Source organism: Citrobacter sp. R4 (genome assembly GCF_026719175.1).
Classification (GTDB): domain Bacteria; phylum Pseudomonadota; class Gammaproteobacteria; order Enterobacterales; family Enterobacteriaceae; genus Citrobacter_A; species Citrobacter_A sedlakii.
This window is the reverse complement of the sequence record NZ_JAPPSU010000004.1, coordinates 113,426-168,385: the sequence shown is the minus strand read 5'-3', so window position 1 is coordinate 168,385 and position 54,960 is coordinate 113,426. Positions and strand designations below refer to the sequence as shown.

58 protein-coding genes (2 of these 58 only partly in view) are annotated in these 54,960 nt (G+C 57.1%); 22 read left to right on the top strand and 36 right to left on the bottom strand.

Translation table 11 applies throughout. The features are described from left to right. Positions 1-590, bottom strand: the 5' portion of a protein-coding gene (locus OOJ60_RS11485; protein WP_205612584.1) for a hydroxyacid dehydrogenase. It extends 364 nt beyond the left edge of the window; only the first 590 of its 954 coding nucleotides appear in the window; its start codon is at positions 588-590; its stop codon lies off the left edge, out of view. Positions 591-1,224: 634 nt separating this feature from the next. Between OOJ60_RS11485 and OOJ60_RS11480 the strand changes: the two genes are divergently transcribed. The 5 genes from OOJ60_RS11480 to OOJ60_RS11460 all read left to right on the top strand — a co-directional run bounded on the left by OOJ60_RS11480 (position 1,225) and on the right by OOJ60_RS11460 (position 6,913). Beyond that, a complete protein-coding gene (locus tag OOJ60_RS11480) occupies positions 1,225-2,292 on the top strand; it encodes an HlyD family secretion protein (RefSeq protein WP_205612583.1) in 1,068 nt (355 codons plus the stop codon). Next, the gene (gene rbbA / locus OOJ60_RS11475; protein ID WP_205612582.1) at positions 2,289-5,033 is read left to right on the top strand and encodes a ribosome-associated ATPase/putative transporter RbbA; all 2,745 of its coding nucleotides are present in this window, start codon (positions 2,289-2,291) and stop codon (positions 5,031-5,033) included. Before OOJ60_RS11480 ends, rbbA begins: the two co-directional genes overlap by 4 nt. Then, complete coding sequence (locus tag OOJ60_RS11470; RefSeq protein ID WP_042286658.1) at positions 5,033-6,157, top strand: ABC transporter permease; 1,125 nt, start codon at positions 5,033-5,035, stop codon at positions 6,155-6,157. The genes rbbA and OOJ60_RS11470 overlap by 1 nt, the downstream gene beginning before the upstream one ends. 124 nt (positions 6,158-6,281) lie before the next feature. Then, a complete protein-coding gene (locus OOJ60_RS11465; protein WP_042286656.1) occupies positions 6,282-6,557 on the top strand; it encodes a type II toxin-antitoxin system HicA family toxin in 276 nt (91 codons plus the stop codon). After that, positions 6,554-6,913 carry a type II toxin-antitoxin system HicB family antitoxin gene (locus OOJ60_RS11460; RefSeq protein ID WP_060570200.1) on the top strand — a complete coding sequence of 120 codons (360 nt, stop codon included), beginning with the start codon at positions 6,554-6,556 and terminating at the stop codon, positions 6,911-6,913. Before OOJ60_RS11465 ends, OOJ60_RS11460 begins: the two co-directional genes overlap by 4 nt. A gap of 81 nt (positions 6,914-6,994) precedes the next feature. Here OOJ60_RS11460 and nikR read toward each other — a convergent pair whose 3' ends face one another. The 7 genes from nikR to OOJ60_RS11425 form a co-directional block, all read right to left on the bottom strand. After that, on the bottom strand, positions 6,995-7,396 hold the full coding sequence (gene nikR, locus OOJ60_RS11455) for a nickel-responsive transcriptional regulator NikR (protein ID WP_042286649.1): 402 nt from the start codon (positions 7,394-7,396) through the stop codon (positions 6,995-6,997). Between the two features lie 12 nt (positions 7,397-7,408). Then, positions 7,409-8,209 carry a nickel import ATP-binding protein NikE gene (nikE, locus tag OOJ60_RS11450; protein ID WP_205612581.1) on the bottom strand — a complete coding sequence of 267 codons (801 nt, stop codon included), beginning with the start codon at positions 8,207-8,209 and terminating at the stop codon, positions 7,409-7,411. Further along, positions 8,206-8,970 carry a nickel import ATP-binding protein NikD gene (nikD, locus tag OOJ60_RS11445; RefSeq protein ID WP_042286643.1) on the bottom strand — a complete coding sequence of 255 codons (765 nt, stop codon included), beginning with the start codon at positions 8,968-8,970 and terminating at the stop codon, positions 8,206-8,208. The genes nikE and nikD overlap by 4 nt, the downstream gene beginning before the upstream one ends. Then, positions 8,970-9,803, bottom strand: a complete 834-nt coding sequence (nikC, locus tag OOJ60_RS11440; protein WP_042286641.1) for a nickel ABC transporter permease subunit NikC — start codon at positions 9,801-9,803, stop codon at positions 8,970-8,972. Before nikC ends, nikD begins: the two co-directional genes overlap by 1 nt. Further along, positions 9,800-10,744: a nickel ABC transporter permease subunit NikB gene (nikB, locus tag OOJ60_RS11435; RefSeq protein ID WP_205612580.1), complete on the bottom strand. Its 945-nt coding sequence runs from the start codon at positions 10,742-10,744 to the stop codon at positions 9,800-9,802. Before nikB ends, nikC begins: the two co-directional genes overlap by 4 nt. After that, positions 10,744-12,318 (bottom strand): nickel ABC transporter substrate-binding protein, encoded by a 1,575-nt coding sequence (gene nikA / locus OOJ60_RS11430; protein ID WP_060570197.1) that lies wholly within the window; start codon positions 12,316-12,318, stop codon positions 10,744-10,746. Before nikA ends, nikB begins: the two co-directional genes overlap by 1 nt. Before the next feature lie 127 nt (positions 12,319-12,445). Further along, entirely contained in the window at positions 12,446-13,306 is an 861-nt protein-coding gene (locus OOJ60_RS11425; RefSeq protein WP_205612579.1) for a LysR family transcriptional regulator, read from the bottom strand. 99 nt (positions 13,307-13,405) lie between these two features. Here OOJ60_RS11425 and OOJ60_RS11420 point away from each other — a divergent pair, with 99 nt between their 5' ends. Further along, on the top strand, positions 13,406-13,912 hold the full coding sequence (locus OOJ60_RS11420) for a phenolic acid decarboxylase (RefSeq protein WP_042286629.1): 507 nt from the start codon (positions 13,406-13,408) through the stop codon (positions 13,910-13,912). Here OOJ60_RS11420 and acpT read toward each other — a convergent pair. The 20 genes from acpT to OOJ60_RS11320 all read right to left on the bottom strand — a co-directional run bounded on the left by acpT (position 13,909) and on the right by OOJ60_RS11320 (position 30,971). Then, a complete protein-coding gene (acpT, locus tag OOJ60_RS11415; protein ID WP_042286624.1) occupies positions 13,909-14,493 on the bottom strand; it encodes a 4'-phosphopantetheinyl transferase AcpT in 585 nt (194 codons plus the stop codon). The genes OOJ60_RS11420 and acpT overlap by 4 nt on opposite strands. A gap of 1 nt (position 14,494) precedes the next feature. Continuing rightward, positions 14,495-15,724 (bottom strand): beta-ketoacyl-ACP synthase, encoded by a 1,230-nt coding sequence (locus OOJ60_RS11410; RefSeq protein WP_042286622.1) that lies wholly within the window; start codon positions 15,722-15,724, stop codon positions 14,495-14,497. Continuing rightward, positions 15,721-16,452, bottom strand: a complete 732-nt coding sequence (locus tag OOJ60_RS11405) for a 3-ketoacyl-ACP reductase FabG2 (protein WP_042286618.1) — start codon at positions 16,450-16,452, stop codon at positions 15,721-15,723. The genes OOJ60_RS11410 and OOJ60_RS11405 overlap by 4 nt, the downstream gene beginning before the upstream one ends. After that, complete coding sequence (locus OOJ60_RS11400) at positions 16,449-16,925, bottom strand: ApeP family dehydratase (protein ID WP_205612578.1); 477 nt, start codon at positions 16,923-16,925, stop codon at positions 16,449-16,451. The genes OOJ60_RS11405 and OOJ60_RS11400 overlap by 4 nt, the downstream gene beginning before the upstream one ends. Continuing rightward, positions 16,922-18,091: a beta-ketoacyl-[acyl-carrier-protein] synthase family protein gene (locus OOJ60_RS11395; protein WP_205612577.1), complete on the bottom strand. Its 1,170-nt coding sequence runs from the start codon at positions 18,089-18,091 to the stop codon at positions 16,922-16,924. The genes OOJ60_RS11400 and OOJ60_RS11395 overlap by 4 nt, the downstream gene beginning before the upstream one ends. A 1-nt stretch (position 18,092) precedes the next feature. Next, positions 18,093-18,668: a DUF3261 domain-containing protein gene (locus tag OOJ60_RS11390; protein WP_060570193.1), complete on the bottom strand. Its 576-nt coding sequence runs from the start codon at positions 18,666-18,668 to the stop codon at positions 18,093-18,095. Then, entirely contained in the window at positions 18,665-20,983 is a 2,319-nt protein-coding gene (locus OOJ60_RS11385; protein WP_205612576.1) for an MMPL family transporter, read from the bottom strand. Before OOJ60_RS11385 ends, OOJ60_RS11390 begins: the two co-directional genes overlap by 4 nt. Then, a complete protein-coding gene (locus OOJ60_RS11380; protein ID WP_042286603.1) occupies positions 20,952-21,557 on the bottom strand; it encodes an outer membrane lipoprotein carrier protein LolA in 606 nt (201 codons plus the stop codon). The genes OOJ60_RS11385 and OOJ60_RS11380 overlap by 32 nt, the downstream gene beginning before the upstream one ends. Next, positions 21,554-21,976, bottom strand: coding sequence for an acyl-CoA thioesterase (locus tag OOJ60_RS11375; RefSeq protein WP_205612575.1), 423 nt, complete (start codon positions 21,974-21,976; stop codon positions 21,554-21,556). Before OOJ60_RS11375 ends, OOJ60_RS11380 begins: the two co-directional genes overlap by 4 nt. Before the next feature lie 3 nt (positions 21,977-21,979). Then, positions 21,980-23,671, bottom strand: a complete 1,692-nt coding sequence (locus OOJ60_RS11370) for a glycosyltransferase family 2 protein (protein WP_205612574.1) — start codon at positions 23,669-23,671, stop codon at positions 21,980-21,982. Continuing rightward, positions 23,662-24,015 (bottom strand): ApeI family dehydratase, encoded by a 354-nt coding sequence (locus OOJ60_RS11365; protein ID WP_042286593.1) that lies wholly within the window; start codon positions 24,013-24,015, stop codon positions 23,662-23,664. Before OOJ60_RS11365 ends, OOJ60_RS11370 begins: the two co-directional genes overlap by 10 nt. Next, complete coding sequence (locus OOJ60_RS11360) at positions 24,002-25,360, bottom strand: AMP-binding protein (RefSeq protein WP_205612573.1); 1,359 nt, start codon at positions 25,358-25,360, stop codon at positions 24,002-24,004. The genes OOJ60_RS11365 and OOJ60_RS11360 overlap by 14 nt, the downstream gene beginning before the upstream one ends. Beyond that, entirely contained in the window at positions 25,357-25,938 is a 582-nt protein-coding gene (locus OOJ60_RS11355; protein WP_042286588.1) for a hypothetical protein, read from the bottom strand. Before OOJ60_RS11355 ends, OOJ60_RS11360 begins: the two co-directional genes overlap by 4 nt. Before the next feature lie 5 nt (positions 25,939-25,943). After that, positions 25,944-26,195 carry an acyl carrier protein gene (locus tag OOJ60_RS11350; RefSeq protein WP_042286585.1) on the bottom strand — a complete coding sequence of 84 codons (252 nt, stop codon included), beginning with the start codon at positions 26,193-26,195 and terminating at the stop codon, positions 25,944-25,946. 11 nt (positions 26,196-26,206) lie between these two features. Next, the gene (locus OOJ60_RS11345; protein WP_205612648.1) at positions 26,207-26,464 is read right to left on the bottom strand and encodes a phosphopantetheine-binding protein; all 258 of its coding nucleotides are present in this window, start codon (positions 26,462-26,464) and stop codon (positions 26,207-26,209) included. Further along, on the bottom strand, positions 26,439-27,278 hold the full coding sequence (locus tag OOJ60_RS11340) for a lysophospholipid acyltransferase family protein (protein ID WP_148365385.1): 840 nt from the start codon (positions 27,276-27,278) through the stop codon (positions 26,439-26,441). The genes OOJ60_RS11345 and OOJ60_RS11340 overlap by 26 nt, the downstream gene beginning before the upstream one ends. Next, entirely contained in the window at positions 27,257-27,979 is a 723-nt protein-coding gene (locus OOJ60_RS11335; protein WP_205612572.1) for a beta-ketoacyl synthase chain length factor, read from the bottom strand. The genes OOJ60_RS11340 and OOJ60_RS11335 overlap by 22 nt, the downstream gene beginning before the upstream one ends. 54 nt (positions 27,980-28,033) lie before the next feature. Next, positions 28,034-29,095 (bottom strand): methyltransferase, encoded by a 1,062-nt coding sequence (locus tag OOJ60_RS11330; RefSeq protein ID WP_181822387.1) that lies wholly within the window; start codon positions 29,093-29,095, stop codon positions 28,034-28,036. 73 nt (positions 29,096-29,168) lie between these two features. Further along, positions 29,169-29,546 (bottom strand): hypothetical protein, encoded by a 378-nt coding sequence (locus OOJ60_RS11325; protein WP_131729044.1) that lies wholly within the window; start codon positions 29,544-29,546, stop codon positions 29,169-29,171. Positions 29,547-29,921: 375 nt separating this feature from the next. Continuing rightward, positions 29,922-30,971, bottom strand: coding sequence for an AI-2E family transporter (locus tag OOJ60_RS11320; protein WP_042286945.1), 1,050 nt, complete (start codon positions 30,969-30,971; stop codon positions 29,922-29,924). Positions 30,972-31,060: 89 nt separating this feature from the next. On the opposite strand from OOJ60_RS11320, the gene OOJ60_RS11315 reads away from it, so the two are divergent. Then, complete coding sequence (locus OOJ60_RS11315; protein WP_205612571.1) at positions 31,061-32,320, top strand: MFS transporter; 1,260 nt, start codon at positions 31,061-31,063, stop codon at positions 32,318-32,320. A gap of 4 nt (positions 32,321-32,324) precedes the next feature. Here OOJ60_RS11315 and OOJ60_RS11310 read toward each other — a convergent pair whose 3' ends face one another. Both OOJ60_RS11310 and OOJ60_RS11305 read right to left on the bottom strand, forming a co-directional pair. Then, on the bottom strand, positions 32,325-32,882 hold the full coding sequence (locus tag OOJ60_RS11310; RefSeq protein ID WP_042286564.1) for a DcrB family lipoprotein: 558 nt from the start codon (positions 32,880-32,882) through the stop codon (positions 32,325-32,327). A 72-nt stretch (positions 32,883-32,954) separates the two neighbouring features. Continuing rightward, positions 32,955-33,620, bottom strand: a complete 666-nt coding sequence (locus OOJ60_RS11305; protein WP_042286562.1) for a 7-cyano-7-deazaguanine/7-aminomethyl-7-deazaguanine transporter — start codon at positions 33,618-33,620, stop codon at positions 32,955-32,957. Positions 33,621-33,862: 242 nt separating this feature from the next. Between OOJ60_RS11305 and tusA the strand changes: the two genes are divergently transcribed. From tusA to OOJ60_RS11275, 6 genes are all read left to right on the top strand, one after another. Next, the gene (tusA, locus tag OOJ60_RS11300) at positions 33,863-34,105 is read left to right on the top strand and encodes a sulfurtransferase TusA (protein ID WP_042286560.1); all 243 of its coding nucleotides are present in this window, start codon (positions 33,863-33,865) and stop codon (positions 34,103-34,105) included. Positions 34,106-34,517: 412 nt separating this feature from the next. Continuing rightward, complete coding sequence (tssD, locus tag OOJ60_RS11295; protein ID WP_205612570.1) at positions 34,518-35,666, top strand: type VI secretion system tube protein TssD; 1,149 nt, start codon at positions 34,518-34,520, stop codon at positions 35,664-35,666. Continuing rightward, complete coding sequence (locus tag OOJ60_RS11290; protein WP_060570186.1) at positions 35,650-35,901, top strand: hypothetical protein; 252 nt, start codon at positions 35,650-35,652, stop codon at positions 35,899-35,901. Before tssD ends, OOJ60_RS11290 begins: the two co-directional genes overlap by 17 nt. A 191-nt stretch (positions 35,902-36,092) precedes the next feature. Further along, positions 36,093-37,064: a TRAP transporter substrate-binding protein gene (locus OOJ60_RS11285; RefSeq protein ID WP_181822391.1), complete on the top strand. Its 972-nt coding sequence runs from the start codon at positions 36,093-36,095 to the stop codon at positions 37,062-37,064. A gap of 23 nt (positions 37,065-37,087) precedes the next feature. After that, positions 37,088-37,597: a TRAP transporter small permease gene (locus OOJ60_RS11280; protein WP_060570184.1), complete on the top strand. Its 510-nt coding sequence runs from the start codon at positions 37,088-37,090 to the stop codon at positions 37,595-37,597. Positions 37,598-37,607: 10 nt separating this feature from the next. Further along, positions 37,608-38,894 carry a TRAP transporter large permease gene (locus OOJ60_RS11275; RefSeq protein ID WP_060570183.1) on the top strand — a complete coding sequence of 429 codons (1,287 nt, stop codon included), beginning with the start codon at positions 37,608-37,610 and terminating at the stop codon, positions 38,892-38,894. Positions 38,895-38,970: 76 nt separating this feature from the next. Here the strand turns inward: OOJ60_RS11275 and zntA are convergent, their stop codons facing one another. Together zntA and OOJ60_RS11265 are read right to left on the bottom strand one after the other, a co-directional pair. Beyond that, entirely contained in the window at positions 38,971-41,169 is a 2,199-nt protein-coding gene (zntA, locus tag OOJ60_RS11270; protein WP_205612569.1) for a Zn(II)/Cd(II)/Pb(II) translocating P-type ATPase ZntA, read from the bottom strand. Positions 41,170-41,245: 76 nt separating this feature from the next. Further along, a complete protein-coding gene (locus OOJ60_RS11265; RefSeq protein WP_205612568.1) occupies positions 41,246-41,872 on the bottom strand; it encodes a lysoplasmalogenase in 627 nt (208 codons plus the stop codon). Between the two features lie 141 nt (positions 41,873-42,013). Between OOJ60_RS11265 and OOJ60_RS11260 the strand changes: the two genes are divergently transcribed. Next, complete coding sequence (locus OOJ60_RS11260) at positions 42,014-42,379, top strand: DUF2500 domain-containing protein (RefSeq protein WP_042286539.1); 366 nt, start codon at positions 42,014-42,016, stop codon at positions 42,377-42,379. A 20-nt stretch (positions 42,380-42,399) separates the two neighbouring features. Here OOJ60_RS11260 and OOJ60_RS11255 read toward each other — a convergent pair whose 3' ends face one another. Both OOJ60_RS11255 and rsmD read right to left on the bottom strand, forming a co-directional pair. Then, the gene (locus tag OOJ60_RS11255; RefSeq protein ID WP_042286536.1) at positions 42,400-42,669 is read right to left on the bottom strand and encodes a DUF1145 family protein; all 270 of its coding nucleotides are present in this window, start codon (positions 42,667-42,669) and stop codon (positions 42,400-42,402) included. After that, positions 42,659-43,255 (bottom strand): 16S rRNA (guanine(966)-N(2))-methyltransferase, encoded by a 597-nt coding sequence (rsmD, locus tag OOJ60_RS11250; RefSeq protein WP_205612567.1) that lies wholly within the window; start codon positions 43,253-43,255, stop codon positions 42,659-42,661. The genes OOJ60_RS11255 and rsmD overlap by 11 nt, the downstream gene beginning before the upstream one ends. A gap of 125 nt (positions 43,256-43,380) precedes the next feature. Here rsmD and ftsY point away from each other — a divergent pair, with 125 nt between their 5' ends. From ftsY to rpoH, 4 genes are all read left to right on the top strand, one after another. Then, a complete protein-coding gene (ftsY, locus tag OOJ60_RS11245; protein WP_205612566.1) occupies positions 43,381-44,871 on the top strand; it encodes a signal recognition particle-docking protein FtsY in 1,491 nt (496 codons plus the stop codon). Between the two features lie 2 nt (positions 44,872-44,873). Then, positions 44,874-45,542, top strand: a complete 669-nt coding sequence (ftsE, locus tag OOJ60_RS11240) for a cell division ATP-binding protein FtsE (RefSeq protein WP_012908291.1) — start codon at positions 44,874-44,876, stop codon at positions 45,540-45,542. Continuing rightward, positions 45,535-46,593: a permease-like cell division protein FtsX gene (gene ftsX, locus OOJ60_RS11235; RefSeq protein ID WP_181822397.1), complete on the top strand. Its 1,059-nt coding sequence runs from the start codon at positions 45,535-45,537 to the stop codon at positions 46,591-46,593. The genes ftsE and ftsX overlap by 8 nt, the downstream gene beginning before the upstream one ends. A gap of 253 nt (positions 46,594-46,846) precedes the next feature. Then, complete coding sequence (rpoH, locus tag OOJ60_RS11230) at positions 46,847-47,701, top strand: RNA polymerase sigma factor RpoH (protein WP_042286526.1); 855 nt, start codon at positions 46,847-46,849, stop codon at positions 47,699-47,701. 51 nt (positions 47,702-47,752) lie between these two features. Here rpoH and pdxR read toward each other — a convergent pair whose 3' ends face one another. Then, entirely contained in the window at positions 47,753-49,249 is a 1,497-nt protein-coding gene (gene pdxR / locus OOJ60_RS11225) for a MocR-like pyridoxine biosynthesis transcription factor PdxR (RefSeq protein ID WP_205612565.1), read from the bottom strand. Positions 49,250-49,367: 118 nt separating this feature from the next. Here pdxR and OOJ60_RS11220 point away from each other — a divergent pair, with 118 nt between their 5' ends. The 3 genes from OOJ60_RS11220 (at position 49,368) to livJ (ending at position 53,370) form a co-directional block, all read left to right on the top strand. Next, positions 49,368-50,633 carry a 4-aminobutyrate--2-oxoglutarate transaminase gene (locus OOJ60_RS11220; protein ID WP_042286522.1) on the top strand — a complete coding sequence of 422 codons (1,266 nt, stop codon included), beginning with the start codon at positions 49,368-49,370 and terminating at the stop codon, positions 50,631-50,633. Between the two features lie 136 nt (positions 50,634-50,769). Further along, positions 50,770-52,014, top strand: a complete 1,245-nt coding sequence (locus OOJ60_RS11215) for an aromatic amino acid transport family protein (protein ID WP_042286519.1) — start codon at positions 50,770-50,772, stop codon at positions 52,012-52,014. Between the two features lie 252 nt (positions 52,015-52,266). Beyond that, on the top strand, positions 52,267-53,370 hold the full coding sequence (gene livJ / locus OOJ60_RS11210) for a branched chain amino acid ABC transporter substrate-binding protein LivJ (RefSeq protein WP_120714933.1): 1,104 nt from the start codon (positions 52,267-52,269) through the stop codon (positions 53,368-53,370). A gap of 134 nt (positions 53,371-53,504) precedes the next feature. On the opposite strand, the gene panM is transcribed toward livJ, so the two are convergent. Beyond that, positions 53,505-53,888: an aspartate 1-decarboxylase autocleavage activator PanM gene (gene panM / locus OOJ60_RS11205; RefSeq protein WP_205612647.1), complete on the bottom strand. Its 384-nt coding sequence runs from the start codon at positions 53,886-53,888 to the stop codon at positions 53,505-53,507. A 424-nt stretch (positions 53,889-54,312) separates the two neighbouring features. On the opposite strand from panM, the gene livK reads away from it, so the two are divergent. Further along, positions 54,313-54,960, top strand: partial view of a high-affinity branched-chain amino acid ABC transporter substrate-binding protein LivK gene (gene livK / locus OOJ60_RS11200; protein WP_042286514.1) — the 5' portion only. Its footprint extends 462 nt past the window's final position; the window shows 648 of its 1,110 coding nt (coding positions 1-648); the start codon lies at positions 54,313-54,315; the stop codon falls past the right edge of the window.

Sequence of the window (54,960 nt, the reverse complement as noted above, 5' to 3'; positions counted from 1 at the left end):
CTCTCTTTAAAGATGCGTTCAAAGTCATCCGTCATCTGGACGCTCTGCGGCACTTGCTGCTGGGTTTTATACGGATCGTACGCAATGACTTTCATGTTGAAGCCGTGCAGGGCTTTCAGGGCCACGCGGGAGCCGATATTCCCCACCCCAATCAGGCCGAGCGTTTTGCCATCCAGCTCCACTTTGGGGGTACGCAGTTTGGCCCAGTAGTAATCTTCAAGCATCTTTTCTTCGACCAGCTTAAAGTTACGCGAGCAGTGCAACATGTAGAAAATCGTCAGTTCGGCAACCGACATGCTGTTGGCGATAGGCGCGTTAAGAACCACCACGCCGTGGCGTTTGGCTGATTCAAGATCGACAGTGTCGTAACCCGCGCCGTGACGTGCGACCACCTTCAGCTTTTTAGCCGCTTCAAAGACGCGATCGGACATTTTGGACAGGCGAACGATAATACCGTCGCAATCCGGGATATCGCGGATAATGTCCTCTTCTTCCATGCCTGAGCCGGTAATCAGCTCATAACCGCGGCTTTCCAGATATTCTCTCCCTTCTGCCATGATTTCCTGTGGGAGTAAAATTTTGTACGTCATTTAACTATCTCCAGTGTTGATTACACCGGTGATATTGCAGAGGGCGTGCCATAACCTTGCAGAACGCAGTGAATTTTTATAACGCTTTGAAAATAATCTATTATTTTTTAAATGGGTGAGACGGGTGAGAGCTGTTCAGGTGATGTTCTTCACATTCTGGCTGGCCGCCGAAATAGCGAAATTTGCAAAGTGAAAGGGGGTGAAATGCAGAATGAAATCCGAAATGGAACGCGATCACATCGTCCATGCCAGCGCCCTGCGGTGCCGCCAGAGTACGGCCTTCGTTCAGTCCGGGACAATACAGGGCGATAAGTGAATTCCGTTACGGGCGTCATTGACAAGAATTACTGAATAGACTTATTAATCGCAGGTGTTAGTATCCTATTGATAGTAGTTATGAGTATGCGTGTTTCATTTACGGCCAGGATCGCTGATGATGACAACATTACTACCCGTTTTTCGCACTTCTCCATCATTCACTTTCCTTCACGGCACGCGTCGCGCTGACGCCCGGATGCCGCACGGCTACTTTCTCGCTTTCCTTCTTATCCCGGAAGGAAGATCCCGCTGAACGCGCGTTCGGTGGGTGTTGTAACACGCATGGTTTGCTGACAGGGATTATGGCGGGTCGATTATGGACAAGAGTAAACGTCATTTGGCGTGGTGGGTGGCAGGCGTGCTGGCGGTGGTCGCGGCGGCGGCGTGGTGGATGCTGCGCCCCGCTGGCGTGCCGGAGGGCTTTGCCGCCAGTAACGGCAGGATCGAGGCGACGGAAGTGGATATCGCCACCAAAATCGCCGGACGCATTGACGCTATTCTGGTGAAAGAGGGGCAGTTTGTTCGCCAGGGCGAGGTGCTGGCGAAGATGGATACCCGCGTGTTGCAGGAGCAACGGCTGGAAGCCATCGCGCAAATTAAAGAAGCGGAAAGCGCCGTTGCCGCCGCGCGGGCGCTTCTTGAGCAGCGCCAGAGCGAAACCCGCGCCGCGCAGTCGGTGGTGAAACAGCGTGAAGCCGAGCTGGCTTCGGTCTCTAATCGTCACCTTCGCTCACGCTCGCTTTCCCAGCGTGGCGCGGTGTCGGCGCAGCAACTGGATGACGATCGCGCCGCCGCCGAAAGCGCCCGCGCGGCGCTGGAGTCGGCAAAAGCGCAGGTCTCTGCCGCTAACGCGGCGATCGAGGCCGCGCGTACCAGCATCATTCAGGCGCAAACCCGCGTGGAAGCCGCGCAGGCCACCGAACGTCGCATCGTCGCCGACATTGAGGACAGTGAACTGAAAGCGCCGCGCGATGGTCGGGTGCAGTACCGGGTGGCGGAACCGGGCGAAGTACTGGCGGCGGGAGGTCGGGTGCTGAATATGGTCGATCTCAGCGATGTCTATATGACCTTTTTCCTGCCTACCGAACAGGCCGGACTGCTGAAGATTGGCGGCGAAGCGCGACTGGTGCTGGATGCCGCGCCGACGCTGCGTATTCCCGCCATCATTAGCTTTGTCGCCAGCGTCGCCCAGTTCACTCCGAAGACCGTTGAGACGAGCGATGAGCGACTGAAGCTGATGTTTCGCGTCAAGGCGCGTATCCCACCGGAACTGCTCGAACAGCATCTGGAATATGTGAAAACCGGGCTACCGGGAATGGCGTGGGTGAGGCTGGATGAAAAACTCCCGTGGCCTGAGTCGCTGGCAGTGAGGCTGCCGCAATGACGCATCTGGCGCAGGTTTCCGTACCTCCCGTGGCGCACCTTGACGGCGTGAGTCAGCATTACGGGGCTACGGTCGCGCTGAACAACATCACGCTGGACATTCCCGCCCGCTGCATGGTGGGGCTGATTGGCCCGGACGGGGTGGGAAAATCAAGCCTGCTGTCGCTGATTTCCGGCGCGCGGGCGATCGAACAGGGAAACGTGAGGGTGCTTGGCGGCGATATGCGTGACCCGAAGCACCGCCGCGAGGTGTGTCCGCGCATCGCCTGGATGCCGCAGGGGCTGGGAAAAAACCTCTACCACACGCTGTCGGTGTATGAAAATGTCGACTTTTTTGCCCGCCTGTTTGGGCATAGCAAAGCCGAGCGCGAAGCGCGTATCAATGAACTGTTGAACAGCACAGGGCTGGCGCCGTTTCGCGACCGTCCCGCCGGAAAACTGTCGGGCGGCATGAAGCAAAAGCTGGGACTGTGCTGCGCCCTGATCCACGACCCGCAGTTATTGATTCTCGACGAGCCGACCACCGGCGTTGATCCGCTTTCCCGCGCGCAGTTCTGGGACCTTATCGACAGCATTCGCCAGCGTCAGACCAACATGAGCGTGCTGGTCGCGACCGCCTATATGGAAGAGGCAGAACGTTTTGACTGGCTGGTGGCAATGAACGCGGGTGAGGTGTTGGCAACCGGCAGCGCGCAGGCGTTGCGCGAGCAAACCGCCAGCGACTCGCTGGAGCAGGCGTTTATCGCCCTTTTACCCGAGGCGCAGCGGCAGGCCCACAAACCGGTGACTATCCCGCCGTATGACGCGGAACAGGCGGAAATTGCGATAGAGGCGAAAGCGTTGACTATGCGCTTTGGCAATTTCGTCGCTGTCGATCACGTTAACTTCCGCATTCCGCGCGGCGAGATTTTTGGCTTTCTCGGTTCGAACGGCTGCGGGAAATCCACCACCATGAAAATGCTGACCGGGCTGCTGCCCGCAAGCGAAGGCGAAGCGTGGCTGTTTGGTCAACCGGTCGATCCGAAGGATATCGAAACTCGCCGCCGCGTCGGCTATATGTCGCAAGCCTTTTCACTCTACAGCGAGTTGACGGTGCGGCAAAATCTGGAGCTGCACGCCCGCCTTTTTCATATACCGCAAGCGGAGATCCCGGCGCGGGTCAATGAGATGAGCAAACGCTTTATGCTCACCGAAGTGGAAGACATCCTGCCGACATCGCTCCCGCTCGGCATTCGTCAACGCCTGTCGCTGGCCGTGGCGGTGATCCATCGCCCGGAAATGCTGATCCTTGACGAACCGACTTCCGGCGTCGATCCGGTCGCCAGGGATATGTTCTGGCAACTGATGGTCGATTTATCCCGCCGCGACAAAGTGACCATTTTTATCTCCACCCACTTTATGAACGAGGCGGAGCGTTGCGACCGCATGTCGCTGATGCACGCCGGGAAAGTGCTGGCCAGCGGCACTCCGCGGGAACTGGTAGAACGGCGCGGCGCCGCCACGCTGGAAGACGCGTTTATTGCCTGGCTGGCGGAAGCGTCGGGTCCGGCCCCGACGCCGGACGCGTCGTTGCCGCTGAAGACGACGCATGAGCAGGAAAAACCGCCGCGCCAGGGCTTCAGCCTGCGCCGTCTGTTCAGCTATAGCCGTCGCGAAGCGCTGGAGCTGCGTCGCGATCCGGTTCGTTCAACGCTGGCGCTGATGGGGACGGTGATCCTGATGCTGATCATGGGCTACGGCATCAGCATGGACGTTGAAAACCTGCGCTTTGCGGTGCTCGACCGCGACCAGACAGTCAGCAGCCAGGCGTGGACGCTCAACCTGTCCGGTTCCCGTTATTTTATTGAACAACCACCGCTTACCAGTTATGACGATCTCGACCGGCGAATGCGCGCGGGTGAAGTGGCGGTAGCGATTGAAATTCCGCCTGATTTTGGCCGCGACATTGCCCGCGGCACGCCGGTGGACATTGGCGTATGGGTTGATGGCGCGATGCCGAGCCGCGCCGAGACGGTGAAAGGTTATGTACAGGCGATGCACCAAAGCTGGCTGCAGGAGGTGGCGGGCCGCCAGCCAACGCCCGTAACGCAGTCCGGTTTACTGACCATCGAAACCCGCTATCGCTATAACCCGGACGTGAAAAGTCTGCCCGCTATTGTTCCGGCGGTGATCCCGTTGCTATTAATGATGATCCCTTCCATGCTCAGCGCGCTGAGCGTGGTACGGGAAAAAGAGCTCGGGTCAATCATCAACCTGTACGTAACGCCGACCACCCGCAGCGAATTTCTGCTCGGCAAACAGCTGCCGTATATCGCGCTGGGGATGCTCAATTTTCTGCTGCTCTGCGCGCTGTCGGTGTTCGTGTTTGGCGTTCCGCATAAGGGCAGTTTTCTGACGCTCAGCCTCGCGGCGCTGCTATATGTCACCATCGCCACCGGCATGGGGCTGCTGATTTCTACGTTCATGAAAAGCCAGATTGCGGCAATTTTCGGTACGTCCATTATCACGCTGATCCCGGCCACCCAGTTTTCAGGAATGATCGATCCGGTGGCTTCGCTGGAAGGTCCAGGCCGGTGGATTGGCGAGATCTACCCGACCAGCCATTTTCTGACGATCGCCCGCGGAACATTTTCGAAAGCGCTGGATCTTGCCGATCTCTGGCCGCAGTTCCTGCCGCTGCTGGTCGCCATTCCGCTGGTGTTGGGACTGAGCATTCTGCTGCTGAAAAAACAGGAGGGGTAATGCGCCGGTTACGCAATATTTTCAATTTGGGCATTAAAGAGTTACGCAGCCTTCTGGGTGATAAAGCGATGCTGACGCTGATCGTTTTCGCGTTTACCGTCTCGGTATACTCCTCCGCCACCGTGCTGCCCGGTTCGCTGCATCTGGCGCCGATTGCGATTGCCGACATGGATCAATCGCCGTTGTCGAATCGCATCGTGAACAGCTTTTATCGCCCGTGGTTTTTACCGCCGGAAATGATCACCGCTGACGAAATGGACGCCGGGCTGGACGCGGGTCGCTACACCTTTGCGGTGAACATTCCGCCCAATTTTCAGCGCGACGTGCTGGCCGGACGGCAACCGGATATTCAGGTCAACGTTGACGCCACGCGGATGAGCCAGGCGTTTACCGGCAACAGCTATATTCAGAATATCATTAACGGCGAGGTGAACAGTTTTGTCGCCCGTTATCGCGACAACAGCGAGCCGCCGGTCTCACTGGAGACGCGAATGCGTTTTAACCCGAACCTTGACCCGGCGTGGTTTGGCGGCGTAATGGCGATTATTAACAACATCACCATGCTGGCGATTGTGTTGACCGGCTCGGCGCTGATCCGTGAACGTGAACACGGCACCATTGAACACCTGCTGGTGATGCCGATTACGCCGTTTGAGATCATGATGGCGAAGGTCTGGTCGATGGGGCTGGTGGTGCTGGTGGTTTCTGGCCTGTCGCTGCTGCTGATGGTGAAAGGCGTGCTCGGCGTGCCGATCGAAGGTTCGATCCCGTTGTTTATGCTGGGCGTAGCGCTGAGCCTGTTCGCCACCACTTCCATTGGTATCTTTATGGGCACGCTGGCGCGTTCCATGCCGCAACTGGGCCTGCTAATGATTCTGGTGCTGTTGCCGTTACAGATGCTTTCCGGCGGTTCGACGCCGCGCGAAAGTATGCCGGAGGCGGTCCAGGACATCATGCTGACCATGCCAACCACTCATTTTGTCTCGCTGGCGCAGGCGATTCTCTATCGCGGCGCGGGGTTTGGCATCGTGTGGCCGCAGTTCCTCACCCTGCTGGCTATTGGCAGCGCCTTCTTCCTGATCGCCTTGTTCCGCTTCCGGAAAACGATCGGCACGATGGCGTAATCCGGCCTGCGGTCGCGAACTGCGCCAGGCCGGAGAAGCGCAGCGCACCCGGTAGCGGAGGCTTGACTTCACTTTATGCTGTCATAAAATTGACGTCAAAGGATGAAGTCAAAAAGGGAATGTTATGAGGCAGCAGGTGTTATCCTTGCGGAAAAAGCAAAGGAATACGCTGGAGCAACTCTTTAAAACGCCTGTACCACAAGCAATAAAGTGGTTAGACATAGAGTCTCTGGTCAAAGCGTTAGGCGGTGAAATTAAAGAAGGACGCGGCTCCCGATGCAAATTCTTATTAAACAATAGTATTGCTTGTTTTCACCGACCGCATCCTTCACCGGATACAGATAAAGGCGCAGTGGAGAGTGTGCGCGACTGGCTAATAAGCATAGGGGTTAAACCATGATCAAACCTAAAACGCCAAACGCAATGGAAATCGCGGGGCATCCTGCCGTGATTCATTATGTGCCTGAACTAAACGCGTTTCGCGGAAAATTCCTTGGGTTATCGGGTCATTGCGATTTTGTCTCAGACAGCATTCAGGGTTTACAGGAAGAGGGCGAAATCTCTTTAAACGAATATCTTGCGGATTGCCGGGAAGCGGGAATCGAACCTTATGCACATGCGGAAAAAATGAAAACGTTTACGCTTCGCTATCCGGAATCTTTTGGCGAACGCTTAAGTTCCGCAGCGGCGGAAGAACAGGTGTCCGTCAATACCTGGATTATCGATACCCTTAGTGAACGTTTGAAACAGGCTTAATGCCTGAGCCGGCCTGCGGTTGCGAACTGCGCCAGGCCGGAGAAGCGCAGCGCACTCGATCTTTTGCCGGATGCGGCGACGTTATTCTTCTTTTGGCAGGCACTGCAAATGGCCGTGGCGCACGCCGCGCTGGGCGATGACATCGTCGGCGAAATGCTGCACGTCGCCCATGTCGCCTTTCAACACCGCGATCTCCAGGCAATCGTCATGATTGATATGCACATGCAGGGTGGCAACGGAAAGGTCGTGGTGATGGTGCTGCGTGGAAACAATCCGGCTGGCTAAGTCGCGTTTTTCATGTTCGTACACATAGGAAAGCACCGCGAAGCCCTGGGTGCCGTGTTCCTGCGTGGTTTCCTGCGCCAGCGCGCCGCGCAGGATATCGCGGATCGCTTCGGAACGGTTGTGATAGCCCCGGCGCTGACTCAGGCTGTCCAGCGTCTCAAGGAGATCGTCATCGAGGGTAATGGTGACTCGTTGCATCTGTTATAAACCTCAGGCTACGGCGCGACGGCGCACGGGAAAAGCGGGAAGTACCGCGTTTTGTAACACACGTCCCGCCTCAGAGGAAAATGTTAACGTCTCGCCAACGGTCTGCGTTTCCACGATTCGCCCGTCGTCCATCACCATCACCCGCTGGCAGAAACGCTCGACCAGCCGCAGATCGTGGGTGATAAACAGACAGGCGGTGCCAAACTGTTGCTGCAATTTTTTGAGCAGACGGATCACCCCGGCCTGCAACACCAGATCGAGGTTCGATACCGCCTCGTCCAGAATCAACAGTTTCGGCTCTACCACCAGCGCTCGCGCCAGGCAGACGCGCTGCAGCTGGCCGCCGCTCAACTGCGGCGGGCGTTTGTTCAGCAGCGAAACATCGAGATCGACCGCGTTCAGCATCTCGCGCACCCGCGCCAGTTGGTCGGCTTTCGACAGCGAGAGCAAATGACGCATCGGCTCACGGAGGATCTCGCAGACGGTTTTGCGCGGATTAACGGCGCTGATAGCGTCCTGGAACACCATCTGAATATCCCGGCGAAAGGCTTTCTGTTTCGCCCGGTTCAGTGTCGCCAGCGGTTCGCCGCGCCAGCTTACGCTCCCCTGCGTCGGTGACTCCAGCCCGACGAGCAGACGCGCGAGGGTGCTTTTCCCGCAGCCGCTACGGCCTAACAGCGCCACGGTTTCGCCGCTTTGCAGGTTCAGTGAGATATCGTTCAGTACCGCCTGATGCGGATGTTTGCCGCCGAGGTTCGCGTGCGCATACTGATGTGACAGGGCAGAGACGCTGAGTAAGGTCATGAGGCTAACTCCATTCCGTACAGGGCCAGATGCGCCGACACCAGACTGCGGGTTACGCTGTGCTGCGGCGCATGGAACAGCGTTTCCACCTCGCCCTGTTCGACGATCCTGCCGTTATCCATCACCGCTACGTCGTCGGCCAGCCGCGCCACCACGCCCATGTCGTGCGTCACCAGCAGCATACCTGGCGCGCGCTCAGCCATAATGCGTTCCAGCAGCTCGAGGATGCGCGCCTGGGCGACCACGTCAAGATCGGTCGTCGGTTCGTCGGCGATGATAAACGGCGCGTCGCACAGCACCGCCATAGCAATCATCATACGTTGCAACATGCCGCCGCTCATCTCAAACGGGTACAGCTTCAGCACACGCTCCGCGTTGTCCAACCCGACAGCATCCAGCGCCGCGATAAGCGTGGCGTCGTCGGCGGATTTCCCCAGCGCCAGGCAGGTCTCCCGCGCGTGTGTCGCCATGGTATGAAGCGGATTAAAGGCGCTGCGCGGGTTTTGCATAATAGTGGCGATTTTGATGCCGCGCAGCGTGCCGGGCGATACCGGCCTGCCGTCGGCAAGGAGGACGCCTGCCGTCTGGCGAACGCCTGCGGGCAGGATACCGAGCGCCGCCGCGCAGGTCAGCGACTTACCGCTGCCGCTGCCGCCCACCAGCGCCAGCACCCGTCCGCGTTTCAGCGTTAATGAGACGCCGTGTACCAGCGGACGGTCCGCCTCCAGGGCAAGAGTCTGTAATGCAATCTGTTGCGGCATCAGTGGGCATGCTCCGTAATCAGATGAGGATCGAGGTGATCGCGCAGGGCGTCCCCCACCATGTTAAAGGCCATCACGGTGACAAACAGCGCCAGCCCCGGCCAGAACATTTGCAGCGGCTGGGTCCAGATATACTGGCGCGCATCGTTAATCATTACTCCCCATTCCGCCGTCGGCGCGGTGACGCCGAGGCCGAGGAATGACATACCGGCGACGTGCAGCATCATATGGCCGATATCCAGCGTCGCCAGCACCAGCAGGGAAGGGATTACCGCACCGGCCAGATGATCGATAAACACCCGCACGTGACCGGCGCCGGAAAGGCGCGAAGCGAGTACGAACTCGCGCTGGCGCAGGGAGATCACCAGGCTGCGCACCATTCGCGCATACCACGCCCAGTGGGACAGCGCGATGGCGATAATTACGTTAGTCAGCCCGGTTCCCAGTACACCGACCATGAAGAACGACAGGATCGAGGTTGGGAACGTCATAAACATATCCGCGACGCGCATCGTTATCTGATCGACGCGACCGCCCATCAGTCCGGCGCTGCCGCCAACGACCAGCCCCAGCGCCAGTACCAGCAGCAGGCAGGCCATCACTGACCCCAGCGACACCTTTGTCGCCGCCAGCAGGCGGGAAAAAATATCGCGCCCCAGATGGTCGGTGCCAAGCCAGTGCTGGCTGTCGGGGGCCAGCAGACGCGACGGTAAATCGATCGCCTGCGGATCGTACGGCAACCACCACTGACTGGTGATCGCAACCACCGCCAACAACGCGATAATGACCAGCGCCAGACGTACCGACCAGCGAGCAGAGAGAAAAAAGTTCACGAATGCGCTCCTTCATGGCGGCGAATGCGCGGGTCCAGCGCGGCGTTCAGCAAATCTACAATCAGGTTACAGACCACAAACACCACCACCATCATCAGCGTAAAACACTGAATCACCGGATAGTCGCGGTTAAAAATCGCCGATACGGCGTAGCGCCCGACGCCGGGCCAGGCGAAGATGTTTTCAATAATCATCGTCCCGCCGATCAGCTCGCCGATGTGCATCCCCACCGCGGTGACGACCGGCAGCGAGGCGTTGCGCAGAATATGGCGACGTTCGGTTTGTTTCTCGTTAAGACCGCGCAGTCGCGCCCAGGTGACGTGGCGCTGCCCGGCAACCTCCAGCATGCTGGCGCGCAGCAAACGGGCGTTGATCGCCAGCGACATAAAGGCGATCGACAGCGCAGGCAAAAGAAGGTGCTGCCAGCCGCCGTAGCCCATCGCGGGTAGCCATTGCAGGTACACGGAAAAGAACATCACCAGCAGGAAAGCGAGCCAGAAGTTGGGCATTGAGACGCCGAGGAACGCGATCAGCCGCACGATGAAATCCGGCAGGCGATCGCGGTGGCGCGCCGCCCAGATACCAAGCGGCACAGAGGTGAGCAGAATTAATATCAGCGCCGCGCCCGCCAGTTGCAGGGTCGCGGGCAGGAAGTTCAACATATCATCCAGCACCGGGCGCTGAGTGGCGAACGAGATGCCGAAGTCCAGATGCAGCGCCTTCCACAGCCAGTTGCCATACTGCACGAAAAGCGGCTGGTCCAGCCCCAACATTACGCGCGTCGAAGCGACCATCTCCGGCGTCGGCGGCAGATTCGACAGGCGCAAGTAGTCCATTGCCGGGTCGCCGGTACCCAGACGCAACATCAAAAAGATAATCACCGAGGCGGCGAAAATCATCGGGATCAGCAGCAGAATGCGCCGCACTATGTAACGCAACATCAGGGGTTCACCGGTTTTATCTGTTCAAACGGGATGTCCGACGCGATTGGCGCGTAAGGGATTTCGCCCAGCTCAGGTTTTGCCACCACCATCATGGAGACGTAGCTGATGGGCAGATACACCGCGTCATTGTGCAAACGGGTCAGAATGTCTTTGTACAGCGCCTGACGCGTGGTTTCGTCGGTGGTTTCCAGCACTTCGCCGATCTCTTTATCGATGATCGGCTTGTCAGCCAGTCCCTGCTGCGCCTGGTAGTCGGCGTGGGAGGGGACGCGCATTGAGCTCATAAAGGCGTGCGGATCGTACGGCGCGCCCCAGGTGCGATTGAAAATCATGCCAAAGCGACCGTCACGCTGGCGGGCATAGATACTGCTCTCTTCTTCGCCGATCAGAGCGATATCGACGCCAATTTTGCGCATATCGGCCTGAATGATTTCCGCCATGGATTTGCTCAGCGCGTCGGTGCCGATAAACGACAGCTCAATGCGCAGCGGCTGACCCATTTTTTCGCGGATGTCTTTGCCCGCCGGGAGCTTCCAGCCCGCATTTTCCAGCAGCGTTTTGGCCTGCTGCGGGTCGTACTGGCGCGGCGTCAGGCCGATATTGGCGTAGGGCACGCTCGGGGCGAACAGCGTGTCGGCCACCTGCTGGGTGCCGTACAGGGCATTGTCGATCAGTGATTTTTTGTTCACCGCATAATTCAGCGCTTCACGCACTGCCAGCTCGTTGGTGGGCGCTTTGGCGGAATTCAGCGCCAGCATCACCGTCTCTATCGGCTGTGAAAGCTGAGTACGGTACGCCGGGTTCTGACTGAACCGGGCAAAGGTGTCGAGCGGCAACAGTCCTTCATTGCCGTACAGCAGGTCAACTTCGCCGGTTTCAAACGCCACCGCGCGGGTGGTTGGATCAGGGATCACCTTGACGGTGATTTGCCTGATCGGCGGCTTGTCGCCCCAGTAACGTTCGTTACGCACCAGCACGTCGTACTGGTTAAGCTTTGATTCTTTCAGTACCCACGGTCCGGTGCCGATCGGCGCTTTAATGCCGCGCAGGGTTTCATTGTCTTTAAACTGCGACGGGGCGATAAAGCGGAAAGGGCGCGGCAGGGACAGCTCTTGCAGGAACGGGTAATAGGCGCTCTTCAGGGTAATTTGCAGTTCGGTTTTGCCCAGCGCTTTGACGTCGACGATTTGGTTGGCCAGTTCAAGCCAGGCATGACGCTGGCGGTTGTCGAGCACCACGCGGAAATTTTCCGCCGCGGCAGGGGCGTCAAACGGTTCGCCATTGGAAAACGTCACGTCATCGCGCAGCGTGAAGGTCCAGGTTTTCCCGTCCGCCGTGTGGGTCCAGCTTTTTGCCAGCCACGGTTTTACCGATCCGTCCGCCTGGTATTTCACCAGCGGCTCGTACACCATGCTCTGGGCGAACATCTGATTAGGGGTATAGAGATGCGGGTTAAGCGGCCCGACGTTGACCGGCCAGGCGGTAGTGATTTCGTCAGGCGCGGCGGCGTGCGCGAAGAAGGACGCACAGGCCAGCAGCGCAAAGAGTGTGCGGCGTAGTCTGGACAAAATAGTGATCCTGAATGCTGTAGGAGTACGACTAAAGAAGTATGACGATTCTAAGGAATCATCATACTTTTGACGTGTTCTGGATCAATAGAAGGGCGGTGAAAGGCGGGAAATATACGAAAATCATATGTTATCTCTCGCTTAATAACCGCAGCAGAGTGCTGACCTGATCATCGAGCGGGGCGAGGGTATTTTTGACAATAAGATGCAGCGGCGTGGCGCGACGGGCGCCATGCGTCAAGGGCAGCCTGCGCAGTACGCCCTGTTCCAGCAAGGGTTCAATCCGTTCCTCCGGTAGCCAGCCATAGCCGACCTGATACATCACCGCGTCAATGGCGGCGTCGACGGTGGAAAAGGTCCAGCCATCGCGGCCAGGCTGCTGCGGATTATCCCGGTCGGCAATGCGAATAATCGGCCAGGCGCGCAGCGCGTCTTCATCCAGCGGTATCGTCTGCGCGCACAGCGGATGATCGCGATGGGCGACAGCGATGAAATCAATGTTCATCAGCCACTCGCCGCGCCCGGTGATATCCTGTCGGCGGGTGAGCACCATGACGTCAGCATCGGCATACGCCGCCTGCTGTTCGGGGCTGTTTTCCAGCACTTCCGTGAGGCGTACCTGGGTTTGCGGCCACGCCTGTTGAAACTGTTTGAGAATGGCAAACAGACGGCGGCGAGGAAAAATGCTGTCGACCACCAGATCCAGCCGCGTGCGCATACCGTTTTGTAACGTCGCGGCGCGGGTTTCCAGCCAGGTGAACCCCTTCAGTAACGGCTTCACCTGATTGAGCAGCAGTTCACCCGCTGGCGTTAATACCGCCCGGCGGCCTTCCGGCGCCAGCAGCGTCACCCCGAGGCGCTCCTGGAGCAGCGCGAGGTTATAGCTCACCGATGACTGGCTGCGGTGAGTGACTTCCGCCGCTTTGACAAAGCTGCCTGCCTCCACCACCTTTTCTAACAATGCCCACTGTTCCAGCGTCGTTTTGTGCATAACTCATCTAAAAATTGAATGAATGTGATGCAAACATAGCGTTATTCATCGATTTTTTGAAGCGTTATGATCTTCGCATCAACCAACAGGAGAAAGATTATGAGCACTTTCGACAAACAAGATTTAAGCGGTTTCGTTGGCAAACATCTGGTTTATACCTACGATAATGGCTGGAACTACGAAATTTACGTCAAAAATGACACTACCCTGGACTACCGGATCCACAGCGGTATCGTCGCAAACCGTTGGGTGAAAGATCAGAAGGCTTACATTGTGCGTGTGGGGGAAAGCATCTATAAAATTTCGTGGACCGAGCCGACCGGGACTGACGTCAGCCTGATCGTCAACCTCGGCGACAAACTGTTCCACGGCACCATTTTCTTCCCGCGCTGGGTAATGAATAACCCCGAAAAAACGGTTTGCTTCCAGAACGAGCATATCCCGCTGATGGAGTCGTATCGCGAAGCGGGCCCGGCGTATCCAACGGAAGTGATTGACGAGTTTGCGACCATCACTTTTGTCCGTGACTGCGGCGCTGACAATGACAGCGTGATCGACTGTGCGGCGAGCGAGCTGCCGGCGAATTTCCCGGATAACTTACGCTAAACCGTCTCCAGCCATTGCACCGACGCCGCACTCAGCGTATACGGCGTCGGCGTGCAGACGGCGAGGCTTAAGTTGTTGATCTGGCAATGGCTGACGGAAAGCGCGGAGGCCAGCGTGCTGTCGACGCTAACGATTTGCCAGGCGCTGCCGCCGCGCTGTTTCACCATCGCTTCTTTGCGCGTCCAGATACGCCAGAAAGCAGCCAACTGCTGGTCCGGGTGTTCTGCCTCAATTTCAGCGTGCTCCCCGACGCTGAAAACCGCATTTGCCAGTTCCCGCCAGTTGGTTCGCGGGCGGATGGCTTCGATGTCGCATCCCACTTCCCCTTCATCACTCAGCAGTAGCGCAATATCATCGCCGCTATGGCTCAGGTTGAACCACAGCGCGTGTTGCGGGGCAAAGGCGGGCTTTCCCTGTTCGCCGTAGACGATCTCCGGCAGCGGCGAAAGGGCATGGGAAAGCAGTACGCGACCCGCCAGCCAGCGCGCGCGGCGCGCTCCCTGAGGCGCCTGCTCTGTTAACGCCGGCGGCAAAACGCCTGTGCTCAGTGTCGATACTTTTCCCAGCAAAATCTGGTACATATCACGACCAACGTTTAATGATGATGGAGGTATTGATGCCGCCAAACGCAAAATTGTTGCTCTGTAAGTATTCGCAGTCAATCTTACGGGCTTCACCCATGATGTAATCCAGTGCGCCGCAGCTGGCGTCCGGTTGACGTAAATTTAGCGTAGGCGCAAACCAGCCCTCGCGCATCATTTGCAGACTCATCCAGGCTTCCAGCGCGCCGCAGGCGCCGAGCGTATGACCGAAGTAGCTTTTCAGCGAGGAGACCGGCACGTTGTCGCCGTAGATCGCCGCCGTTGCCTGGCTTTCCGCGATGTCGCCACGGTCGGTAGCCGTGCCGTGCGCGGAAATATAACCCATGTCCCGCGGGCTTAAGCCTGCCATGTTTAACGCCTGTTCCATGCAGATTTGCATTGTTTCCCGTTGCGGCTGGGTGATATGCGCCGCGTCGCAGTTGGTGGCGAAGCCGACAATTTCACCGTAGATCGTTGCGCCGCGCGCTTTCGCGTGTTCCAGTTCTTCAAGAATGAGCGTCCCGGCGCCTTCGCCAATCACCAGTCCGTCGCGCGCTTCATCGAATGGCGAAGGCGTGGTTTTTGGCGCGTCGTTGCGCTGGCTGGTGGCGAACAGGGTATCGAAAACCGCGGCTTCTGACGGACAGAGTTCTTCCGCGCCGCCTGCAACCATCACTGTCTGATAACCGTGGCGAATGGCCTCCCAGGCGTAGCCGATGGCCTGACTGCCGGAGGTGCAGGCGCTGGAGGTCGGGATCACCCGCCCGCGCAGACCGAAAAACAGTCCGGTGTTCACCGCGGTGGTGTGCGGCATCATCTGCACGTAGGTGGTGCCGGTAATGTTATTGGTGTGCTTTTCGGTCAGCATGGTGGCAAATTCGCTTACCGGGCCGGTGCTGCCGGTGGATGAACCGTAGGCGATGCCGGTCTGGCCGTTGGTTAATACCTCATCGCCAATCAGTCCGGCCTGCTCCAGCGCCAGTTCGCTGGCGCGGGTGGACATCAGCGACACGCGGCCCATTGCGCGGATGCGCTTGCGGGTATAGTGCTCCGGCAGGCTGAAGTCGTCGATCGGCGCGCCCAGCAGCGTATGCAGCCCGTCATACACTTGCCATTCCGGCATTTTTCGCACCGCGTTTTCATAGGCCAGTAGCCGCGCGGAGACAGCCTGCCAGCTTTCACCAAAAGCGGTCACGCCGCCCATCCCTGTAATCACCACGCGACGTGTCATAGCATCCCTCCATTGATGGAAATCACCTGGCGGGTGACGTAACCCGCAATATCCGACATTAAATAACTGGCCAGTCCGGCCACTTCGTCCGCCTGCCCCATGCGTTTCATGGGGATCATCGCCATCGCCTCTTTCAGCGCGGCGTCTTCCATGTCGATCATCCCGGTATCAATCAGCCCGGGCGCGATACAGTTGACGGTAATTTTGCGCTTCGCCAGCTCAATCGCCAGCGCTTTGGTCGCGCCGATGATCCCCGCTTTGGCGGCGCTGTAGTTGACCTGCCCGCGGTTGCCCATCACGCCGGATACCGACGACAGGGTGATGATGCGTCCGCCCTGGCGTGCGCCGATCATTGGCATGATGCAGGGCTGGATAACGTTATAAAAACTGTCGAGATTGGTGTGGATCACCGCATCCCAGTCGTTATCGCTGAGTGCCGGAAACGCGGCGTCACGGGTGATACCTGCGTTGCTCACCACGCCGTACCAGGGGCCGTGGGCGGCGATATCCTGCTCCAGCACCTCCCGGCACTGCTCGCGGTTAGCCACGTCAAAGCTGAGCAGACGGCCCGCGCCGCCAACGGCGAGGATCGCTTCCAGCGTCGCCTGCGCGCCTTGCGCGTCGCGGTGATAATGCACGCCGACCACAAAGCCGTCTGCCGCCAGCTTCCGGGCGATAGCACGACCGATACCTTTGCTGGCGCCGGTCACTAAAACTGAACGACTCATACAGACGCTCCTTGTTGAAATAGGGTGTTAAGTTCATCAGCCGTTGGCTGAAAGGTGTTGACGCGCCCGGTTGCCAGCGTCTCGTCATCCGCCGAGATAACGCACTCAAAGCTGCCGAAGCGTTCGTCCTGCATCAGCAATTTGACGTCAATGATCAACGTCTTACCGGCGGGAAGCCTCCCCGCCGCGCAGATGAGTTCCCGCGCGCCGAGCACCATGCCCAACGAAATCGCGCCCTGTCCCTGCTGGTAGCGATGCCAGCCAGACCACACGCCGACGGTTTGCGCCATCAGTTCCAGGGCGTACCAGCCGGGGAGAAAGCCCATTGGATCGAGAAACGGCGCCAGCACGCCGTCGGGCGCAACCGTCACGCGGCAGATGGCGGTCTCGTCGGTCACGCTATCGACCTGCTCAAGCAGCAGCATCGGCGCGTCGTGCGGCAGGTATTCGCCGGGCGATAAATAAGGGCTCATGAAATCCTCCCGAGCAGAATACTGGCGTTATTGCCGCCAAAGGCGAAGGAATTGGAAAGAATGACCGGCCGCTCCAGCGTCTGCGGCTGCGTAATGATGCCGCAGACTGGCAGCGCCGGGTCGTGCGGCGATGCGCTAAAGTCCTGAGGGGGCAGCGGAAGGTTGCGCTGCAAAATCAACATACTCAGGGCGGCCTCGGTGATGCCCGCCGCCCCCAGCGTATGCCCGGTCAGGTGTTTTGTGGAACTGCAGGGTACGCGTTCGCCAAACAGCATGTTTACCACTTTCGATTCAATTTTGTCATTAAGCGGCGTGGCGGTGCCGTGCAGATTGATATAGCCCACCTGGTCCGCAGCGATGCCCGCGTCGTTCAGCGCTTGCTGAATCGCGCGGATCGCCCCTTCGCCTTCCGGATGTGGGGCGGAAATATGGTGCGCGTCGCTGGATTCGCCGACGCCCAGCAGCGCGATGGACTGCGGCTCGCGGGTGAGCAGCATCAGTGCCGCCCCTTCGCCGATGGTGATACCGCTGCGATCGCGGGCAAACGGCTGGCACCGCGTCGGCGAGAGCGACTCGAGGCTGTGAAAGCCGTTGACCGGCATCCGGCTGAGCGTATCCGCCCCGCCAACAATCGCCACGTCCGCCAGGCCCGCCTCGATTAACCGGCGCCCGCTGATGATGGCGCGGGCGCTGGAGGAACAGGCCGTAGAAAGGGTAAAGGCCGGGCCGTCCAGCGCCAGCCAGTGACTGAGAAAGCGCGACGGGTCACCCAGTTCCTGCTGCGGGTACTGCCATGCGGTGCTTTGCTGGCCATTCAGCGTCAGATTGACGTGAGCATCGCCTTCATCCAGCCCAGAGGTGCTGGTGCCGAGCACCACGGCAATCCGATCCCGGCCATAACGCGCGATGGCGTCGTCCACCTGCGGTTGAATTTGCGCCAGCGCCGCCAGCAACAGTTGATTGTTGCGCGAACGGTGGGCGTGAAACGCGTTTGGAATCGCTGGCAGTTCACCGTCGACGCCTGCCAGTACCGCGTCGGGATAACCCTGCAGCCAGCCCGCGCGCGACCGCATGCCGGGCGCCACGCCGCGTGTCAGGTTCGCGGCGATCGCGTCGTTATCGTTGCCCAGCGCATTGATCGTGCCGACCGCGGAAATGTAGATCATCTCAGCCACCTAAATATTGAATGGTGATGTGGTATTTAAAGACGTGCTGTTCAATGCCGATCGGCTCGCGCTTCCCGTTACGGTTCAGGTAGCTGATTTCAGTGACCAGCCTGCCGCGCGCGTTGCGCAGTTCACGCTTGTCGCCAGTGTCTGTTAACGTCCAGCCTTCCGGTAACTGTGGCTGCCAGGCGCTGACAGGCCAGTGGCTCAGCATCACGTCCGCCAACACCTGGCTGGCTGGCGGCAATTGCGGTACCACGATGGACTGCTCGGTATGCAGTCCTTTTTCATCGTAGGTGACCAGAAACAGCCGAATGCCGACGGACGACAAGCCTGCAAGGGTAATTTTTTTATTGTCGGCGTTGAGCATCACCAGCAGCGACTGGGTTTTGCCGTCAAAGCTGCCGGTAAGCAACTGCTGGGAATTTACCGCCGGAGAGATGCCCGGCGCAGGCAGCGTGACCCGCACGCCGGGTTCCAGCCACGCCTGCGGACGGCCTTCCTGCTCCCTGGGGGAGTGGCTACAGCCGGTCAGAATGAGCACGCCAAGCAACATGGCAAAAATACGTTTTATCATCGTTTTTTCTTCTCTCTTTTCGACGGCATCGCCAGCGGCGAAAGCAGGAATGCGGTGAAAATACCGCTCACCAGCACAATGCCAAAACTGCTTATTGCCTGGGTGGCGCTAAACACCAGCATGCCAAGCGTCAATAGCGTGGTTAGCATCGCCAGCGTTATCGCCAGCAGCGAGGTCAACGGCGTACCGCGCGGATTACTGAAAAACAGGGTGTAGTTAATGCCAATGCCCAGCACCAGCACCAGCGCCAGCAGGGAAAACAGATTGACCGCATAGCCGCTCAGCGACAGCACCGCCAGGGCGCAGCCGAGCGAGAGTACCGAGGGCACCAGGCTGATAAGTCCTTTTCGCCAGCCGAGCCGGGCTATCGCGCCGCAGGCGATTACCGCCAGCGCGACAAACAGCAGACCGCTCAGTATGTGGCGATACAGCGCGAACAGCGCATCAAAGGCGCTTTTCCGATCCACCCACGCCACGCCGGAATACCGCTCGCCAAGAGCGTTCAGCGCTGCGCTCTGTCTGACCCCTTCAACCGGCACCAGCACGCCGCTTTCGCCGTCCTTCAGCGTCAGCCACAAAAGGCGCCAGCCTTCGCTTGCCGGACTGGCAAGCCAGGCGTCCACCGTCACCGGCATGGCGTTAAGGTCCGGCGTAACCGTCGCCAGTCCGGCGTGGTTCAGGCTTCGGGTAACGGCAGGCGCGGCGTTTTTCAGCAAGTCGAGATCCTGCTGCTGGCGCGCCAGCGAATTGAGCGGAATGCTGCGGTAGTGGTCAATCAGTCCTTCTTTTTTAGCCTGTTCCAGCGCGGGGAGGAAGGCTTCCAGCCGCTCCAGCGTCTGCTGGGCGGAGTCACCGTAAACCACAAACCACTTCTGGTCGACGCTCTGGCCTGTCAGCGCGGTAATCGCTTTTTCCTGCGCCAGAAGGGTCTGCGGCAGCGCCTGCAACTGCGAAATGTCATCATCGACGCGCAGGGTTGCCAGTCCGGCCAGCGAGAAGACGGCGAGCGCCAGCGGGAACCCCACGGAAAGCGCCTTGTTACGGCGCCAGGCGGCAAGCCAGCGCAGCATCAGTACCATCGCCGGTACCGGTCGCACCGGCAAACCGCGGCACAGCCACGGATGCCAGAAGATCACCGTCAGGCATGAGGCGGAAAGCCCCACGGCGGCGAAGACGGCCATCTGGCGTATGCCGGGGAACGGCGCGAGCATCATGATCAAATACGCCGCCACAGTGGTCAGCAGCGCCAGCAGCAGGGCGTTGCGCACTTTGCCGAGGCTTTGCCACGGCGTAGCGTCTGCGCCATGTACCATACGTTCGGTCAGATAATAGAGCGTGTAGTCGGCGGAAATGCCGATGATGCTCATGCTCATCACCAGCGTCATCAGGTGCAGTTCGCCAAAGAGAAGCAGGGTGACCACACTGCCCGTCAGCGCGCCGATGCTGATGGAGATCACGCACAGCAACAGCGGACGCAAGGAGCGGAACACCGCGACAATCAGCAGCAGCACGCCCAGCACCGTCGCCACGCCGAGGGTCGAAACATCCTGCTTCGCCTGTTGGCTGGCATAGTCGCTGTAGAACGCGGTTCCCCGCGACAGCAGCTGCGCCTGCGGATAGCGTGCTTTCAGGTCGTTTTCCAGCGCGTTGAGTGTGGTCACCAGCCGGTGCGTCTGCTGCATGTCAAACGAGGAGCCAGCCAGTTCACCGTGCAGCAGGTACCAGTAATTCCCCTGCGCGTCTTGCGCCACCAGCCAGCCGTCCATCAGCCGCAGGCGTTGACCGTTTTTCGCCATCGCCAGCTGCGAACCGCGCATCAACATCAGCGGATCGTTTTGCAGCTCTTTACCGCTCACGCCGGAAAATGCGGAATAGAGTTGAGACAGGATCCACTGCGCCTGCGCCTCGCCGCCGTTTTGCAGGCGCGCGCGGGTGTCGGGATCCACAAGGCCGTTGCGGTGCTGCCAGAAGAACGCGCCCCACGCCTGCTGGCTGTCGGCGTCCATCGGGCCTTTCACCTCCGCCAGCGCCTGCGATTGTTTAAGCAGCGTCAGCCACGCCTGCGCCACCTGCGGGTCGGCCTGTTTGCCGGGGCTGACCAGCCAGACCAACTGGCGGTCCAGACGCTGCAGAAAGCCGTCGTTCAGGGTCGGCGGAATCGTCCCCAGCGCCTGTTTCGGCAGCATCGCCAGCACGCTGCTGTTCAGCCGCGCCTGGGGCAGCAGCGTGAGCAAGACGCCCAGCATCAGCAGGCAGGCAAAACCCCATAACAGCGCGGGGCGTTTACTGGGCGGCAAAGCGTTGGCGTTCGTCATCGGTCAGTTGTGTGGGCGTCAGTTGGTGTTGGGAGAGCGTAATGTCCGTGCGGTCGCCCTGTTTGTCGTTTAGCGTAATTCGCTCCAGATACGCATTTCCGGCGAGATCGATTGTGGCGAAAATTTTATCCAGCGGCGTGGTGATCGGGGTGAGGCGCAGCGACCAGCGGCCTTCGCCTGCATCGGTAAAGTCAACGCGGAAGTTTTGCTCCAGCACCTTGCGGTCGGCTCTGAACAGCGCGCGCAGCAGATGGTTGAACTGGAACATCTGCGGATTATTGTCGGCGGTGATGGTCTGCGGCGGCTGACCGTTGATGGTCTGCACCATCCGTTTGTCGTCAAGCAGAAGCTGCATCGGGAACGGCGCGGTTTGATCCCACAGCAACCCCTGGTCGCGGGCGATCAACATCTGGCCCTGGGATCGCAGCGGCTGCGGCAGATCTTTTATCGTGCGGGTCTGATCAAAATGGGCGCGTACGACCGGCTGCCCGGTAAAGCGCTGCTGTAAATCATCAAGCGTCAGGGCGCTGACGAACGGGCTGACGAGCAAGGCCAGCAGGGGCAAAAATCTCATGGCGTCACCCCCATGCGTTCAAACAGGATATCCGGGCTGACGAAGCACATTTCACGGCTTTTTTCTTCTAACGCTACCTGAATGGTGTAACCGGTGGTGGCGCGCTTACCGGTTTCGGCGTCAAAAATTTCATAGCCGATACGCAGTCGGTTTTCGAATTCCTCCAGACGCGCGCGCACGCGAATGCGCTGCTCGAAGGTCAGCGGATTGCGGTACTTCACGCGGGTATCGACCACCGGCCACAGATAGCCGGAGGCTTTCATCTGGCGGTAGCCATAGTCAAACTGGTTGAGCAGCGCTTCTCGGGCGATTTCGAAGTAGCGGAAATAGTTGCCGTGCCACGCCACGCCCATCATATCGACGTCGTGAAACGGAATCGTCAGCTCGACTTCAGCCGTAAAACGGGGATCGTTAAGCACCCTTTACTCCTTGTTTTTGGCATCCGGCAGATGCCAGAAATCGTAAAAATTAAACCAGTCGAGCGGCGACTGGCGCGCGTAATGCTCAAGGCGTTCGGCGTAGCGGTCGATGGCATGCTGCAAAGCGCGCTGGCGATCGCCACGCGGCAGGACCAGCGGATCGGCGAACGGCTCACAGTACACGCGCAGCGTATTCTGTTCGCGCAGGGCAAAGATGAGATCGACCGGGCAGCGGAGTATTGACGCCAGAATAAATGGCCCCTGCGGAAACGGCGCGGGCTGCCCCATAAATTCACTCCAACAGACGCGCCAGTCGCCGCCGCGTTGCGGGTTCACCGCGATGCGGTCGCCAACGATGGCAATCCATTCGCCGCGTTCCAGCTTCTCTTTAAGCGCAATGGCGGTGTCCGGGCCGATGTCGGTCACCGGCATCAGGTTTAGCCCGGCCTGCGGCGCCATCTCCTGCATGATCTGTTTAAAGCGCTGGGCGTTATCGCTGAACACCAGCGCATTGATAGTTTTGCTGCCCTGACGCTGCGCCAGCGCCCGACAGGCTTCGACATCGCCAAGATGCGACGCCAGCAGCAGCTTGCCGCGAGGGTCGTCAACGTTAAGCGCCGCCTCCGCGCCAGGGGCGAACACCACGTCGCGACCAAAATGCAGTTCACCGCGCCAGCTGGCGATTTTGTCGAGCATCGCATGACCAAAGCGCAGGAAGTGCTGGTAGCTGTTCAGATTGCGCGGTACCGGTTGCTGGCGCGCGGTCAGCTGCTCGCGTACGCGGGCGATCCAGTCTTGCGATGCGCGTCGGGCGCGGGAGGCGGTCAGCCAGTACACGCCGATCACCGGGTACAGCAGCAGTGAAAACGCCCTGCGTCCCAACAACCGCCAGACCAGCAGCATCAGACGCATGCCCCAAAGTCCTTTCACTTCGTCCTGACGCGCCCAGTGCGAGGATGGGCGGCGAAACAGCAGCGACGGTATGCGCGGCAGCATGCCGAAGAACAGCCGGGTGTGCATCAGCGAAATGCGGCAGTTGTCTTTCAGCGCGTCGAAGTGCGACAGGCCGTCTGCCGGGTAGGTCACCCGGGTCGGCACAAAATAGCTGGTGTTACCCTGCCAGTAGAGGCGCACCATGACTTCGGTGTCGAAGTCCATCCGCTGACCGAGCGTCACGCGCTGGGCCAGCTTCAGCGTGGGCGCGATCGGATAAACGCGAAAGCCGCACATGCTGTCTTTCAGTTGCAGCGACAGGGTTTCTATCCACACCCAGACGTGGGTCACCCAGCGTCCGTACAGGCGCGAACGGGGAACAGAGTCATCATAGACAGGCTGCCCGGAAATCAGCGCGTCCGGGTGCGTCTGCGCCCTTTCGAGCAGTTTGGGGATATCCTCTATGGCGTGCTGGCCGTCGGCGTCTACCTGCACGGCGTGGGTAAACCCTGCCTGCGCCGCCGCCTGCAAACCGCGGATCACCGCCGCGCCCTTGCCGGCATTTTCCGCCAGGCGAAGCAAGGTCAGGTTGGTGGTTTGTGCCGCCAGCCGCTCCAGCTCCTGCCGGGTAGCCATGTCGCTACCGTCATCCACGACGATGCAGGGCAGGCCGAACGGTTCCAGGCGCGCCAGCACCTGCGCCATCATCGCGCCGTGGTTATAGCAGGGGATCAGTACGCACGGGGAGAAGGTCAACGACATAACCGTATCTTCCCGCTGCTGGCGGTATGACGGGCTTCACCATCGTGACGCTGATAGCTGAACGCCAGGATCTGGCGCGCTTCCTGCCAGTTCAACGTGAGCGTGACGGTGCTGTCAGGCAGCAGCGGCGCCTGGAATTTGACGTTTTGTATGCTGTGAAAGCGCCAGCCGGGGGCGAGCAGGGTAGTGGCGTAGTGCATCACCCAGTCCATCTGCGCCACGCCGGGCAGCAGCGGCTGCACGGCAAAATGACCGCGAAACCAGAACAGGGACGGGTCGAGATGCAGTACGATCTCAATCTGGTGCGGCTGTGCCTGATGGCGCTCAATTTCATGGGGTTTCATGAAATAACTCCTGTAGTTGCGCATAGACACGCTTATTCATACTGTTGACCGGGATCTCGTCGATCACCCGCCAGTAACGAGGGACGGCAACCGGCTCCAGCCACGGCAGCAAGGCGCGTCGCCAGTTAAGTTCCTGCGCTTTGCCGCTGCGCTGCCAGCGCGCGCGGGCCTCGTCCTCCAGCACCAGTAGCACGCCCACGCCCTGGCGACCGCCACGGTTCAGGGCCAATGCGGCGGCTTCGCGGACGCCTTCCAGCGACAGCAGGCGTTGTTCGACTTCGCTGAGGGATATCCGTTTTTCTTCGATTTTAACCACCCGGCCCCGGCGTCCCATCAGTCGGAACTGCCCGTTCGCCTCGAACTGCAGAATGTCGTCGAGCGCTAATCCTTTATCGTCGGCGATCAGCGGCGAAAATACGCGATATCCTTCGGCTTCTGGCATAAACCGTATACCAGGAAAGGGCAACCAACTGACGTCATCCTGCTGGCGGTAGCGCCAGGCGAGGATGCCGGTTTCGGTACTGCCGTAAATTTCATCCGGCCAGACGTTGAGCCAGGCGGCAGTTTGGGTGACGTCCTGCCAGGGCAGCATGCCGCCCGCGGAGAGGAGCATCGACACCGGCGGCGGCGTAAGCTGGGCATCGAGGCGCTTTAAAAACGCCGGACTGCTGATAAACGCGTAACGATGTTGATGGTCCAGCGCCGCAAGCTGCTCGGCGTACCAGAGCATGGCCGCATGTAGCGGCAGGCTAAGGGCCATCGGCAGGAAGATGCGGAACGTCAGGCCGTACAGATGCTGCGGCACAACGGAGGCCACGATGCGACAGCCCGCCAGCCTTTCAGCGAAACGCGCCGCCAGCAGTCCGGCTTCGCGGTCAAGACAAGCGATGGGCTTCACGATGCGTTTCGGCTGGCCGGTAGAGCCAGAGGTAAACAGTTCCACGTAAGCGTCTTCAGGGACGGGCGGGAAGGTGAAAGCCTCGTCGCGAAGGGTTTTCGCGGTGCTGACAACCCGTAGCGTGCCTTGCCAGCCAAGGGTTTTGTCGCTCAGTACGCCGTCAAACAAGGCACGCTGCTCGTCGAGCAATGAAACGCGGCTATGTCCGGGAATGACCGGCGTTTTGCCCGCATGCAGGGTGGCGAGTAACGCGACGATAAACAGATAGCTGTTTTCAAAGCACAGCGCCCAGCGAGCGCCCGGCTGTTGGCGCAACTGCGCTATCAGGTGGGCGACGTCGTGGCGCAGATGGCCCAGCGTCCAGGTAAAGTCGTCCTGCCAGGCAATCGGCGTTTGTGCGGGACGCGGCGCGGTGAGCCACTCGGCAAGCGTCAGGGTTTGCTTCATCGGGGATCTCGTTTAATCATCTGACGGCGAACCAGCCATTCGCCCGCCATCAGCGCGCCCATCAGCAGATAGGCAATCATGCCGTTCCAGGCCGTCCATAGCGTCATATCGCCATAAATCGCGGTAAAGAGCGCGATGCTGCCGTTAAGAATGAAAAAGACGCACCAGATTTGCGTCACCCGGCGGGTATAGCGTACCGCAGCGTCTGGCAACTGCGGGTCGCGCAGTCTTGCCAGCCGTTCGACAAGCGGCATTGACGTCCACAGCGAACCGCCAAACACCGCGAGCATGACGCTGTTCACCACCACCGGATAAAAAAGCAGCAGCTGATGGGTTTTCAGCAGGGCGCTGCCGACGCACAGGGCGATCCCGGCCACGGCAACCACCTGGGTCACTACGCGCAGGGGACCCGCCTGTCGCCGGGTCTGGCGAAAGCGCAGAAACAGCAGCAGCGCCATCAGCGGAAGTAACCAACGCAGGCTGTTATGCGCCAGCCCAAACCAGATAAGAAACGGCCAGGCGAGCAATAACATGCCCGTCAGCAGCTTGACGCCAGGCAGCGCGCGTGCGCCCGACATGGCGATTACGCTTCTTTCAGCAGACGTTCTACGGCGTCAACGACATCCTGCACGGTGCGCACCGCTTTGAATTCTTCCGGCTTGATTTTCTTACCGGTTTTTTTCTGCAGGTGCACAATCATGTCGACGGCGTCGATACTGTCCAGTTCCAGATCTTCGTACAGTCGCGCCTCAGGCTTGATATCCTCCGGGTCAATTTCAAACAGTTTGACCAGCAGCGCGGAGACTTCGTCGTAAATGGCTTGTTGTTCGGTCATCACGGTTCTCCTCAGGCACGTTGCGCGTGAATGAAGGACGCCAGCGTGGCGACGGAGAAGAAGTGCTGGCGCATTTCTTCACTTTCCGCAGAGAGCACCACGCCGTACTGATTTTTAACCGCCAGCCCCAGCTCCAGAGCATCGATTGAATCCAGCCCCAGGCCGTCGCCAAACAGCGCCGCCTCGGTGTCGATGTCGTCTGCCGACAGCTCGTCCAGATTCAGCGTGGTGATGATGAGATGTTTAATTTCCGGATAAAGCGCTTGCATCATTAATTCCTGAGAGAGGTAACGTACCTGGTTGTAATTTAAGTAAAAGATGCCGGTTTAGCTGTCTTGCCGCCAGCGCCGGTTCTTGTGAGTCTGCGTCATAAAACTGGTTGATCTTCACGCGCTCTCGCACCTCAATGGTGAACAGCGGTTTGCAGGGCGGAACCTGATACCATTTACTCTCTTTATCGAGCATCCGCTCGCTACAGTGGATCGTCACGACCCGTAAATCGCTGTGACAGCGCACGGCGATATTGGCGGCACCACGCTGTAGCGTCATGGTTTCACCGGGTTTTGTGCGGGTCCCTTCGGGGAAGATCAAAATGGTGTCGCCCTGCGCCAGCCGCTGCTGGCTGGCGGGCAACAGCGCGTCCGCCTGGCTGTTAACCAGATAGTCGGCGGCACGCACGACGCCGCTAAGGAAAGGGTTCGTCAGCAGCGCGCTTTTAACCAGACAGTCCGTTTCGGGCATCACGGAGGCCAGCAGCACGTAATCAATGAGCGTGGGGTGATTAGCGACCACCAGACATCCGCGTTCCTGACGCAAAATGTCCACCCCTTCCATGCGATAGTCCAGCACGCCAAGCACCCGCGTCACCGTTAAAAAGAGACGGAAGCTGGCGGAAATGCTGCGCCTGGCAATGCGGCGACGCCGGGAATTATCCCACACGAAAACTAACAGAACGTTAAACCAGACGACAGAAAGCAGCAGGCCGCCGAGGCCAAAGAGGGCGAAGCAGAAGCCGGTCATAGCGATGCGCCATAGCCGGTTCAGAGAGGTGAAAACGCCGTTCATGCGCGGCTCCAGTGCCATTGCATGCGCTCTCCGGGGATCGTAAAGGCGTTGGCGTCTTGTAAAAAGTGCTGTAAAAACAGCAGGCTTTGCGGAAGTGTTGTCTCCGCGTCCGCAAGGGCCGGACGGGTCTGGCAGTGCCAGTCACCGCCTGCTTCGCATACCAGCGCGACCGCGTAGGGCCAGGTCGGCATGTTTTCCGCCAGGTGCGGATGGTAAAATTCGGGGAGAAATCCGTCGAAATCAACCAGCAATATCCGTTGGTAACCCGCCTGCAAAAGGCAAATCACTTCACACAGACCCTGCTGGAAAGTGTCACGACCCGCGGAGAGCGAGGAAGAGACGACAGGCTGTTTGGCCGCGATAGTCAGATTGCCGACGGCGGAGTTATGCACCGACAGGGCGAAGTCGGTCGGTGAAAGCGCCTGTTCGTTCGCCAGTGCGTGCAGAATGCGATAATTGCGCTCCAGTTCGCCGTGACGACTGGTATACAGCACCGCGTCGATAGCGTGACGGCGCAGCATCGTCAGTCCGCACTCTACGGCGAGTTTGCTGCCGGAGCTGAGGCGGCGAGCGGTCATCATCGGCAGCTCGCTTAACTTGCCTTGCGCCGCGCCCGGATCGATGGCGTGCGAATGCCGTGACCATTGCAGCCACTGATTAGCTTCGCTGAGCCCTGGCGCCATCGCCCGCCAGTCGGTCATGTTTAAAGAGAATTTCATCAACGCGCGTCCGCGGTAAACCGGTGATTCCTGTAGCGTGGTGACGCTACTTTGTTATTTTTTCTTTTGGCATATCAGTAAGGTATGCCCAACGCCTAAATTGTCGTGGCGTGCTTCTACCTGGAACCCTGCCATGTCCAGATAGCCATAAAATTTTTCTGCGCTGTAGAAGCGGCTGTTGCCGTTCGCCATGCAGGTAAAATAGAGCGAAGACGCATTCAGACTGAATGAAGCGGCTTCAAAGCGCTGTGCATCCCAGAACAGCTCCATTACGCACAGCCTTGCACCGGGTTTCATGACGCGTGCAACGTTGCTGAGCAGGGCGACAATTTGTTCGGGTGAGAAGCAGTCCAGAAATTGACTCATCCACCAGATATCGGCCTCTGTAGGTAAAGGCGCATCGCCAAGCATATCTACCGCATGAAAGTCGATGCGATGAGATAATCCTGCATTTTCGATATTTTCGCGGGCAAGTGCAATTTGTTGTGGCAAATCTAATAGGGTTACCGCGATATTTTCGTCGTAGCGGCAGCAGCGGATCGCCCATTTACCCGTATTTCCACCTACATCGTACAGGGTTGCAGGACGGCTGGCGAATATCAGCGGCAGCGCCGCGTCAAATGCCCCGTCTGAGTAGTAGTGATCGAAGGCGAACCAGCTTTCACGCGCCGATGGCGGCAATTGGGATAACGCCGGATAAATCGTTGGCCAGTCGCCAAATACTTTTAATCCTGACGGTTTCCCCTCTTTCAGTGCGTTCTCTAAAAAGAACAGCCCCTGATAACAGACGTCCTGCGTGAAATCCATATTTACGCGGGTCATGGTGTCGTGCAAAAGGAAATGTCCGATTTTTCCCAGATAATACCGTCCCTCTTTATAGGTAAGAATACGTCCGCTTAATCCCATATCCAGCAGTACGCTGGCCGCATATTCATTTATCTGGCTATTTTCGGTTATCTCGGCAAGGGTCGCCCCATTTTTTCGCTGGCTATCAAGCCAGGCCAGCACGCCAGTATTTCGCAGACACAGCGCGGTTTGAAATAGCATCGGGGCGAAGGCGATACGCTGCGCTTCAGTAATCGCATCCAGTGCGCTGAGAGAGTCCTGTTCGTACATGGCGAGCACAACCTGTTAAAAGGGTAATGATAAGGTTATCGGGCCAAAACGGCCCGAATTGAATTTTTTTGAATTACAGACCCGCGCCGGCAGACAGATTCAGCTGAATGTCTTTATCCAGGTTACGTACCCAGCGGTTGTAGTTTTTATGAATTTTGCCGCCAGACGCCTGCAGATTGAGGCTGCTGTCGTATTTGATATCGTAGCTGGTCGCGGTATAGGTGATTCGTACTTCCGCCACGTGGTCGCGAGACTGCTGGCGCGCTTTGATCACGCCCGGACCCGCTTCGTTCATGATCCATTTACGCTGGATGCCCGCTTTCAGGATCGCATTTTTAACCTGATCCTGCGTGTGGCCTGCGCTCACGGTTGAGTGAACCTGATCGATTGGCGCAGTACGCGCGCAGCCTGCCAGGGCGCCCACAACGGCAATCGCCGCAAACCACTTAATGTATTTCTTCATGAAAACTCCCTATCAAAATAACTATTTATATTAACGTCGAACACATTTCTTTATTGGTTTACGCAACAATAATACCGCTTATTTTAAATGATGACTTTCGCGGATTGTCACGAAAAATCTGTAATTATTATGCGATGCAGGCGGGAAATATCCTGCGGTACTGCATGAGATCAGTCAATTAACGCTTACTTAAATGAAATTTCGTAGTGAATTGACTTGCCTTAAAATCATTGACGCAGAGTATTTATTTTATTTTTTATGATCATCGGCGCGCTAAATGAAACATGATGATAACAAAAAGCGCGCCTTATAATACGTTCACCCGTCCGGGAATAAAACTACCCTGGTTGGTAGGTAACGTCGTTAGCCGGGTAATCGATTTTTGGGACGGCCCGGCCCAAGCAGTATTGCCAGTTTACTGCCGCCTTTGGTGGTTTCCATCCAGATTTTACACACGCTGGTCAGCGGTACGGAGAGCAGCATACCTACCGGGCCGAGCAGCCAACCCCAGATGAGCAATGAGAGAAATACCACCAGCGTGGACATGCCAAGACGGTGCCCCATCATGCGCGGCTCCACCATGTTGCCCAGCACCATATGCACCACCAGAAACAGCGCCCCGACGAGGAAACATTCATAGAGGCCATTAAACAGCAGTGCCTGAATCATAGGAGGAACGGCGGAGATCACCGAGCCAATATTGGGCACGTAGTTCAGCAGAAACGCCAGCACGCCCCACATCAATGCAAACTGAATATCCATGAGCGCCAGACCCAACCAGATAATCACCCCGGTCCACAGACTAAGCAGCGTTTTCAGCGCCAGATAGTGTGATACTCCTTTCAATGCCCGGTGCAGACCCGCGATGTGAATTTGAGGGTTATTCAGGGCAAAACGCATTTTGTAAGGTACATGGCGGACTTCAAACAGCATAAAAACCACGGTCATGACCAGCAGCACGACGCTGGCCATCGCGCCGGAAAGCCCGGTCATCAGGGTGGTCGTGAAGGCCATGAGTTTTTCCGAATCCATCCGCTGTAGCATTCGCTCTGGCGACATATGCAGATTGAGAAAAGGCATCATATCCTGCAGATACAATAATTTGCGCGTTAACTCTTTATTGTAGCTCGGCAGCATGGCGATAAATTCATTGATCGACGCGGCGAGCACGCCAATGAGCGCGGTGAGGGCAATAAGCATCACCACCACCACAATGGTAATCGCCACGGGTCGTTTGATGCCGCGACGCACGAACCAGGTGACCAGCGGGTTAAGGACGATAGCGAAAAAGAGCGCCAGTAACAGTTGCACAATAATATCGGCGGCAGCGTGGATCCCGGCGAGGATCACCACCAGCGAAGCCAGTTTGAGCAAAATATGCATACCCGTTTTGTCGGGCTGGGGGGTTGTCATGGTTACGTCCTGTTTATGATTTTCATTAAGTGTAGCGTCTGGCTTGCTGCCGATAATCCTAATCTTCATGCTGATTTTCCCGCCGTTGCATGGTAGAAGGGAAACACTGTGGTAAAAACGTGGTGATCCCCATGCCCGAACCTGTCGCTGACCCGGCGCTTACTGGATTGCGCCTCAATCTGCGCATTGTCTCTGTTGTCATGTTTAACTTTGCCAGCTACCTCACTATTGGCCTGCCGCTGGCGGTACTTCCCGGCTATGTCCATGATGTCATGGGATTTAGCGCGTTCTGGGCGGGACTGGTTATCAGCCTGCAATATTTCGCTACCTTGCTCAGCCGCCCTCATGCCGGTCGCTACGCCGATTTACTCGGGCCGAAAAAAATCGTCGTTTTTGGTCTGTGCGGCTGTTTTTTAAGCGGGGCGGGCTATTTTCTGGCCGCAAGCGTCAGCCCGTGGCCGGTTGCCAGTCTGCTGCTGCTGTGTCTGGGGCGTGTGATTCTGGGCATTGGGCAGAGCTTCGCCGGTACGGGATCGACGCTGTGGGGCGTGGGCGTTGTCGGTTCGCTGCATATTGGCCGGGTTATTTCGTGGAACGGCATCGTCACGTATGGCGCGATGGCGATGGGCGCGCCGCTTGGCGTACTGTTTTACGCCTGGGGCGGCCTGCAGGGACTGGCGATGATCATCATGGGCGTTGCGCTACTGGCGGTATTACTGGCGATTCCGCGCCCGGCGGTAAAAGCGAACAAAGGTAAACCGCTGCCGTTTCGCGCGGTACTGGGACGCGTCTGGCTGTACGGCATGGCGCTGGCGCTGGCATCCGCCGGATTCGGGGTGATCGCCACGTTCATCACTCTGTTTTATGACGCCAAAGGCTGGGACGGCGCGGCCTTTGCGCTGACCTTATTCAGCTGCGCTTTTGTCGGGACGCGGCTGCTGTTTCCCAACGGCATTAACCGCCTGGGCGGGCTGAACGTGGCGATGATCTGCTTTAGCGTCGAAATCGTCGGTCTGCTGCTGGTCGGCGCGGCGATGATGCCGTGGATGGCGAAAGTCGGCGTGCTGCTGGCGGGAATGGGTTTCTCACTGGTGTTCCCGGCGCTGGGCGTGGTGGCGGTGAAGGCGGTGCCGCAGCAGAATCAGGGGGCGGCGCTGGCGACATATACGGTCTTTATGGATTTGTCGCTTGGGGTGACGGGACCGCTGGCGGGGCTGGTGATGAGCTGGGCGGGTGTCCCGGTGATCTACCTTGCGTCGGCGGGACTGGTGGTCATTGCGCTGTTGCTGACGTGGCGGTTAAAAAAACGGCCTCCGCAGGAGTCTGAGGAGGCCGCTTCATCCGCGTAGAACGTTACTGGATAACCAGCGTATTGATGATGTTCTCGGCTGTGGTTTGTGCTTTCTGCTGATCGTCCGCAGGCAGTGTGATTTGCAGAGTCAGCAATTGGTCATCGACGTTACCCAACAGGACAGAGGAATACGCCGTCTGGCCTTTTGCGGAGATAATGCTGTCTAACTGCTGCAGCGTGTGGCCTTTCAGCTCGATGGATTTGTTGGTCACCACCTGCAACTGCGGGTCACGGGCGCGCTGTTGATCTTCCAGACGTTTCGCCAGCACCGCCAGGTCTTCGCTGGTGTTGTCACCAACAATCACAATCACCGCTTTCTGTCCGGTTGAATCCGAGTAAACGTGCATGTTATTCGCCTGGGTGCCCAGCTTACCGCTTTGATCGGTCATATCCGCGGGCAGGGAGAAACTGAGTTTACCGTCGAGCAGCGTAATAGGCTGACCGGTGGCCTGGCTTTCTGCCGCCGCACCGTCTGCAGGCGCTTTCGTCTCACTATTATCACAGGCCGCCAGCCCCATCACCAGCAGGCCAATCCCGACATATTTAACCAGATTGCGCATTGACTTCTTCCTTTCGATAAACGGCCATAACGGCTCATGGGTTCATCTTAACACAACTCGGAAAACGAACCTTTAACTCGTCTGCATTGCCGGGATTTCGGATTTATCTGTCAGTCTTTTCAGCAACATATTCAGCAACACACCGTACATCGGCAGGAAGAAAATCATGCTGATAAGCACCTTGAAGCCGTAGTCGACGAGGGCAATTTCCATCCAGTGCTCGGCCATAAACGCATCCGGGCTGCGCCAGAACGCGATAAAGAAGAACGCGAGGGTATCACTGATATTGCCAAACAGCGTGGACGCGGTTGGCGCCAGCCACCAGCGCTGATTCTGTCGCAGGCGGTTAAAGACATGCACGTCGAGGATCTGCCCCAGCGCGTAAGCCATGAAGCTGGCGGCGGCGATACGGGCGACGAACAAATTAAACTGCGCCAGCGCGCCGAATCCTTGCCAGGCGCCCATGTAAAACAGCGACGAGATAATATAAGAGACCAGCAGCGCCGGGATCATCACCGCAAAAATAATCCGTCGGGCCAGCGGCGCGCCAAAAATACGCACGGTCAGGTCGGTGGCGAGAAAGATAAACGGAAAGCTGAATGCGCCCCATGTGGTATGAAAACCAAAAATGGTAATGGGAAGCTGAACCAGATAATTACTGGAGGTGATCACCAGCAGATGAAATAGCGATAGCCAGAACAACGCTTTTACGCGCTGCGATTGAGAGAACGACGTCATATTGTACCTTTTTAATTTTGGGGTGAGGGAACCCAATACGTGCTTCACGCTATTTTCCTTGCCATTTTGCCCTTAAGGTAAACTGGCTGCGACAATAACGCGTCTTAAACCGGGTAAAGCCGCCGCATGATACTGCTTTAGCGGGACTTTGCAATGGTTGTTTTTCACGCAATCGTTAACCTGATTGGCTTAGCGCGCAACAGGGCGTAAACTACGGCGGTTTTTATGTATATGAGACCACCATGAGCGATCTGTTTACCTCTCCCGACCACACTCTTGATGCCCAGGGGCTCCGCTGCCCGGAACCGGTGATGATGGTACGTAAAACCGTCCGCGGTATGCAGAGCGGCGAAACGCTGCTGATAGTGGCGGACGACCCGGCGACCACTCGCGACATCCCCGGCTTCTGTACCTTTATGGAGCATGAACTGCTGGCTCAGGAAACCGAGGCGCTACCCTATCGTTATCTGCTGCGTAAAGGCTAAATCATTTGCCGCTTTGAATCTGCGCCGGGCTCAGATAAAACGCGTGAGCGTTTTGAACCCCCTTCAGGACGGCCCGAAGGGGGAGCTTCGCGAAAAATGCTTTCGTATTGCGCGCACGCTCCGGTGCTTCCACATCGTCCGTATTCAACAGATCGTGCTACTCTCGCTGACAAAGGCTTTTATCCGCAGCGGCGACATGCTGTACCTGTCCCGATAAAATAATCGCCTTCTATAATTTAAACCACTCTATTCACATTACGCATTTCATCCTGTCAGATAATCCTTATTATTGCCGATAAATTGAAAAAATTTATTATTTCGCTATACGGAATCTCTTTATCAGCGTAAAAGTTAATTTCCAGGGATATTGTTGCCACTGTTGTATTACCTCAACATGTAATAAAGGGATGAAATGAGTGATATTGTTTACCTGACGATCGCAGGGGAACAACAAGGCGCTATTTCTGACAGTTGTGGAACCGCTGATTCAATTGGGAACCGTCGACAAATCGGTCACGAGAACGAAATTTTTGTTTTTTCGCTCACGAATAGTCTTACCAGTACCGGTAATGGTTCGCAACAGCATGGGCTAAGTTTCAAGAAACTGATCGATAAAAGCACACCATTGTTGTCGAATGCGATTAATAATAACGAACAGTTATATATGGAGTTTTATTTCTACCGCATCAATGCCTATGGCCGATGGGAGAAATATTATTACCTTCAATTGCGAGGCGTTTTCATATCAAGTATCCATTATCTATTTTCGCCAGGTAATTTAGATACGGAAACTATTGTTGTAAATTATGAATATATCCTCAGCAAACATCTTATTGCTAACACGGAGTTTGGCTATCTGGCGTTCCCTGCTGACTATAACCGCTTGTTTATACCCGTCAAAAATGAAACGGCGGTCAATGCGTTAACAACGTTGAATAGCAAGTCTGTCGGTAGGCTTCTCGCTGCTGGTGGGATTTATAACGGGAATATCGACGGCTTCGAAGAGACAGCGAAAAAACTGGGAGGAGAAGCGCCTGATGGCTACAACCAGTTGATGGATAACCAGGGTTTATTGATTACTGGCGCGTCGTTGATGGCTGGATTAATGATGGGGAGGATGAAGTTTCCGGCAATTGAAAAAATGAAGTATTCTGGGGCAAAGGGTCCGGTAACAGGACGCACTTTTGACCCCGAGTTAGCCGGGGGACCAATAGAGTATCTGACCACTGAAGGCGTCATCATTGACAGCGCAGGTATCGCTACGGTAGAAAAGCATATTTCTCGTTTTCAACATGATCCTGCTAATGATGTAATGATTGCTCGGTTATATAAGATAAACAAAGGTGAAATTAAACCCGAGAAAGTTGACCTCAATTATTTCACCCATGAATGTCGAGAATTTCAGCGTTACTGTAATTTAGGATGGGAGACTGGAGAGCCTAAGGGGCTCGACGGTTATATACTTTGGAATAATGCGCATGCGGCTACCCTTGCAGATTACAGAATCACAGATGCAGAATTATTCCATCCGGAGGCTTTAATAAATGATTTCAAAAATTGAGTTAGGCGTTCTGAAAGTTATGGCCCTGAAAGAGGGGGACTGGAATTGGTATGTACTGGATAGGGTGCTGTCGACCCGAAATATACCTGGATTCGGTTATGTACCAACAGTCGTGAACCGTTTAGTAGAAGAAGGATTTGTTGATGTCATAAATGATTATGAAGCTTCTCGACAGACCTTCATCGTATCTGAAAGAGGGCGTGAATTCCTAAAAAATCATAATATTGAAGAATAAAAGCTTGTGATGTTTACATCTCGTTTAACGTAACGAGATCATGTAAACATCACAGTTCTAAACCATCGTTTCAAAACTTCACAATTTTGTGAGGTGCTTCACCTCCGCTTTTCAGGGCGTAGTCTAGTTTTTAAGCGTACAAAACTAAAACACTGTTTTAACGCTTACCTCACTACCCTGGAGCTCACGAAATGAAAACGACCCTCAAGCCGTTACTGGCCGTGCTGTGCCTGTCTGCTTTTTCCTGCGCCGTTTCTGCGCAAACGATTAAAGCCGCCGACGTCCATCCCGAAGGCTACCCGAACGTGGTGGCGGTGCAGCAGATGGGCGAGAAATTAAAACAACAAACCAATGGCGAGCTGGAAATCAAAGTTTTTCCGGGTGGCGTGCTCGGGGATGAAAAACAGATGATTGAGCAGGCGCAAATGGGGGCGATCGATATGATTCGCGTCTCGATGGCGCCGGTTGCGGCAATTCTGCCCGATATCGAAGTCTTTACCCTACCGTACGTGTTCCGCGACGAAGACCATATGCACAAGGTGATCGACGGCGATATCGGGAAGCAGATCGGCGACAAGCTCACTGCTAACCCGAAATCGCGGCTGGTCTTTTTAGGCTGGATGGATTCCGGTACCCGCAACTTGATCACCAAAAATCCGGTAGCGAAACCGGAAGATTTGAAAGGTATGAAGATCCGCGTTCAGGGCAGTCCGGTCGCGCTGGCGACATTGAAGGATATGGGGGCGAACTCAGTGGCGATGGGCGTCAGCGAAGTGTATAGCGGCATGCAAACCGGCGTGATTGACGGCGCGGAAAACAATCCGCCCACCTATATTGCCCATAACTACCTGCCGGTCGCCAAAAACTACACCCTCAGCGGGCACTTTATCACCCCAGAAATGCTGCTCTATTCGAAAGTGAAATGGGACAAGCTCAACGCCGACCAGCAGCAAAAACTCCTCACTCTCGCCCGTGAAGCGCAGTTTGAACAGCGCAAGCTGTGGGATGCCTATAACCAGCAGGCGCTGGAAAAAATGAAGGCAGGCGGCGTCCAGTTCCATGACATCGACAAGGCGGTGTTTGTGAAAGCCACGGAGCCGGTACGCGCGCAATATGGCGAAAAACATCAGGATCTGATGAACGCTATCGCGGCTGTGAAGTGATCCCACCCCGTTGCGGAGGAAATATGTCCGAACTGTACCTGAAGTGGATGGATCGCCTGTACCTGCTGGCGATGGCCGTGGCGGGGGTGTCGCTGCTGGTGATGACCACCGTCATCCCCATCGGCATCTTCTCGCGCTATGTGCTGAATCGCGGGGAGTCATGGCCGGAACCGATCGCCATTATTTGCATGGTGACCTTTACCTTTATCGGCGCGGCGGTGGGCTACCGCGCCGGATCGCACATCGCGGTGAACATGCTGACCGACCGTCTGCCGCCGGTGCTGAAAACCGCCTGCGCACGGGTGGTGGATCTGTTGATGCTGCTGATTTCGCTGATCATGTTCTGGTACAGCTATCTGCTGTGCGTCGAGCTGTGGGAGCAGCCAGTGGCGGAATTCCCAATACTGACGTCGGGTGAAAGCTACCTGCCGCTGCCCATCGGTTCGGCAATTCTGATTTTCTTCGTCCTTGAGCGCCTGTTCTTTGGCTCACAGGAACACCGTCCGGTCGTGACGATCGGCAACCACGGTTAAGGGGTGAACAATGGACGCCTTTATCTTGTTATTCACCCTCGCCATTTTGCTGGCGCTGGGCATGCCAGTGGCCTTTGCCGTCGGCCTGAGCGCCGTTGCGGGCGCGCTGTGGATCGATTTACCGCTGGAAGCGCTGATGATCCAAATCACCAGCGGGGTCAACAAGTTCACCCTGCTGGCGATCCCGTTTTTTATTCTTGCCGGGGCGATCATGGCGGAAGGGGGAATCGCCCGGCGGCTGGTCAACTTTGCCTATCTGTTCGTCGGCTTTATTCGCGGCGGATTGTCGCTGGTGAACATTGTCGCCTCGACCTTTTTCGGCGCGATTTCCGGCTCGTCGGTGGCGGATACGGCGTCCATCGGTAGCGTGATGATCCCGGAGATGGAGAAAAAGGGCTATCCGCGCGAGTACGCGGCGGCGGTCACCGCGAGCGGTTCAGTGCAGGCGATTTTGATTCCACCGAGCCATAACTCGGTGATCTACTCGCTGGCGGCGGGCGGGACGGTCTCTATCGCCACGTTGTTTATCGCGGGGGTGTTGCCGGGGCTGCTGCTCGGGCTGTGTCTGATGGGGCTGTGCCTCTGTTTTGCGCGTAAGCGTGGCTACCCGAAAGGTGAACGGATCCCGTTTCGCCAGGCGGTGAAAATCTTCATTGACGCGCTGTGGGGGTTGATGACGGTAGTGATCATTCTGGGCGGTATATTGTCGGGAATTTTTACCGCCACCGAATCGGCGGCGGTGGCCTGCCTGTGGGCTTTTTTCGTCACCATGTTTATTTACCGTGACTATCAGTGGAATGAACTGCCCAAACTGATGTGCCGGACGGTGAAAACGGTCACTATCGTGATGATTTTGATCGGCTTCGCCGCGGCGTTTGGCGCGGTGATGACCTATATGCAGTTGCCGATGCGTATCACCGAATTCTTCACCTCGCTTTCCGATAATAAGTACGTGATCCTGATGTATCTCAACATCATGCTGCTGCTGATTGGCACGCTGATGGATATGGCGCCGATCATCCTGATCCTGACGCCGGTGCTGTTGCCGGTGACCAATGCGTTAGGGATCGATCCGGTGCATTTCGGGATGATTATGATGGTGAACCTGGGGATTGGACTGATTACCCCACCGGTCGGGTCGGTGCTGTTTGTGGCCAGCGCGGTAAGTAAGCAGAAAATTGAACACGTGGTGCGGGCGATGCTGCCCTTCTACGGTCTGCTGCTGGTGGTGCTGGCAATGGTGACCTATATCCCCGCCATCTCGCTGTGGCTGCCGGGGCTTCTGGGAATGCAGTAAGACACAAAGCCGGATGGCGCTATCCGGCCTACGCGTCATGCTACGCGTAGGGCCGGTAAGCGCCACCGGGCTTTTTTTACCGACGACGCAACAGTCGCAGCGCGTTAGCCGTCACCAGTACCGTCGCGCCGGTATCCGCCAGCACCGCCAGCCACAGCCCGGTCATGCCGAGCAGGGTGGTGATGAGGAAGATCCCCTTCAGCCCCAGCGCAATGGCGATGTTCTGGCGAATATTGGCGTGCGTCGCCCGCGCCAGCGTCACCATTTGCACGAGTCCGGTCAGACGATTGTGGGTTAGCGCAGCGTCTGCTGTTTCCAGCGCCACATCGGTACCGCTGCCCATCGCAATCCCGATGGCGGCGGCTTTCATCGCGGGAGCGTCGTTAATGCCGTCGCCCACCATCGCCAGCGGCGACTGCTGATTCAGCGCGCTGACCGCCTGGACTTTGTCTTCCGGCAGGAGTCCCGCTTTGTAATCCAGTCCCAACGTCTCCGCGATGGCCGCCGCCGCGCGTGGGTTGTCGCCGGTGAGGATGACGCCTTTAACCCCCAGCGCGTTCAGTGCGCTTATGGCGGTACGGGCATCGTCCCGTAGCGTATCCTGGAGGGCGATAACGCCGAGCACGATGTCATTTCGCCGCACTAATACGACCGTCTGACCTGAACGTTCAAGCTGATTAATGCGCGCAGCAAACGCCTCGTCAGGCTGTTTCCCGGCGGCGCTAATCAGGACGCGCTCACCGTTGACCCGAGCCTCAATGCCGGAACCGACCAGCGCGCGCTGTCCGTCGGCGGCGGGGAGGGTAAGCGCCCGCTGTTGCGCTTCACGTACAATCGCCTGCGCCAGCGGGTGCGTCGCGCCTTGCTCCACCGCTGCCGCCAGCGCCAGCAGCTCAGTCTCGCTGATACCCGTGGCAGGATGAATTGCCGTCACGCGCGGCTTGCCTACGGTCAGCGTCCCGGTTTTATCAAACGCGACCTGCGTGACACGTCCTAGCTGTTCCAGCGCCGCGCCGCCTTTGATCAGCGCCCCGCGACGCGCCGCCGCCGCCAGCCCGGAGGTAATCGCCGCCGGGGTGGAAATCACCAGCGCGCACGGACAGCCAATCAGTAACAGCGTCAGTCCCTTATAAATCCACTCCTGCCAGCTACCGGCAAACAGCAGCGGCGGAACGAGCGTCACCAGCAGGGCGACGACCATGATGGCGGGCGTGTAAATCCGGCTGAAGCGGTCGATAAAGCGTTCGATGGGCGCGCGCCGTTCTTCCGCTTCTTCAATCAGCTTCAGGATGCGATCTATGGCGCTGGCACCCGCTTCCGACAGTACCTCCAGCGTGACAAGACGATCCACGCTGGTCGCCCCCGCCGGGACTTTGTCGCCGCTGGCGCGTTCAACCGGGATCGACTCGCCGGTCAGGGCGCTTTCGTCAAAGCTGGCGAACGCAGACAACAGTTTTCCGTCGGCGGGCAGGCGTCCTCCGGCGGCGACTTCAATCACATCGCCCGGTTGCAAGGTGTTGATGGCGACCTCTTCGCGCACGCCGTCGCGCAGGCGGATTGCCACCTCTGGTTTTAGCGCCATCAGCGCGCTGACCCCTTTGCGGGCGCGACTGGCGGCCCATCCCTCTAACCGCTCGCCAATCAGGAACAGCAGCAGCACCATTGCCGCTTCCGCTGTGGCGCCAATAAACAGCGCGCCGATGGCGGCGACACTCATCAGCGTTTCAATGGCAAACCAACTGCCGGATTTCATCAGGCGCAGCGCCTGGCGGGCGATGGGGTACAACCCGACCAGCGTGGTGGCGATAAACGCCAGTTGTCCGAACGGAGGGTTGAACTGTTCCAGCCCCCAACTGACCGCCATCATCACAATCAGGGTCAGTAGCGGCAGATTCTCTTTGACGCGCGATTCGGGCGCGGCGGCGTTGGCCTGCTCGTCTTGCAGGGTATAGCCCGCATTTTGCACTGCCCGCGCGATTTGTGAACGCAGATCGCCGTCGCTGTCGACCACCAGCTTTTCGGTAGCAAACAGCACCTGAACCTGATTCACGCCGCTTATCTGGCGCACCGCGTTCTCAACTTTGCGGGCGCAGGCGGCGCAGTCCATACCGGTGATTTTCCAGCTATAACGGGCCCCTTTTACCGTTTCAGCGACGGTTTCCGGCGAGTCGCAGGCGCCGTCGCAGCAGCAGGCATCGGCTTTCTGCGGCGCCGGGGCGAGTGTGAAGGATGAAAATTGTGGGGCTTTTTTGCCATCAGTATCGGGTGTCGACATGGCATCCTCCGGTTGATGATAATTTTCTCATTAACCGGAGGATACACTCTGGAGTCGACTCCAGAGTCAAGCACTATCAGAGATAAAGTGAGCGGACGATCAGGAAATGCCCGGCGAAGTAGCAGGCCGCAGCGATAGCGTTGTCGGCACGAAAGCGGCGGCGGTAATGACTGCCCAGCCAGACAATGTTACCCATGAACAGCAGCGCCGCCCCCATAAACGCCGACAGCGCGGGCGCGGTGGGACGGAAAAACCACAGTTCACCGGCCAGCCAGACCATGACCAGCGTCATGGCGACGAAGGTGCATACCGGCCAGCGCAGCTCCTCAAGACGCGACCAGATTACCGCGACGAGCAGCGCGCCCAGTACCAGGAGCGCTAACGGCAATGGCCAGAAGAATGAAAGCGTCATCTGGCTGGCGAAATAGATGGTGTACAGCAGATGCGAAAGGAAAAACGCGCCAATCGCGTACAGCAGACGCTGACGTGGCAAGAGCGTTAACGCATCGCCTAACAGCGACGCACAGAGACCCGCCAGCACCAGATAACTGATAGCGTCAAACATCGGCGCTTGCCAGGCGAGCAGCAGCAGGAGAAGCAGCGTGACAGGTTTAAAGACCCAACGTTGCCAGGCGGGGCCACGGTAAGAAGCATCCACAAACAGCCATGCGGAAAGGCAGACAGCGATAAACGACCAAAGCATCTTAGTTCCTTGAATTCGTTATTTTTTCGTAAGCGGTATGCTTACGGTCTTACTCTTCAGTTTAGAGGCGGGTAAGGGCGGATGACAACACTATAACGGTCAGGGTATGCTGATTTCCGCATTTTCTGATGGGTTAAGGGTATGAGTAAGCCACCGCTCTTTTTTATTTTAATCATTGTGTTAATTCTCATTGCCGCCTCGTTTCGTTTTATGCAGCAGCGGCGGGAAAAAGCCGATAACGAGGCTGCGCCCCTGCAACAGGCGCCAATGATGGTCAGCAACAAGCGGGAAAAGCCGCTCAATGACCGCCGCTCGCGTCAGCAGCAGGTCACCCCCGCAGGCGCCAGTATGCGATACGAAGCGAGCTTTAAGCCGCTACGCGGCGGACAGGAAAAAACCTTCCGCCTGGACGCGCAGCAGTACCACGCGCTGACGGTAGGCGACAAAGGCACGCTGAGTTTTAAGGGAACGCGGTTTGTCGAATTTGTGGTTCACAGGCCGGATTAAATGCCATCCGGCTGTCAGCCTCATTTTTTGACGTTAAACTTCTTCTGCCATACCAACAGTTCAAACACGCCGAACAGGAAAATACGCACTTTTTCCCCATTGCTCATCTGCGGCCCGTCTTTTGGCAGGGTCGATTTCAGTAGCGCCAGTTGCATACCGTGCATCAGCGCCATAAACACCAGCGCGACGTTAACAAAAATATTGAGCGGGCGCGGAAACGGTTGCACCAGATTCCAGAGTAAAAAAGCCCAGACGCAGAGCATCAGTAAACGTCCAATATTAATCAGCATCGTTTTCTCCTTGTGCTTCGCGTTGATACAAGCGATAGGCAACCTGTCCGGCAACCTTCTCGCGATACAGCGACCAGTTATTGGGCACCGGCGGCAGACCGTTTTCCACTTCGCTTTCCACGTAAATATACGCCTCGTCAGTCAGCCAGCCGTGATTTTCCAGCAGGCGTAAGGTCTCTTCCAGCAGACCCTTGCGAAACGGCGGGTCGACAAACACGACGCTGTGCGGCGTACCGGTCTGCGCCAGAAATGCCAGTGTGTTCGTGTTTACGACGTTTGCGTTGCCTGCCTTCAGCGTCGCTAAATTCTTTTGTAACTGCTGCGCGACGGCCCGATCCATTTCCAGCAGGGTAGCAGACGCCGCGTAACGCGACAGCGCCTCCAGCCCCAGCGCGCCGCTTCCGGCGAAACAGTCGAGACAACGGGCGTCGACCATTACCGGCGCCAGCCAGTTAAACAGCGTCTCGCGCACGCGATCGGTGGTGGGACGCAGGCCGGGGCTGTCCGGTACCGGAAGTTTGCGGCCGCGCCATTGCCCGCCAATAATGCGGATCTGGCCACTGCCAGAGTGATTCGGTTTTTTCATTTCTGCTGCTCAAACCGCCCTAATTCGGTCTTTCCAGGCGGTGATGTAAATTAAGTTAAGTGATAGACTATTTCATCATTTTTTTAGCTTCCATGTATATAGAGCCGCGAGGAGTGTAACCGCAGATGGCAAAACAGAAAAAACGTGGCTTCTTTTCCTGGCTGGGCTTTGGTGAAAAAGAGCAGGAACAAGAACAAAAAACCGAAGAACAGCAGGTTGTCGAGGAACAACGACAGGCAGACACGCCTGTTGAAACGGCAGCTGACGTAGAAGCAGAATCCCCTGCGCACAGCAAAGAAGAGACAGACCACTTTGCACAAGAGGTGGTTGAGGTCACCGAACAGGTTCAGGAGAGCGAAAAGCCGCAGTTGGTTGAGCCTGAACCGCCCGCCGTGGCAGACGAGCCACAACCGGAAGTGGAACCGCTTGCGGTCGCCGCACGTGAAGAACTGCCGCTGCCGGAAGAGGTAAACGCTGAAGAAATCTCTCCGGAAGAGTGGCAGGCGGAAGCCGAAACCGTTGAGATCGTTGACGCGGTAGAAGAAGAGGCGCAGAACGTGCCGCCGCTGAGCGATGAAGAGCGGGAAGCGCAGGCGCTGGCGGCAGAAGCCGCAGAAGAAGCGGTGCTGGTGGTGCCGGTAGCGGAAGAAGACGCGCCGGTTGAAGAGATTGCGCAGGAGCAGGAGAAACCGACCAAAGAGGGTTTCTTTGCCCGTCTTAAGCGCAGCCTTCTGAAAACAAAAGAAAACCTCGGTTCCGGATTTATCAGTCTGTTCCGCGGGAAGAAAATCGACGATGATTTGTTTGAAGAGCTGGAAGAACAATTGCTGATCGCCGACGTGGGCGTGGAAACGACGCGTAAAATCATCACCAACCTGACCGAAGGCGCCAGCCGCAAGCAACTGCGTGATGCGGAAGCGCTGTACGGTCTGTTAAAAGATGAGATGGGCGAGATTCTGGCGAAGGTCGATGAACCGCTGAACGTGGAAGGCAAAACGCCGTTTGTGATTTTGATGGTGGGCGTCAATGGCGTCGGTAAAACCACCACCATCGGCAAGCTGGCGCGTCAGTTCGAGCAGCAGGGCAAATCGGTGATGCTGGCGGCAGGCGACACATTCCGCGCCGCAGCGGTGGAACAGCTTCAGGTCTGGGGCCAGCGTAATAATATTCCGGTGATTGCCCAGCATACTGGCGCGGACTCTGCTTCCGTCATCTTTGACGCTATTCAGGCGGCGAAGGCGCGTAACATTGATGTGTTGATCGCCGACACCGCGGGGCGTCTGCAAAACAAATCGCATCTGATGGAAGAGTTGAAAAAAATCGTTCGCGTGATGAAGAAACTGGACGAGGACGCGCCGCATGAGGTTATGCTGACTATCGACGCCAGCACCGGGCAGAATGCGGTAAGCCAGGCCAAACTGTTCCATGAAGCCGTGGGGTTAACCGGGATCACCCTGACCAAGCTGGACGGCACGGCGAAAGGCGGGGTGATCTTCTCGGTGGCCGACCAGTTTGGCATTCCTATCCGCTACATTGGTGTGGGCGAACGTATCGAGGATTTGCGTCCGTTTAAGGCGGACGATTTTATTGAGGCACTTTTTGCCCGAGAGGATTAACAATGATTCGCTTTGAACATGTCAGCAAGGCCTATCTCGGCGGGAGACAAGCGCTGCAGGGCGTCACGTTCCACATGCAGCCGGGCGAGATGGCGTTTCTGACCGGCCACTCAGGCGCGGGGAAAAGTACCCTGCTGAAGCTGATCTGTGGGATTGAGCGGCCAAGCGCCGGGAAAATTATCTTCAGCGGACACGATATTACCCGTCTGAAGAATCGTGAAGTGCCGTTTTTGCGTCGGCAGATTGGCATGATTTTCCAGGATCACCATCTGCTGATGGACCGCACCGTTTACGACAATGTGGCGATCCCACTGATTATTGCTGGTGCCAGCGGAGACGACATTCGTCGCCGCGTGTCGGCGGCGCTGGATAAAGTCGGGCTGCTGGACAAAGCGAAAAACTTCCCTATTCAACTCTCCGGCGGTGAACAGCAGCGTGTGGGTATCGCCCGTGCGGTGGTCAATAAACCGGCGGTCCTGTTGGCGGATGAACCAACCGGTAACCTGGATGACGCGTTGTCGGAAGGGATCCTGCGTTTGTTCGAAGAATTTAACCGTGTGGGGGTCACCGTCCTGATGGCCACCCACGACATCGGGCTGATTTCCCGCCGATCTTATCGCCAACTGGTGCTAAGCGATGGACACCTGCATGGAGGCGTGGCTTATGAATAAGCGCGATGCGATGAATCATATCCGGCAGTTCGGCGGGCGTCTGGATCGTCTGCGCCGCTCTGGCGGTTCGTCAGGCGACGGTGGCCGCAATACCCCGAAGCGGGCGAAACCGTCGCCAAAACCTAACTCGCGGAAAACCAACGTTTTCAATGAGCAGGTACGCTACGCGTTCCAGGGCGCGTTACAGGATCTGAAAAGCAAACCGCTGGCGACCTTTTTAACGGTGATGGTCATTGCCATCTCTCTGACGCTGCCGAGCGTTTGCTATATGGTCTACAAGAACGTCAACCAGGCGGCGACGCAGTATTATCCGTCTCCACAGATCACTGTTTATCTGCAAAAAACGCTGGATGACGATGCGGCGGCGGGGGTGGTGGCGCAGCTTCAGGCCGAGCAGGGCGTGGACAAGGTGAATTACCTGTCGCGGGAAGACGCGCTGGGTGAGTTCCGTAACTGGTCCGGCTTTGGCGGCGCGCTGGACATGCTGGAAGAGAACCCGCTCCCGGCGGTGGCCGTGGTGGTGCCGAAGCTTGATTTCCAGGGCACCGATTCGCTTAATACCCTGCGCGATCGTATCTCGCAGATTAACGGCATCGATGAAGTACGTATGGACGACAGCTGGTTTGCCCGCCTGGCGGCGCTGACCGGTCTGGTGGGCCGCGTATCAGCCATGATCGGCGTACTGATGGTGGCAGCGGTGTTCCTGGTGATCGGCAACAGCGTACGCCTGAGCATTTTTGCCCGTCGCGATACCATTAACGTGCAAAAACTGATTGGCGCGACGGATGGATTTATTCTCCGTCCGTTCCTTTACGGCGGCGCGCTGCTCGGCTTTTCCGGCGCGTTTCTTTCACTGATTTTATCTGAAATTTTGGTGATGCGGCTGTCTTCGGCAGTGACAGAAGTGGCGCAGGTTTTCGGAACGAAGTTTGATCTCAATGGGTTATCGTTCGATGAATGCCTGTTATTGCTGCTGGTTTGCTCGATGATCGGCTGGGTGGCGGCGTGGCTTGCCACGGTTCAACATTTACGCCACTTTACTCCCGATTAATAAAATCGTGGTATAATCTTTCCCTGCAATGGATTTCCGTTCGCAGGGAAAGAGTCTCCGTTGTCCTCTTCCCCGCTTTCATCTTCATGTCACATTTTGTGCGCAATTTATACACAACGTTGCATGGAACTTGTGGATAAAATCACGGTCTGATAAAAGAGTGAATGATAATCTCGTTGCTCATTAACGCTGGCACGGTTGTTGCTGATGACTTTCAGGTAGTGCCAGACGATAAAAAATTGAGAGGATTTGAATGACCAAAGAAATGCAAAATTTAGCTTTAGCCCCTGTTGGTAACCTGGAGTCTTACATCCGGGCTGCGAACGCGTGGCCGATGTTATCGGCTGACGAAGAGCGGGCACTGGCTGAAAGGCTGCATTACCAGGGCGATCTGGAAGCAGCTAAGACGCTGATCCTGTCTCACCTGCGCTTTGTTGTTCATATTGCTCGTAACTACGCGGGCTATGGCCTGCCGCAGGCGGATTTGATTCAGGAAGGTAATATCGGCCTGATGAAAGCCGTGCGCCGTTTCAACCCGGAAGTGGGTGTGCGCCTGGTCTCCTTCGCCGTACACTGGATCAAAGCGGAGATCCACGAATACGTTCTGCGTAACTGGCGTATCGTCAAAGTCGCGACCACCAAAGCGCAGCGTAAGCTGTTCTTTAACCTGCGTAAAACCAAGCAGCGCCTGGGCTGGTTTAACCAGGATGAAGTTGAAATGGTGGCGCGCGAGCTGGGCGTGTCCAGCAAAGACGTGCGTGAGATGGAGTCCCGCATGGCGGCGCAGGACATGACCTTTGACATGTCTTCGGACGATGAGTCCGACAGCCAGCCGATGGCCCCGGTCCTGTATTTGCAGGATAAAACCTCTAACTTTGCCGACGGCATTGAAGAGGATAACTGGGAAGATCAGGCAGCCAATAAGCTGACCCACGCGATGGAAGGTCTCGACGAACGTAGTCAGGACATCATTCGCGCCCGCTGGCTGGACGAAGACAACAAGTCCACCTTGCAGGAACTGGCTGACCGCTATGGCGTGTCTGCTGAACGTGTCCGCCAGCTTGAAAAGAACGCAATGAAAAAACTGCGCGCCGCGATCGAAGCATAACACCGCAAGCGCAGCTAAAAACGCCCCGACATTGGTTGGGGCGTTTTGCTTTCAGGCGCTCATCAACAGCACCTGCGGGCAGTTGTCACGCAAACAGTCCAGCAGCGTGGCGAATGCTGGCACCATCTGTTCTTCCGTCAGACAGGCGAACCCCAACAGCAGCCCCTGCTTGCGCTGGGCGGTCAGGTAATAACGCGAAAGCGGACGTACCAGAATATTTTGCGCATTGGCGCTGGCCGCGACGGCGACATCATCCACCTCATCCGGCAGGTTGAGGATCAAATGCAGTCCGGCATTATCGCTGAAATCCGACAGCGCCCGCGTCCCACAGTGACGTTCAATCAGCTCGGTGAGAAAGGCGCGACGGCGGCTGTATAACAAACGCATACGGCGGATGTGCGCCGAATAATATCCGCCGTTAATAAACTCTGCCAGCGCCATCTGAATCAGTGAATGCCCACCGCGATACAGCTCCGCATGGGCGCTTTTCAGGGCGTGCGCCAGCGGGCGGGGCAGCACCATATAACCCAGTCGAAGCCCCGGATAGAGCGTTTTACTGAAGGTGCCGATATAAACGACTGGCGCATCCGGCACCAGACCCTGCAACGCCGGGATCGGTTGTCCAGAAAAGCGAAACTCGCTGTCATAGTCGTCTTCCACAATCCAACTGCCGTACTGCCGGGCGAGTGCCAGCAGCCGCTGACGACGCTCAAGACTCATCACCGCGCCCAGCGGGTACTGATGAGAGGGCGTAACGAAGATCAGACGCGGTGCTTCATCCGGCCTGTCGGGCGGCGCGAGGCCGCTGGCATCAACGGGGACAGGCGTAATGCGTAGATCGTTCATTGCCAGCACATGGCGGATCCCCCAGTAGGAGGGTTCCTCCACCCACGCCAGGTCGCCGGTATCAGCCAGCATCCGCGTCACCAGGTCGATAGCCTGGTGGATCCCCTCCGTGATAAGTATTTGATCTGCCTGACAGCGCACACCCCGGGCGACGCGCAGATAATCCACCAACGCATGTTGCAGTTCCGGCGTCCCGCCATTGCAGCTGTAGCTCAGCCGTTCCGGCTTCGGTCGACGGCTGATGCGTGCCTGTAACTTACTGAAAAGTGGATGGGGAAAGGCATTGACGTCGGGAACGCCGGGAATAAATGCTCCCCATTGTCGTGGGCTGGCGCTGACGTGCTGCAGCAAAAAATGGCCGCGCTGCGAAACGGAGGATGCCTGTGCGGCCGTCTCACTGTTTTCCACTCCGGCTGCCGCCGTTAAAAAGGTATCGGGGGTGGTTTGTGCGACGAATGTCCCGCTTCCTCGTCGGGAAACCACATATCCTTCCGCCAGCAATTGTTCATAAGTTGTTAATATGGTGTTTCTGGAAATCCCAAGCTCGCCCGCGAGATCGCGCGATGCGGGCAAGCGGCTATGCGGCGGTAAAGAACCGTCGAGAATCGCCCGGCGAAGCGCGTTGTAGAGCCGTTTGTGCAGGAATTCATCCTGTTCCTGCTGGAGTCTGACCAACAGGAGATCGCCCACTAATGCCCGCAATTGGATCCCTCAGATATTCTGAATTGGTACTCGATTATAGGGCCAACACCTGTGTAAATAAACGTCATCGTTTCGAATTTGTTGCAATAAAGTGACATTCATAACAGGAGATCCGAGGGTGAAAAGTTCAGAACTGAATCAGCGTCGCCAGCAGGCGACTCCCCGTGGTGTTGGTGTGATGTGCGACTACTTTGTCGAAAAGGCCGAAAACGCCACAATTTGGGACATTGAAGGCAAAGAAGTGATCGATTTTGCCGCCGGGATCGCCGTCCTTAACACCGGCCACCGCCACCCGAAAATTGTCGCGGCGGTAGAAAAACAGCTTCAGGCGTTTACCCATACCGCCTACCAGATTGTGCCTTACGAGAGCTACGTGACGCTGGCGGAGCGCATCAACGCCATTGCGCCGATCGACGGTCCGGCGAAAACCGCGTTTTTCACCACCGGCGCCGAAGCGGTTGAAAACGCGGTCAAAATTGCCCGCGCCCATACCGGTCGTCCGGGGTTGATCACCTTCGGCGGCGGGTTTCACGGACGTACCTTCATGACCATGGCGCTGACCGGCAAAGTGGCGCCTTACAAAATAGGTTTTGGGCCTTTCCCCGGTTCGGTCTATCACGCTGTGTACCCGAACGCGGCTCATGGCGTGACCGTCGAGGACGCGATCAAAAGCCTGGAGCGCCTCTTTAAGGCCGATATCGCCGCGGATCAGGTCGCTGCCATTGTTATTGAGCCGATTCAGGGCGAGGGCGGTTTTAACGTCGCGCCTGCGGCCTTTATGCAGGCGTTGCGTAAAATTTGCGATACCCACGGCATTCTGCTGATTGCGGATGAAGTGCAGACCGGCTTTGCCCGTACCGGCAAGGTCTTTGCGATGCAGCACTATGACGTGAAGCCCGACCTGATGACGATGGCGAAAAGCCTGGCGGGCGGCTTCCCGCTCTCTGGCGTTGTGGGGCGTGCTGAGGTGATGGATGCGCCTGCTCCCGGTGGGCTGGGCGGTACCTACGCCGGTAATCCGCTGGCGGTTGCCGCCGCGCACGCGGTGCTGGACATCATTGAAGAAGAGCAATTGTGCCAGCGGGCGAGCCAGCTGGGTGAGCATCTGAAAGAAGTGCTGAATCAGGCGCGCGAGCACTGCCCGGCGATTGTTGACGTTCGGGGACTCGGTTCGATGGTAGCGGTGGAATTTAACGATCCGCAAACCGGCGAACCGTCTGCCGAATTTACCCGCGAGGTCCAGCGCAAAGCGCAGGAAAACGGCCTGCTGCTGTTGAGTTGTGGCGTATATGGCAACGTCATACGTTTTCTTTATCCCTTAACGATCCCGGATGCGCAGTTCTCTAAAGCGCTGGATATTCTGACCCGCGCGCTACGGGGCTGACGCACCCGGACCGGCAGGCAGCGGCAGGGAAGCCTCTACGACAACTGAGTTGTTCCCGTTCAGCGTGAGTGGTTAATCACCCTGATATCACCTTTTTTCCGGCGGCGCTCGTCGCCGGAGTAAAACGGAAAATATTATGTCTGAAAACTCCACCTTTTCTCCGGCGCTGACGCGTCGGGAGCGTACCGCTGTACCCGCTAAATCGTTGAGCTTTGTTGAGGGCGTGTCGATGATCGTCGGCACCAACATCGGCGCAGGGGTATTATCCATCGCTTACGCCTCCAGCAAAGCGGGTTTCCTGCCGCTGTTGTTCTGGCTGGTGCTGGTTGGCAGCCTGACCACCATTACCATGTTGTACGTTGCAGAATCCACCCTTCGCACCCGCAAGCATCTACAGCTCAGCGGTTTGTCGCACCGTTACGTCGGACGGTTTGGGGCGCTGATGATGTTTATGTCCGTCTGCGTCAACAGCGTCGGCGCGCTCATTGCCTACATGACCGGTAGCGGCAAACTGTTGCACTCGTTATTGGGGATTTCGCCCGCGCTCGGCAGCGCGCTGTTTTTTATTCCGGCGGCCGGCGTGCTTTATCTTGGCCTGAAGGCAATTGGTCGCGGGGAGAAATTTATCAGCATCGGGATGGTCGTCATGATCGCTGTGCTGATCGTCGCCACGATGCTGAAAGAGACTACTCAGGTACGCTATCTGCTGGACGGCAACTGGCTGTACATGGTGCCGGTGTTTAACGTGGTAGCGTTTTGCTTCTCCGCGCAGTACATCGTGCCGGAAATGGCGCGCGGCTTTGTCGATAAGCCGGAAAAACTGCCAAAAGCGATTATGGTCGGAATGGCGATTACTTTCAGCCTGCTGGCGCTGGTGCCGATGTCGGTCATCATGTTAAACGGCCTCGATAACATTACCGATGTGGCGACCATCTCATGGGGACGCGCGTTGGGAGAGTGGGCTTTCTTCTCGGCGAACCTGTTTGCGCTGTGCGCCATGTTGACTTCGTACTGGGGGCTGGGCGGCAGCTTTCTGACCAATATTTTCGATCAGTTTCGCCTGGGCGATGATGCGCAGCCGTTGAAGCGCTTTCTGGTGCTGGTGGTGGTGGCCGTGCCGCCGTTTATCCTTGCCTACAGCGGTATGGTGTCGTTTGTAAATGCGCTCTATTTCGCCGGGGTGTTCAGCGGCGTGATTCTGTCGATTATGCCCATTCTCATGTTGAAAGGCGCGCGTCAGCGCGGCGATGTAACGCCTGGCTGGACCTGCCCGGCATGGATTACTCATCCTGTTATTCAGGGATTCATCGTATTGCTTTACCTGTGCAGCGCCGTGTATGCCATTGCTTCTGCGCTGGGTTACCTTCCGGCTGGCTGGTAATCCGGTATTTTACTCCCCCGCGTCTTCCGGAAGGACGCGGTTTTTTTTGTCACTCATTTGTTACATTCGCCGTAATTTAGTCTTTTCAAACGCCAGTAAATAACGGTATGTTTAGCATAGTGTGCTGCAAAAGCGCGAAAGGCAGCCCTTAAGATAGCTATCATATGCTTTTCTTATTTCATATAACAGAATAATGCGCTGACAAACAACATCATAACAAATGCAAAAACCACAATAATGGGGAGCTTCAGGATGAATATGAAGGGTAAAACGTTACTGGCAGGATGTATTGCCTTAATGATGAGCAGCCCGGCGCTGGCGGAAGATATCAAAGTCGCCGTTGTCGGCGCGATGTCTGGTCCGGTCGCGCAGTACGGCGACCAGGAATTTACCGGTGCGGAGCAGGCCATCGCCGATATCAATGCCAAGGGCGGCATCAAGGGAAATAAGCTGGTTGCGGTAAAGTATGACGACGCCTGTGACCCGAAACAGGCTGTCGCGGTGGCGAACAAGGTTATCAATGACGGCATTAAATATGTCATCGGTCACCTGTGCTCCTCATCGACTCAACCCGCGTCTGATATCTACGAAGATGAAGGCATCCTGATGATCACCCCGGCTGCCACCGCGCCGGAGCTGACCGCGCGTGGCTATCAGTTGGTGCTGCGCACCACCGGTCTGGATTCCGATCAGGGACCGACCGCCGCGAAATACATTCTGGAAAAAGTGAAGCCGCAGCGCATCGCCATCGTCCACGACAAACAGCAATACGGTGAAGGGCTGGCGCGCGCGGTGCAGGATGGCCTGAAAAAAGGCAACGCGAACGTGGTGTTCTTTGACGGCATTACCGCCGGAGAGAAAGACTTCTCCACGCTGGTGGCGCGTCTGAAGAAAGAGAATATCGATTTTGTGTATTACGGGGGCTATCACCCGGAAATGGGCCAGATCCTACGCCAGGCGCGTGCCGCCGGTCTGAAAACCCAGTTTATGGGGCCGGAAGGGGTGGCGAACGTCTCGCTGTCTAACATCGCCGGTGAGTCTGCGGAAGGTCTGCTGGTGACCAAGCCGAAGAACTACGATCAGGTTCCGGCGAACAAACCCATCGTGGACGCGATCAAAGCGAAGAAACAGGATCCAAGCGGCGCGTTTGTGTGGACCACCTACGCCGCGTTGCAGTCTCTGCAGGCGGGCCTGAACCAGTCCGATGATCCGGCGGAAATCGCGAAATACCTGAAAGGGAATACCGTCGAAACCGTTATGGGGCCGCTGTCATGGGATGAGAAGGGCGATCTGAAGGGTTTCGAGTTCGGGGTCTTTAACTGGCACGCTAACGGTACGGCGACCGACGCCAAATAATTTTCCCGTCGTTTTTCTACAGAATGGAACGTCCGGGAAAACGCCGAAAACCTCAATGCCGGATGACGCTTACGCTTAACCGGCCTTAGTGAACAGCGATATGCAGGCCGGGTATGGCGACGCCACCCGGCTTTTTAACGTTTCTCCCAGCCATCCTGCTGCGCGGTAAAACCCGACGCCTGCATAAACGCCGCCATCACGCCGCGGTCTTCCACGCCGACGTCCGCCATCCACCAGGAGGAGATGTTAGGGTTATCGCGTATGACTTCTTCCACAAGATACTGCCCTACGCCGCGACGACGCGTGATCTCACGCACCCGCAGGGAATCCAGCGCGCCCTGCGCTCCGCTTAGCGTCACGCGTACCGCGCCCAGCAGACGCTCATTGAAACGCGCGGCGTAAATGCGGTGCGTTTCATCTACGCTTAACGAGGCGGCGGAATATTCCGGCCAGATTTTGCCCAGATCTATCAGATCCTGATCGCTAAAGTGTTCTAATCGAATGATGGTCAGCTTCATCGACAGCATGTCCAAATCACAAAAGAGAGCGTCAGTGTACCGAAAATTTTTAGCGGGATGCTTTCACTTTTTTAATTCATTTGGCAGGTGATTAGTTTTTTGTCAGTCGCAACCTTAGCGCGAAACGTCAGAGAATGAAAATCAGGCAGGATATTCCCCTGGAAGGTAGTGATTTATTCGGCTCTTTGTCCCGTTATTTTATGCTGACAAACGCGCTTTTTTTTGTTTATCTATGGTTAAAAGCAGAATATTATCTGTTCTTAATAGACTGAAAAATAGGGGTTTTACTCTGTTTTTGTCAAAAACACTGCGCTAAACCATTAATCAGACTGGTAAAAAACAGTGTAGTACAAAAAAAACACAGTCTTCTTTTTACGCATACAAATAAAAAATAAGTACACTTCGTCACGAATGGGGATTCAGTATGAAACGGAATGCGAAAACAGTTATCGCAGGCGTCATTGCATTAGCGATGTCGCAGGCGGCAATGGCAGATGAGATCAAGGTTGCCGTTGTGGGCGCGATGTCCGGGCCGGTCGCCCAGTGGGGCGATATGGAATTTAACGGCGCGCGTCAGGCCATTAAAGACATCAACGCCAAAGGCGGTATCAAGGGCGACAAACTGGTGGGCGTAGAGTACGACGACGCCTGCGATCCGAAACAGGCCGTTGCGGTCGCCAACAAAATTGTCAATGACGGCATTCAGTACGTGATTGGCCATCTGTGTTCTTCTTCTACCCAACCTGCATCGGATATTTACGAGGATGAAGGCATCCTGATGATCTCCCCGGGGGCGACGAATCCGGAGCTGACCCAGCGCGGTTATGCGCACATCATGCGTACCGCCGGGCTGGACTCCTCTCAAGGGCCGACCGCGGCAAAATACATTCTGGAGAAAGTGAAGCCGCAGCGCATCGCCATCATTCACGACAAACAGCAGTACGGTGAAGGGCTGGCGCGCTCCGTACAGGACGGCCTGAAAGCGGCGAACGCCAATATTGTCTTCTTCGACGGTATTACCGCCGGCGAAAAAGATTTCTCCGCGCTGCTTGCCCGTCTGCAAAAAGAGAAC

What these genes read in the sequence shown, in the direction of transcription:
- OOJ60_RS11310 (WP_042286564.1), bottom strand. Translation starts at nt 32,882, where the DNA reads ATGCGCAATCTGGTTAAATATGTCGGGATTGGCCTGCTGGTGATGGGG.
- tusA (WP_042286560.1), top strand. Translation starts at nt 33,863, where the DNA reads ATGAGCGATCTGTTTACCTCTCCCGACCACACTCTTGATGCCCAGGGG.
- OOJ60_RS11345 (WP_205612648.1), bottom strand. Translation starts at nt 26,464, where the DNA reads ATGCAAGCGCTTTATCCGGAAATTAAACATCTCATCATCACCACGCTG.
- rpoH (WP_042286526.1), top strand. Translation starts at nt 46,847, where the DNA reads ATGACCAAAGAAATGCAAAATTTAGCTTTAGCCCCTGTTGGTAACCTG.
- acpT (WP_042286624.1), bottom strand. Translation starts at nt 14,493, where the DNA reads ATGTACCAGATTTTGCTGGGAAAAGTATCGACACTGAGCACAGGCGTT.
- OOJ60_RS11265 (WP_205612568.1), bottom strand. Translation starts at nt 41,872, where the DNA reads ATGCTTTGGTCGTTTATCGCTGTCTGCCTTTCCGCATGGCTGTTTGTG.
- OOJ60_RS11410 (WP_042286622.1), bottom strand. Translation starts at nt 15,724, where the DNA reads ATGACACGTCGCGTGGTGATTACAGGGATGGGCGGCGTGACCGCTTTT.
- ftsY (WP_205612566.1), top strand. Translation starts at nt 43,381, where the DNA reads ATGGCAAAACAGAAAAAACGTGGCTTCTTTTCCTGGCTGGGCTTTGGT.
- OOJ60_RS11290 (WP_060570186.1), top strand. Translation starts at nt 35,650, where the DNA reads ATGATTTCAAAAATTGAGTTAGGCGTTCTGAAAGTTATGGCCCTGAAA.
- OOJ60_RS11275 (WP_060570183.1), top strand. Translation starts at nt 37,608, where the DNA reads ATGGACGCCTTTATCTTGTTATTCACCCTCGCCATTTTGCTGGCGCTG.
- OOJ60_RS11465 (WP_042286656.1), top strand. Translation starts at nt 6,282, where the DNA reads ATGAGGCAGCAGGTGTTATCCTTGCGGAAAAAGCAAAGGAATACGCTG.
- OOJ60_RS11385 (WP_205612576.1), bottom strand. Translation starts at nt 20,983, where the DNA reads ATGACGAACGCCAACGCTTTGCCGCCCAGTAAACGCCCCGCGCTGTTA.
- ftsE (WP_012908291.1), top strand. Translation starts at nt 44,874, where the DNA reads ATGATTCGCTTTGAACATGTCAGCAAGGCCTATCTCGGCGGGAGACAA.
- OOJ60_RS11370 (WP_205612574.1), bottom strand. Translation starts at nt 23,671, where the DNA reads ATGTCGTTGACCTTCTCCCCGTGCGTACTGATCCCCTGCTATAACCAC.
- OOJ60_RS11320 (WP_042286945.1), bottom strand. Translation starts at nt 30,971, where the DNA reads ATGACAACCCCCCAGCCCGACAAAACGGGTATGCATATTTTGCTCAAA.
- OOJ60_RS11340 (WP_148365385.1), bottom strand. Translation starts at nt 27,278, where the DNA reads ATGGCACTGGAGCCGCGCATGAACGGCGTTTTCACCTCTCTGAACCGG.
- OOJ60_RS11315 (WP_205612571.1), top strand. Translation starts at nt 31,061, where the DNA reads ATGGTAGAAGGGAAACACTGTGGTAAAAACGTGGTGATCCCCATGCCC.
- ftsX (WP_181822397.1), top strand. Translation starts at nt 45,535, where the DNA reads ATGAATAAGCGCGATGCGATGAATCATATCCGGCAGTTCGGCGGGCGT.
- rsmD (WP_205612567.1), bottom strand. Translation starts at nt 43,255, where the DNA reads ATGAAAAAACCGAATCACTCTGGCAGTGGCCAGATCCGCATTATTGGC.
- OOJ60_RS11305 (WP_042286562.1), bottom strand. Translation starts at nt 33,620, where the DNA reads ATGACGTCGTTCTCTCAATCGCAGCGCGTAAAAGCGTTGTTCTGGCTA.
- OOJ60_RS11280 (WP_060570184.1), top strand. Translation starts at nt 37,088, where the DNA reads ATGTCCGAACTGTACCTGAAGTGGATGGATCGCCTGTACCTGCTGGCG.
- nikR (WP_042286649.1), bottom strand. Translation starts at nt 7,396, where the DNA reads ATGCAACGAGTCACCATTACCCTCGATGACGATCTCCTTGAGACGCTG.
- OOJ60_RS11395 (WP_205612577.1), bottom strand. Translation starts at nt 18,091, where the DNA reads ATGATCTACATTTCCGCGGTCGGCACGATCAATGCGCTGGGCAACGAT.
- rbbA (WP_205612582.1), top strand. Translation starts at nt 2,289, where the DNA reads ATGACGCATCTGGCGCAGGTTTCCGTACCTCCCGTGGCGCACCTTGAC.
- nikD (WP_042286643.1), bottom strand. Translation starts at nt 8,970, where the DNA reads ATGCCGCAACAGATTGCATTACAGACTCTTGCCCTGGAGGCGGACCGT.
- OOJ60_RS11400 (WP_205612578.1), bottom strand. Translation starts at nt 16,925, where the DNA reads ATGAGCCCTTATTTATCGCCCGGCGAATACCTGCCGCACGACGCGCCG.
- OOJ60_RS11350 (WP_042286585.1), bottom strand. Translation starts at nt 26,195, where the DNA reads ATGACCGAACAACAAGCCATTTACGACGAAGTCTCCGCGCTGCTGGTC.
- OOJ60_RS11420 (WP_042286629.1), top strand. Translation starts at nt 13,406, where the DNA reads ATGAGCACTTTCGACAAACAAGATTTAAGCGGTTTCGTTGGCAAACAT.
- OOJ60_RS11360 (WP_205612573.1), bottom strand. Translation starts at nt 25,360, where the DNA reads ATGAAGCAAACCCTGACGCTTGCCGAGTGGCTCACCGCGCCGCGTCCC.
- OOJ60_RS11260 (WP_042286539.1), top strand. Translation starts at nt 42,014, where the DNA reads ATGAGTAAGCCACCGCTCTTTTTTATTTTAATCATTGTGTTAATTCTC.
- OOJ60_RS11390 (WP_060570193.1), bottom strand. Translation starts at nt 18,668, where the DNA reads ATGATAAAACGTATTTTTGCCATGTTGCTTGGCGTGCTCATTCTGACC.
- zntA (WP_205612569.1), bottom strand. Translation starts at nt 41,169, where the DNA reads ATGTCGACACCCGATACTGATGGCAAAAAAGCCCCACAATTTTCATCC.
- OOJ60_RS11470 (WP_042286658.1), top strand. Translation starts at nt 5,033, where the DNA reads ATGCGCCGGTTACGCAATATTTTCAATTTGGGCATTAAAGAGTTACGC.
- OOJ60_RS11380 (WP_042286603.1), bottom strand. Translation starts at nt 21,557, where the DNA reads ATGAGATTTTTGCCCCTGCTGGCCTTGCTCGTCAGCCCGTTCGTCAGC.
- OOJ60_RS11330 (WP_181822387.1), bottom strand. Translation starts at nt 29,095, where the DNA reads ATGTACGAACAGGACTCTCTCAGCGCACTGGATGCGATTACTGAAGCG.
- livJ (WP_120714933.1), top strand. Translation starts at nt 52,267, where the DNA reads ATGAATATGAAGGGTAAAACGTTACTGGCAGGATGTATTGCCTTAATG.
- OOJ60_RS11425 (WP_205612579.1), bottom strand. Translation starts at nt 13,306, where the DNA reads ATGCACAAAACGACGCTGGAACAGTGGGCATTGTTAGAAAAGGTGGTG.
- OOJ60_RS11460 (WP_060570200.1), top strand. Translation starts at nt 6,554, where the DNA reads ATGATCAAACCTAAAACGCCAAACGCAATGGAAATCGCGGGGCATCCT.
- OOJ60_RS11480 (WP_205612583.1), top strand. Translation starts at nt 1,225, where the DNA reads ATGGACAAGAGTAAACGTCATTTGGCGTGGTGGGTGGCAGGCGTGCTG.
- nikE (WP_205612581.1), bottom strand. Translation starts at nt 8,209, where the DNA reads ATGACCTTACTCAGCGTCTCTGCCCTGTCACATCAGTATGCGCACGCG.
- OOJ60_RS11335 (WP_205612572.1), bottom strand. Translation starts at nt 27,979, where the DNA reads ATGAAATTCTCTTTAAACATGACCGACTGGCGGGCGATGGCGCCAGGG.
- OOJ60_RS11255 (WP_042286536.1), bottom strand. Translation starts at nt 42,669, where the DNA reads ATGCTGATTAATATTGGACGTTTACTGATGCTCTGCGTCTGGGCTTTT.
- OOJ60_RS11285 (WP_181822391.1), top strand. Translation starts at nt 36,093, where the DNA reads ATGAAAACGACCCTCAAGCCGTTACTGGCCGTGCTGTGCCTGTCTGCT.
- panM (WP_205612647.1), bottom strand. Translation starts at nt 53,888, where the DNA reads ATGAAGCTGACCATCATTCGATTAGAACACTTTAGCGATCAGGATCTG.
- OOJ60_RS11355 (WP_042286588.1), bottom strand. Translation starts at nt 25,938, where the DNA reads ATGTCGGGCGCACGCGCGCTGCCTGGCGTCAAGCTGCTGACGGGCATG.
- OOJ60_RS11365 (WP_042286593.1), bottom strand. Translation starts at nt 24,015, where the DNA reads ATGAAACCCCATGAAATTGAGCGCCATCAGGCACAGCCGCACCAGATT.
- nikB (WP_205612580.1), bottom strand. Translation starts at nt 10,744, where the DNA reads ATGTTGCGTTACATAGTGCGGCGCATTCTGCTGCTGATCCCGATGATT.
- tssD (WP_205612570.1), top strand. Translation starts at nt 34,518, where the DNA reads ATGAGTGATATTGTTTACCTGACGATCGCAGGGGAACAACAAGGCGCT.
- OOJ60_RS11405 (WP_042286618.1), bottom strand. Translation starts at nt 16,452, where the DNA reads ATGAGTCGTTCAGTTTTAGTGACCGGCGCCAGCAAAGGTATCGGTCGT.
- OOJ60_RS11215 (WP_042286519.1), top strand. Translation starts at nt 50,770, where the DNA reads ATGTCTGAAAACTCCACCTTTTCTCCGGCGCTGACGCGTCGGGAGCGT.